The organism is Secundilactobacillus folii, assembly GCF_009720675.1.
In the GTDB taxonomy this organism is placed as follows: Bacteria; Bacillota; Bacilli; order Lactobacillales; family Lactobacillaceae; genus Secundilactobacillus; species Secundilactobacillus folii.
This window is the reverse complement of sequence record NZ_WNJO01000006.1, coordinates 115,344-173,014: the sequence shown is the minus strand read 5'-3', so window position 1 is coordinate 173,014 and position 57,671 is coordinate 115,344. Positions and strand designations below refer to the sequence as shown.

The 57,671-nt window shown below is 44.9% G+C and carries 51 protein-coding genes (1 of these 51 only partly in view); 23 read left to right on the top strand and 28 right to left on the bottom strand.

Annotation, left to right across the window (positions count from 1 at the left end):
* Nucleotides 1-331 precede the first annotated feature (331 nt).
* Nucleotides 332-1,201 carry an MBL fold metallo-hydrolase gene (locus tag GM612_RS06705; RefSeq protein WP_173021240.1) on the bottom strand — a complete coding sequence of 290 codons (870 nt, stop codon included), beginning with the start codon at nucleotides 1,199-1,201 and terminating at the stop codon, nucleotides 332-334.
* Between the two features lie 143 nt (nucleotides 1,202-1,344).
* Here GM612_RS06705 and GM612_RS06700 point away from each other — a divergent pair, with 143 nt between their 5' ends.
* Entirely contained in the window at nucleotides 1,345-1,809 is a 465-nt protein-coding gene (locus tag GM612_RS06700) for a MarR family winged helix-turn-helix transcriptional regulator (protein ID WP_155431611.1), read from the top strand.
* 107 nt (nucleotides 1,810-1,916) lie between these two features.
* Here the strand turns inward: GM612_RS06700 and GM612_RS06695 are convergent, their stop codons facing one another.
* The 5 genes from GM612_RS06695 to GM612_RS06675 form a co-directional block, all read right to left on the bottom strand.
* A complete protein-coding gene (locus tag GM612_RS06695; RefSeq protein ID WP_155431610.1) occupies nucleotides 1,917-2,528 on the bottom strand; it encodes a helix-turn-helix transcriptional regulator in 612 nt (203 codons plus the stop codon).
* A 232-nt stretch (nucleotides 2,529-2,760) separates the two neighbouring features.
* Nucleotides 2,761-3,738: an aldo/keto reductase gene (locus tag GM612_RS06690; RefSeq protein ID WP_155431609.1), complete on the bottom strand. Its 978-nt coding sequence runs from the start codon at nucleotides 3,736-3,738 to the stop codon at nucleotides 2,761-2,763.
* A gap of 307 nt (nucleotides 3,739-4,045) precedes the next feature.
* On the bottom strand, nucleotides 4,046-4,543 hold the full coding sequence (locus GM612_RS06685; protein WP_155431608.1) for an AP2 domain-containing protein: 498 nt from the start codon (nucleotides 4,541-4,543) through the stop codon (nucleotides 4,046-4,048).
* Between the two features lie 395 nt (nucleotides 4,544-4,938).
* A complete protein-coding gene (locus tag GM612_RS06680; protein ID WP_155431607.1) occupies nucleotides 4,939-7,515 on the bottom strand; it encodes an ABC transporter permease in 2,577 nt (858 codons plus the stop codon).
* Between the two features lie 9 nt (nucleotides 7,516-7,524).
* Complete coding sequence (locus GM612_RS06675; protein ID WP_343031831.1) at nucleotides 7,525-8,226, bottom strand: ABC transporter ATP-binding protein; 702 nt, start codon at nucleotides 8,224-8,226, stop codon at nucleotides 7,525-7,527.
* 135 nt (nucleotides 8,227-8,361) lie between these two features.
* Between GM612_RS06675 and GM612_RS06670 the strand changes: the two genes are divergently transcribed.
* Nucleotides 8,362-8,808 carry a MerR family transcriptional regulator gene (locus GM612_RS06670; protein WP_155431606.1) on the top strand — a complete coding sequence of 149 codons (447 nt, stop codon included), beginning with the start codon at nucleotides 8,362-8,364 and terminating at the stop codon, nucleotides 8,806-8,808.
* 268 nt (nucleotides 8,809-9,076) lie between these two features.
* On the opposite strand, the gene GM612_RS06665 is transcribed toward GM612_RS06670, so the two are convergent.
* The 3 genes from GM612_RS06665 to GM612_RS06655 form a co-directional block, all read right to left on the bottom strand.
* Nucleotides 9,077-10,030 (bottom strand): aldo/keto reductase, encoded by a 954-nt coding sequence (locus GM612_RS06665; protein WP_155431605.1) that lies wholly within the window; start codon nucleotides 10,028-10,030, stop codon nucleotides 9,077-9,079.
* A gap of 68 nt (nucleotides 10,031-10,098) precedes the next feature.
* The gene (locus GM612_RS06660) at nucleotides 10,099-11,061 is read right to left on the bottom strand and encodes a beta-galactosidase small subunit (RefSeq protein ID WP_155431604.1); all 963 of its coding nucleotides are present in this window, start codon (nucleotides 11,059-11,061) and stop codon (nucleotides 10,099-10,101) included.
* The gene (locus tag GM612_RS06655; protein ID WP_155431603.1) at nucleotides 11,042-12,934 is read right to left on the bottom strand and encodes a glycoside hydrolase family 2 TIM barrel-domain containing protein; all 1,893 of its coding nucleotides are present in this window, start codon (nucleotides 12,932-12,934) and stop codon (nucleotides 11,042-11,044) included. Before GM612_RS06655 ends, GM612_RS06660 begins: the two co-directional genes overlap by 20 nt.
* Nucleotides 12,935-13,572: 638 nt before the next feature.
* Between GM612_RS06655 and GM612_RS06650 the strand changes: the two genes are divergently transcribed.
* Together GM612_RS06650 and GM612_RS06645 are read left to right on the top strand one after the other, a co-directional pair.
* Nucleotides 13,573-15,204: a peptide ABC transporter substrate-binding protein gene (locus GM612_RS06650; protein ID WP_155431602.1), complete on the top strand. Its 1,632-nt coding sequence runs from the start codon at nucleotides 13,573-13,575 to the stop codon at nucleotides 15,202-15,204.
* Between the two features lie 252 nt (nucleotides 15,205-15,456).
* Nucleotides 15,457-15,882 carry a hypothetical protein gene (locus GM612_RS06645; protein ID WP_155431601.1) on the top strand — a complete coding sequence of 142 codons (426 nt, stop codon included), beginning with the start codon at nucleotides 15,457-15,459 and terminating at the stop codon, nucleotides 15,880-15,882.
* A 76-nt stretch (nucleotides 15,883-15,958) separates the two neighbouring features.
* On the opposite strand, the gene GM612_RS06640 is transcribed toward GM612_RS06645, so the two are convergent.
* Nucleotides 15,959-16,324, bottom strand: a complete 366-nt coding sequence (locus GM612_RS06640) for a rhodanese-like domain-containing protein (RefSeq protein ID WP_155431600.1) — start codon at nucleotides 16,322-16,324, stop codon at nucleotides 15,959-15,961.
* A gap of 2 nt (nucleotides 16,325-16,326) precedes the next feature.
* Nucleotides 16,327-16,845, bottom strand: a complete 519-nt coding sequence (locus GM612_RS06635) for a MarR family transcriptional regulator (RefSeq protein WP_155431599.1) — start codon at nucleotides 16,843-16,845, stop codon at nucleotides 16,327-16,329.
* 311 nt (nucleotides 16,846-17,156) lie between these two features.
* On the opposite strand from GM612_RS06635, the gene GM612_RS06630 reads away from it, so the two are divergent.
* The gene (locus GM612_RS06630; protein WP_155431598.1) at nucleotides 17,157-18,113 is read left to right on the top strand and encodes a serine hydrolase; all 957 of its coding nucleotides are present in this window, start codon (nucleotides 17,157-17,159) and stop codon (nucleotides 18,111-18,113) included.
* Between the two features lie 198 nt (nucleotides 18,114-18,311).
* Nucleotides 18,312-19,238, top strand: a complete 927-nt coding sequence (locus GM612_RS12630; RefSeq protein ID WP_155431597.1) for an AEC family transporter — start codon at nucleotides 18,312-18,314, stop codon at nucleotides 19,236-19,238.
* A gap of 275 nt (nucleotides 19,239-19,513) precedes the next feature.
* Here the strand turns inward: GM612_RS12630 and GM612_RS06620 are convergent, their stop codons facing one another.
* The 3 genes from GM612_RS06620 to GM612_RS06610 all read right to left on the bottom strand — a co-directional run bounded on the left by GM612_RS06620 (nucleotide 19,514) and on the right by GM612_RS06610 (nucleotide 20,998).
* Nucleotides 19,514-19,981: a Dps family protein gene (locus GM612_RS06620; protein WP_155431596.1), complete on the bottom strand. Its 468-nt coding sequence runs from the start codon at nucleotides 19,979-19,981 to the stop codon at nucleotides 19,514-19,516.
* Nucleotides 19,982-20,088: 107 nt separating this feature from the next.
* On the bottom strand, nucleotides 20,089-20,676 hold the full coding sequence (locus GM612_RS12220) for a hypothetical protein (protein ID WP_173021239.1): 588 nt from the start codon (nucleotides 20,674-20,676) through the stop codon (nucleotides 20,089-20,091).
* 22 nt (nucleotides 20,677-20,698) lie between these two features.
* Entirely contained in the window at nucleotides 20,699-20,998 is a 300-nt protein-coding gene (locus tag GM612_RS06610; RefSeq protein WP_155431595.1) for a DUF2316 family protein, read from the bottom strand.
* Between the two features lie 124 nt (nucleotides 20,999-21,122).
* Between GM612_RS06610 and GM612_RS06605 the strand changes: the two genes are divergently transcribed.
* From GM612_RS06605 to GM612_RS06590, 4 genes are all read left to right on the top strand, one after another.
* On the top strand, nucleotides 21,123-21,563 hold the full coding sequence (locus GM612_RS06605) for a MarR family winged helix-turn-helix transcriptional regulator (protein ID WP_155431594.1): 441 nt from the start codon (nucleotides 21,123-21,125) through the stop codon (nucleotides 21,561-21,563).
* 90 nt (nucleotides 21,564-21,653) lie between these two features.
* Nucleotides 21,654-22,340, top strand: coding sequence for a DUF554 domain-containing protein (locus tag GM612_RS06600; RefSeq protein ID WP_155431593.1), 687 nt, complete (start codon nucleotides 21,654-21,656; stop codon nucleotides 22,338-22,340).
* A gap of 209 nt (nucleotides 22,341-22,549) precedes the next feature.
* On the top strand, nucleotides 22,550-23,503 hold the full coding sequence (locus GM612_RS06595) for a nucleoside hydrolase (protein ID WP_155431592.1): 954 nt from the start codon (nucleotides 22,550-22,552) through the stop codon (nucleotides 23,501-23,503).
* A 271-nt stretch (nucleotides 23,504-23,774) separates the two neighbouring features.
* The gene (locus tag GM612_RS06590; protein ID WP_155431625.1) at nucleotides 23,775-24,392 is read left to right on the top strand and encodes a hydrolase; all 618 of its coding nucleotides are present in this window, start codon (nucleotides 23,775-23,777) and stop codon (nucleotides 24,390-24,392) included.
* A gap of 437 nt (nucleotides 24,393-24,829) precedes the next feature.
* On the opposite strand, the gene yjeM is transcribed toward GM612_RS06590, so the two are convergent.
* Entirely contained in the window at nucleotides 24,830-26,314 is a 1,485-nt protein-coding gene (gene yjeM / locus GM612_RS06585) for a glutamate/gamma-aminobutyrate family transporter YjeM (protein WP_155431591.1), read from the bottom strand.
* A gap of 588 nt (nucleotides 26,315-26,902) precedes the next feature.
* On the opposite strand from yjeM, the gene GM612_RS06580 reads away from it, so the two are divergent.
* The 3 genes from GM612_RS06580 to GM612_RS06570 all read left to right on the top strand — a co-directional run bounded on the left by GM612_RS06580 (nucleotide 26,903) and on the right by GM612_RS06570 (nucleotide 29,400).
* Entirely contained in the window at nucleotides 26,903-27,919 is a 1,017-nt protein-coding gene (locus GM612_RS06580; RefSeq protein ID WP_155431590.1) for a ketopantoate reductase family protein, read from the top strand.
* Between the two features lie 154 nt (nucleotides 27,920-28,073).
* Complete coding sequence (locus tag GM612_RS06575) at nucleotides 28,074-28,979, top strand: NAD(P)H-dependent flavin oxidoreductase (protein WP_155431589.1); 906 nt, start codon at nucleotides 28,074-28,076, stop codon at nucleotides 28,977-28,979.
* Nucleotides 28,980-28,989: 10 nt separating this feature from the next.
* A complete protein-coding gene (locus tag GM612_RS06570; protein WP_155431588.1) occupies nucleotides 28,990-29,400 on the top strand; it encodes a peptide deformylase in 411 nt (136 codons plus the stop codon).
* A gap of 62 nt (nucleotides 29,401-29,462) precedes the next feature.
* Here the strand turns inward: GM612_RS06570 and nudC are convergent, their stop codons facing one another.
* Both nudC and GM612_RS06560 read right to left on the bottom strand, forming a co-directional pair.
* A complete protein-coding gene (nudC, locus tag GM612_RS06565) occupies nucleotides 29,463-30,284 on the bottom strand; it encodes an NAD(+) diphosphatase (RefSeq protein WP_155431587.1) in 822 nt (273 codons plus the stop codon).
* Between the two features lie 135 nt (nucleotides 30,285-30,419).
* Nucleotides 30,420-31,814: an FAD-binding oxidoreductase gene (locus GM612_RS06560; RefSeq protein ID WP_155431586.1), complete on the bottom strand. Its 1,395-nt coding sequence runs from the start codon at nucleotides 31,812-31,814 to the stop codon at nucleotides 30,420-30,422.
* A 258-nt stretch (nucleotides 31,815-32,072) separates the two neighbouring features.
* Between GM612_RS06560 and GM612_RS06555 the strand changes: the two genes are divergently transcribed.
* Nucleotides 32,073-33,212 (top strand): LCP family protein, encoded by a 1,140-nt coding sequence (locus GM612_RS06555; protein WP_155431585.1) that lies wholly within the window; start codon nucleotides 32,073-32,075, stop codon nucleotides 33,210-33,212.
* A 75-nt stretch (nucleotides 33,213-33,287) separates the two neighbouring features.
* Here the strand turns inward: GM612_RS06555 and GM612_RS06550 are convergent, their stop codons facing one another.
* From GM612_RS06550 to GM612_RS06525, 6 genes are all read right to left on the bottom strand, one after another.
* Complete coding sequence (locus GM612_RS06550; RefSeq protein WP_155431584.1) at nucleotides 33,288-34,703, bottom strand: amino acid permease; 1,416 nt, start codon at nucleotides 34,701-34,703, stop codon at nucleotides 33,288-33,290.
* Between the two features lie 591 nt (nucleotides 34,704-35,294).
* Nucleotides 35,295-36,230, bottom strand: a complete 936-nt coding sequence (locus GM612_RS06545; RefSeq protein ID WP_155431583.1) for a DMT family transporter — start codon at nucleotides 36,228-36,230, stop codon at nucleotides 35,295-35,297.
* A 194-nt stretch (nucleotides 36,231-36,424) separates the two neighbouring features.
* Nucleotides 36,425-37,189 (bottom strand): hypothetical protein, encoded by a 765-nt coding sequence (locus GM612_RS06540; protein WP_155431582.1) that lies wholly within the window; start codon nucleotides 37,187-37,189, stop codon nucleotides 36,425-36,427.
* A complete protein-coding gene (locus GM612_RS06535; RefSeq protein ID WP_155431581.1) occupies nucleotides 37,186-37,896 on the bottom strand; it encodes an ATP-binding cassette domain-containing protein in 711 nt (236 codons plus the stop codon). The genes GM612_RS06540 and GM612_RS06535 overlap by 4 nt, the downstream gene beginning before the upstream one ends.
* Nucleotides 37,874-38,263, bottom strand: a complete 390-nt coding sequence (locus GM612_RS06530) for a GntR family transcriptional regulator (protein ID WP_155431580.1) — start codon at nucleotides 38,261-38,263, stop codon at nucleotides 37,874-37,876. Before GM612_RS06530 ends, GM612_RS06535 begins: the two co-directional genes overlap by 23 nt.
* A gap of 2,021 nt (nucleotides 38,264-40,284) precedes the next feature.
* On the bottom strand, nucleotides 40,285-40,935 hold the full coding sequence (locus tag GM612_RS06525; protein ID WP_155431579.1) for a hypothetical protein: 651 nt from the start codon (nucleotides 40,933-40,935) through the stop codon (nucleotides 40,285-40,287).
* A 272-nt stretch (nucleotides 40,936-41,207) separates the two neighbouring features.
* On the opposite strand from GM612_RS06525, the gene GM612_RS06520 reads away from it, so the two are divergent.
* Genes GM612_RS06520 through GM612_RS06510 form a run of 3 tightly spaced genes read left to right on the top strand, consistent with a single transcriptional unit; the run spans nucleotide 41,208 to nucleotide 44,699 of the window.
* Nucleotides 41,208-42,743 (top strand): BCCT family transporter, encoded by a 1,536-nt coding sequence (locus GM612_RS06520; RefSeq protein WP_155431578.1) that lies wholly within the window; start codon nucleotides 41,208-41,210, stop codon nucleotides 42,741-42,743.
* A 17-nt stretch (nucleotides 42,744-42,760) separates the two neighbouring features.
* Entirely contained in the window at nucleotides 42,761-42,946 is a 186-nt protein-coding gene (locus GM612_RS06515; RefSeq protein WP_155431577.1) for a hypothetical protein, read from the top strand.
* A gap of 1 nt (nucleotide 42,947) precedes the next feature.
* Complete coding sequence (locus GM612_RS06510; RefSeq protein ID WP_155431576.1) at nucleotides 42,948-44,699, top strand: choline/carnitine O-acyltransferase; 1,752 nt, start codon at nucleotides 42,948-42,950, stop codon at nucleotides 44,697-44,699.
* A gap of 187 nt (nucleotides 44,700-44,886) precedes the next feature.
* Here the strand turns inward: GM612_RS06510 and GM612_RS06505 are convergent, their stop codons facing one another.
* Complete coding sequence (locus GM612_RS06505) at nucleotides 44,887-45,540, bottom strand: matrixin family metalloprotease (RefSeq protein WP_155431575.1); 654 nt, start codon at nucleotides 45,538-45,540, stop codon at nucleotides 44,887-44,889.
* A 1,115-nt stretch (nucleotides 45,541-46,655) separates the two neighbouring features.
* Here GM612_RS06505 and yaaA point away from each other — a divergent pair.
* The gene (gene yaaA / locus GM612_RS06500; protein WP_155431574.1) at nucleotides 46,656-47,411 is read left to right on the top strand and encodes a peroxide stress protein YaaA; all 756 of its coding nucleotides are present in this window, start codon (nucleotides 46,656-46,658) and stop codon (nucleotides 47,409-47,411) included.
* Here the strand turns inward: yaaA and GM612_RS06495 are convergent.
* Nucleotides 47,408-47,995 carry a TetR/AcrR family transcriptional regulator C-terminal domain-containing protein gene (locus GM612_RS06495; protein ID WP_343031830.1) on the bottom strand — a complete coding sequence of 196 codons (588 nt, stop codon included), beginning with the start codon at nucleotides 47,993-47,995 and terminating at the stop codon, nucleotides 47,408-47,410. The two genes, yaaA and GM612_RS06495, sit on opposite strands and share 4 nt — an antisense overlap.
* Nucleotides 47,996-48,166: 171 nt before the next feature.
* On the opposite strand from GM612_RS06495, the gene GM612_RS06490 reads away from it, so the two are divergent.
* Entirely contained in the window at nucleotides 48,167-49,462 is a 1,296-nt protein-coding gene (locus tag GM612_RS06490; protein WP_155431623.1) for a threonine/serine exporter family protein, read from the top strand.
* 1,252 nt (nucleotides 49,463-50,714) lie between these two features.
* Here GM612_RS06490 and GM612_RS06485 read toward each other — a convergent pair.
* The 3 genes from GM612_RS06485 to nhaC all read right to left on the bottom strand — a co-directional run bounded on the left by GM612_RS06485 (nucleotide 50,715) and on the right by nhaC (nucleotide 53,970).
* Nucleotides 50,715-51,848: an AI-2E family transporter gene (locus GM612_RS06485; protein WP_155431573.1), complete on the bottom strand. Its 1,134-nt coding sequence runs from the start codon at nucleotides 51,846-51,848 to the stop codon at nucleotides 50,715-50,717.
* 359 nt (nucleotides 51,849-52,207) lie between these two features.
* Nucleotides 52,208-52,438 carry a cytochrome b5 domain-containing protein gene (locus tag GM612_RS06480; RefSeq protein ID WP_155431572.1) on the bottom strand — a complete coding sequence of 77 codons (231 nt, stop codon included), beginning with the start codon at nucleotides 52,436-52,438 and terminating at the stop codon, nucleotides 52,208-52,210.
* Nucleotides 52,439-52,575: 137 nt separating this feature from the next.
* A complete protein-coding gene (gene nhaC / locus GM612_RS06475; RefSeq protein WP_155431571.1) occupies nucleotides 52,576-53,970 on the bottom strand; it encodes a Na+/H+ antiporter NhaC in 1,395 nt (464 codons plus the stop codon).
* Between the two features lie 906 nt (nucleotides 53,971-54,876).
* Between nhaC and GM612_RS06470 the strand changes: the two genes are divergently transcribed.
* The 4 genes from GM612_RS06470 to GM612_RS06455 form a co-directional block, all read left to right on the top strand.
* Nucleotides 54,877-55,137, top strand: coding sequence for a hypothetical protein (locus GM612_RS06470; RefSeq protein WP_155431570.1), 261 nt, complete (start codon nucleotides 54,877-54,879; stop codon nucleotides 55,135-55,137).
* 220 nt (nucleotides 55,138-55,357) lie between these two features.
* Nucleotides 55,358-55,903 (top strand): NAD(P)H-dependent oxidoreductase, encoded by a 546-nt coding sequence (locus tag GM612_RS06465; RefSeq protein WP_173021238.1) that lies wholly within the window; start codon nucleotides 55,358-55,360, stop codon nucleotides 55,901-55,903.
* Between the two features lie 194 nt (nucleotides 55,904-56,097).
* The gene (locus GM612_RS06460) at nucleotides 56,098-57,066 is read left to right on the top strand and encodes an aldo/keto reductase (protein WP_155431568.1); all 969 of its coding nucleotides are present in this window, start codon (nucleotides 56,098-56,100) and stop codon (nucleotides 57,064-57,066) included.
* A 194-nt stretch (nucleotides 57,067-57,260) separates the two neighbouring features.
* Nucleotides 57,261-57,671, top strand: the start of a protein-coding gene (locus tag GM612_RS06455) for a glycerophosphoryl diester phosphodiesterase membrane domain-containing protein (protein ID WP_155431567.1). 1,374 nt of this gene lie beyond the right edge of the window; only the first 411 of its 1,785 coding nucleotides appear in the window; its start codon is at nucleotides 57,261-57,263; its stop codon lies off the right edge, out of view.

Below are 57,671 nucleotides of genomic sequence, written 5' to 3'. Positions count from 1 at the left end.
GAAATTCAACGATTAAGACGTCATGATAGTCAAAATATTGAAAAATACTCCTAAGGCTTTCCGAGAATTGAAGGAGAAAATTAATCCAAAAAAAAAACGATATCACAGCATCTCCAAGTTTGAGATTTCTGTAATATCGTTTGATTTAAGGGGTATGTGAAAATAATACTGGAAAATTAAAACATCGTTTATGGTGTCTTCAATTTTGGAAACTACGATTATCATCGTGACGATATTGATTAGTCTGGTCACTTTCGCTTCTGACGAAAGGTTCTCAGTGAAAGCCTTTTATCGATTTAAAGTGCATCTTAAAGATCCATTTGAATCAGTACTATTCGGTATAGTGAACGGGAATAAACCGGTAGCCGGTAGCATTTTCATTGCTAACAATGTGCCCAATTCCAGGAAACGGCAGATGAGCACCCGCAACCAATTCCGGTGTATCAGCAACTTGTTCAACCGTCTTCTTTTCAGTTGCCAGTTCTTTGGCAACCCGTTTTTCATCATACTTACCAAGTACTACTTCCACGTTTGGATCAGTTAACTGAACGTCCGGATCGTGAATAATGTCACCCCAGGCAAATAGTTTCTGGCCGTTTGATTCAATCAGATAACCGGTATGACCGATTGTGTGACCCGGTAAGGAAACTGCCGTGATACCATCCGTCAACTCCCCGTCTTGAGTAAATAAGACGCACTGGTTTTTCTGAACGTACGGCGCCAGCAGGCTGTCAAGGTTTGGTAAAATACTGAGCCAAAAATCGTAATCAGCTCGTTTTAAATAAACGGTGGCATTCGGAAATGTCATTTGATTATTGATCACTAAACCATCAATATGATCAGGGTGCGCATGCGTTAGAAAAACTTTGTCGACGTCTTCTGGACGGTAGCCAGAAGCTTTTAGGTTTGTGAGCATTTTACCCATGCTAGGCCCAAGGGCATCACTACTACCCGTGTCAATTAAAGAGAGTTCATGACCTGTATCAACCAGGTAAGTGTTTGAATCAACTTTGATATTTTCCCGATCGTCAATCATTGTCGTGGTCGTAAAATTGGCATGCCAAGCTTTAATGACAGTGTCAGCATCGGTGCCGTAATAAATGTCAGTATTCCCCAAGGCATAACCATCATAGAGTGCAGTGATCTCAACGTCTCCGAGTTGGTATCTAAAGTATCCTGGAACTTGTTGTTTATTCATCATAGACATCCCCTCCTTTGGGAGCACGCATTTCATAGTCCTGCTCTAATCGAGTGATTATAGACTATCATCAACAATTGTTTTTGTCAATAGTTGATTTAATCTTTTATTTTTGCTATGGTTAATCCAAAAGGAGATGAATCTCAATGTCACCATTAGGAATTGGTATCTCAACTGGTATTTTCTCCAGAAAAGCGCGTGCTTACTTAAAAGCCGTGATTAAAAAAATGGGCATTAAAGAAGTTGATGCCATTATTTTGATCAACGTCAAAGAAAACCCGGGCATTATTCAAGAAAGGATCGGTCAAAACCTAACCTTAGATAATGCGATGGTCGCCAGACGCCTAAAACAATTAGAGGCGGATGAACTGATTAAACGAATGATCGATCAAGCTAATCAGAGAACTAAGAAAGTTTATATTGAACCAACGGGTGAAGAATATGTGAACCGAATTATTCGAGAAATGTCATATTGGGATTCAATGGTCGTCAAGGGACTTTCGGATCAAGAAAAACAAACGCTAGCAAGCTCCTTGGCCTTTTTAAAGAATCGCGCTGAAGAAATCAATATCAATGATGTCTTAACAGCCCGAGAAGCGAACGAAGATTAAGTTAATTCTTCACCACACAAAAACGGCAGTCAACAACCAAAAATTTTGGTTGTTGACTGCCGTTCATTGTAGGCACTGATTCAATCGTTTAGAGACTAATTTTACCTTTAAGCCTGTTCAATAAAATGCTGAAAGATCCGGTTCTTGGTGATCTTGCCAGTGACCGTTTGTGGTGCAGCCTTATCCACAACAGGCAGTGAATCAACCTTGTGTTTCAACAGTAGCTGCCCCACTTGTTTCACCGTCATGTCAGCTGTGACGGTCACAATATTTGGCATTCGCGTCATGATCACACTGGCCAAAACAGCTTCGGGGTTGGCATTGTTGAAACTTGCTCGCAGCAGATCCTTCCGAGAGATCAAGCCGACCAGTTGGGCGTTAGCGTCAACAACAAACAGGGTGCCAACGTCTTCTAGGAACAGTTTACTAATGGCTTCTTGCAGTGAGGCGTTATCCTTGATCACTGCAGCCGGCTGCATAATTGTCGAAATTGGCTTATTATATAAAGTTTCGTAGCTCAGTGCAGCCTGATTGTCACCCTTATAAACGTAACCGACTTTGGGTCGGGCAGCCAAGACTTCCACTGCAGTCAATAATCTTAAATCACCGCGGATCGTAGGGACACTCAGATTGAGCTGCTGGGCAATTTCTTCGCCGGTCAAGGGACTGGTGGCCTTCAGCATCTGAATGATGGTTTGCTGTCGTTTCGTAAATTCCATTTGTGCGCTACCCCGTTTCAATGTCGCTTAAATATGATATCTTTATACGCCGATTATAACACTAATATGACGTGATATTAAACGAGGAATTACTGAAAGCGGGCTGAAGACTATCTCAAAAGCAATTGGATCCACCAACTGACTAATGAAAAAGAGCCATAAAGTGCCACTCTCACTTTAAGACTCCCGATTCAAGAATCTTTATCACTCGGCTCTTATCTACCTTTCGAAATCACCAGAGGTAATCAACTGGGTTCTTAATGTACTTGTTATAAACGTCTTGCACAATATCCATCTGCTCTGGTTTGAAAGCTGGGAGGTCTGACGCCACCGTGTTACGTTCAATCTGTTCTGGTGAACTAGCACCTGGAATAACCGCCGTAACCGCATCGTACATCAAGATGTAGCGCAGCGCCATGGCTGCCAAATTGTCAGTTTTAAGACGTTCTTTTAGTTCTTGTGCTGCCTTGACCCCCGTCAAATAATCGACACCGGAAAAAGTCTCCCCCTTGTCAAACAGTTCACCGTGACGGTTAGTCGTTCGGTGATCATCTTTACCAAACTTGGTGTCAGCCGTGTATTTTCCGGTCAAAAGACCACTAGCAAGAGGAACCCGGGCGAGGATGCCAACGTTGTTTTGCTTGGCTAGTTTAAAGAACAGTCGTGCCGGTCGGAGACGAAACATGTTAAAAATAATCTCAACTGCAGATATATCATAATCCATCGCCTTAATCGCTTCTTCGACCCTTTCAACACTCACACCATAGTTCTTGATCTTCCCGGCCTTTTTCAGCTTATCCATGGCAAAGAAGGTTTCTGGAAGGTAGTAGACCGGCATTGGCGGGCAATGAAGCAACACGAGATCAAGCGCTTCGACACCCATATTTTGAAGTGATTCATCAACGTAACGGGTCAAATGTTCGGCGTTGAAATGCTCTGCACTCAATGGCATCTCTTTGCGGCCGATCTTGGTCGTAAAATGAACGTCTGGGTGCGACTTGACGAAGGCGCCAACTGCTTTTTCACTGTTTCCGTCCTGATAACCATCAGCTGTATCAAAAAAGTTGACACCCTGTTCGTAAGCTTCTTCCAGCGTCGCATCCGCATCCTTGATGTCGAATGGCGCACCCCATTTACCACCAAGTTGCCAGGTACCCAGCGAAACATCGCTAATGTTGAAACCAGTTTTACCAAGTGTTCGATAATTCATATTCAGGTCCCCTTTAAGATTCTAAATCAATCACTTCATATCGTTAATGCTATTGTTATTATACGAGTTAGAGCGGGATGAAAGTCAAGATACCATGACAAGTTAGCAAGGCGACCAATCGAAAAAGACCGCCAAAAAAGCCGCCATTAGCGACTTCTTTACGGATTATCCAATTAACGCCACGTTGCTGATTCTCAACCACGTAGCTGTTGATCCAAATAAACTAAAATCATCTAAAGACTAATGCTTTCGATATCGCTGTCAGCGAATTTTACACGCATTACCCCGTATTCCACCCACTTATACGTTAAACTTTATCGGCCTTCCTCAGTTCGTCACGCTTCAGGCCTAGATATTTCTCTTCAGCCTCACGTCGCGCGTCGATTGCTTCTGTGATCGTCTTAAAACTCTTTAGCAAAACGTAGCGGTGATCCACCATTAAACGGGCGAACCACTTGCCAGTCTGCCGGTCATATGAAACGCCAATGACCCCACTCTTGTTTCGAGCTGATTCCGAGATCGAACTTAACGCGACCCCGTTTTCATCCTTAAGCTGGTCTGAACGGCCCATGTAATCCACGAACTTTGGGTTCTTATACACACGCTGGCTGGAAAGATCCCTGCGCAAGCAGCCGCAGCTCTTCGTGATTCCGGAACGTAGACGTACGCCGTCAACAACTGTCTGATTACCGCAGTCGCACTGGCACAACCACATTGCGTTAGAGTTAGCTGGGTTATTGCCATGGTACTTCAGAACAACTAGCCGCCCGAAACGTTGGTTGGTCAGGTCAATTCTTTTACTCATTTTTACGCCATCCTTTGATGTATACTTATTTTTGCTTACTTAATTTGAGAATATCGTCAATACAAATATGGCATAACCCTCTAGACCAATGATATTATATCACCATTAAGAAACAAAAATACGATTAATGCTTACTGATAACGTGCTTAAGTTTCAGCTTAATTTTAAAATACAAAACGATCTACTTGTGAAACTTAAAGTTGTCATCAATCCCGTCATCAATAGTTTCGGTGCAATAATTGTATCATCTAATGGGTATGGATTGCACTGTATTTGCTAAAAAAATTACCTTTTTTTTAGATTAATACAAAACTATAAAAACGTCTACCAAATGATTACCGATTATGGTAATACTCATTGGTAGACGTTTTAATTGATTTAAGCATGTCCTAGAATTATTCGTTTGATTGTAAGGCTTCAATCATGTTGATCCGTTTAAGCCTGTAGTGGGTCACCAACATGACAATGACCGTAAAGGCAATCATCAATAGCGTGGCGACCACGTACCCCAACCAGTGGATCGTAGTCGGGAAGATGACCTCTGCAGTTGCGGCTTGGCGCATGATATACCAGGTCAGTAAGTTACCCACACCGTAACCGACTATGATACCCGCAATGGTCAAGATAATGTTTTCACGAACAATGTACATCGTCACTTCGCCATCGTAAAAACCCAACACTTTAATGGTGGACAATTCCCGGATCCGCTCCGAAACGTTGATGTTGGTTAAGTTATACAAAACAACAAACGACAAGATCCCTGACAGTGCAATAAAAATCAGGACAACTGGGGTTAAGGACTTCGACATTGTGCTAACCGACTGCCGTTGATCCGCCACGTAACTAGTGGCGAGCACGCCACCGCCATCTAACAGTTTTTGAGCCAACGACTGACGCTGTTTAGCAGTCTGATGATTCAGCCGGACCAGCAGGGTGTTGAACGGCGCAGAACGTCCCAGCATCTTCTGGTAAGCGAAGCGACTCATGTACATGTAATGCCCCATATAATTTTGAACAATCGCCGTCACTTTGGCGGAACCTTTGTGATTATCGGTTGTGTCAACGTGGACTCGATCGCCAACTTTGGCATGCAGCAGATCAGCCATCTTTTGAGTCAGCACAACGCCAGACCGTTTCAACCTAACTTTTTGTCCCTTCTTAGTGGACAGTAAGGAAACGTAACGCCCAAATTGCGGTGCGAATTCTGGCGCCGTCAGATTCACATCGGTCACTTTTTGACCGTTCAGCGAAACTTCGCCTACATCACTAGCAACCGTTGTATGACTGTAATACTGATTGTTCTCATTTAAGAGCATGTCAGTCTTGCTTTCGTGCCCTGCTAACTTCAGTCTCACCGTGGCTTGATAGTGAATGATATCGTGGTACTGTCGGGTAGCCGTACCGCCAATCGAATCTTGGATACCGAATCCCGTTAGGATCAACGCTGTTCCGCCTGCGATACCGATAATCGTCATAAACATCCGCGACTTGAACCGAAATAGGTTCCGATAGCTAACTTTGCGATTGAAACTTAAACGCCGCCATAATGGTGTGATTCTTTCAAGCAAAATTCGCTTAGCTGATTTTGGTGATTTAGGCCGCATCAGGGCTGCTGGGCCTTCGTTTAACTCCTGCCGCACCACGATACCAGCAGCCCCAACTGTCGCAATCAAAGCAAATATTAACGACATGATAATGCTGTCCCACTGCGGACGAACGACCCATTTAAGCGGTATATAGTTCTTATAAAGCGCCAGCACGATTCGTGGCAACCCGGTATTGCCAATCAACACCCCTAAAACCGTTCCAATCAGACCGGCCGTAACGGCGTAAACCAAGTAGTTACGGGCAATCTGCCACTTCCCATAACCCAGTGCTTTAAACGTGCCGATCTGGCCACGGGCTTCCTCGACCATCCGCATGATCGTGGTAAAAGTGATCAAAGCAGCAATCAGGAAAAAGAAAACCGGAAAGACGTTGGCAATGGCCGCAATGCGATCAGAACTGTCGCCGTAAGCACTAAAGCCGGGCAGGTCTTCGCGGGTTTGCCAGTCGTATGCAGTCGTGGTAGCCCCCTTAAACTTGGCTTGAGCAGCCGCTAATTTAGCCAGGGCACGCTTCACCTGTCCTTGAGCACCCACAGTCGTTGGCCCAGCGGCTTGCAGCTGTTTAAGCTGACTTTGTAACTGCCGTTTCTGAGCGGCAAACTGGGCAAGCCGGGTGCCCTGCAGCGATGCCGTACGCGCTTTGCTACGGTCTTTAAAGATCCGCTTTAGCTGATCCACCTGATGGTTCACCGCATCTTTATATGAGCTACCAAAAGTGTCGCGTGACTGTAAATTGGCAAAGCGGATCGTCAGCATGGTTGGTAAAGTTAAATGCAGTTGGCTAGCGCGAACGTACGCAAAGTAACGGACTGTGCCGTCACCCACGTTAGCCGCCCCACGACTGGCGTTGTCGATATAGCGCGGTGAATCCGCAAACCCAACGATTCGGTATGACTGATGAACTAATCCGGCCGATTTCTTAAACGAATAGGTTTGTCCAAGCTTGTAACCATACTTCGTTTTCGCTCGTTGATCCAGTACGATTTGTTGGTTAGACCTAGGCAAGTGCCCAGAGCGGAGCGAAAGCTGGTTTTGCTTTTGGCTGCTGTCATAGCCGTACAGTGCAACGGCTGCTGATTCACGACCGCCGACCACCGGCTTGTACTTGACACTCTCAACCTGCCCACCCTTTAATTGCCGAGCTGCCTTCAAATCAGCCTTGGTAAATCCCGTCGTGGAGGTTACTTGAACGTCACTTAACTTGTCAGCTGTGACCGTTTTTTGCAGCGAGTGGTTGAGTGACGGTCCTGCCGCCTTGACGCCAACGAAGATCAGCACACCCAGCATAATAATTAAAATAATTGCGATGAAGCGACCCTTTGAACGCGCCGTTTCCCGCCACATATTTTTTGTCAATGGTTTCAATGCATTCACCTACCATTCAATGTCGTCGATCGACTTTGGTGTTGGATTATCCACCACTTTGCGAACCTTAGCATCGTTGATATAGATGACTCGGTCAGCCATATCGGCGATGGCGGCATTATGCGTGATGATCAGAACCGTTTTATTTTCCTGACGGCTGGCGTTTTCCAATAGTTTGAGCACCTGTTTACCGGTTTGGTAATCTAGGGCTCCCGTGGGCTCGTCACACAGTAACAATTTCGGGTTCTTGGCCAGTGCTCTGGCGATGGCAACTCGTTGCTGTTCACCGCCAGACAACTGGGACGGAAAATTATCCAGGCGGTCGCCCAGTCCAACCTGTTTCAAAACGGTGGTCGCATCCAGAGCGTCACTGACGATCGATGACGCCAGCTCGACATTTTCACGCGTTGTTAAGTTCGGAATCAAGTTATAAAACTGGAAGACGAAACCGACGTCATGGCGGCGATAAGTGGTCAATTCCCGCTCAGTGTATTTGGCAATATCAATGCCGTCAATGATGACTTCACCTGCCGTTGGGGTATCCATCCCGCCAAGAATATTTAGAACCGTTGATTTACCAGCACCGCTTGGCCCCAAAATAACGGTCAGCTGACCCTGTTCCGCTTCAAAGCTGATATCGTGGTTCGCGATAATTTCTGTTTCACCCATTTGGTAACGTTTTTCTTCGTGTTTAACTTCTATGTAGGCCACGTGTGAGTCCTCCGTTCTATTAGTTGACGACGTATACCAATATCATACACCAAATTATTTTTCGATACATGTTTGAGTTAGCGTATACTCTAAGTTATATAATAACTTTATTAAACAGGAAAGAAGACGAACACCATGCCATATTCAATTGGCCAAGTTGCCAAAAAGACTGGCTTAAGTACTTATACACTACGGTATTACGACCGCAAAGGCTTGATGCCGTTTGTGAAACGAAGTCCTTCCGGCCGCCGAGAATTTACCGACAAAAACCTCGATTTTATTGACCTGATCACCTGCTTAAAGGGAACCGGCATGCAGCTTTCAGAGATTCGCAAATTTGTTGAGCTGGCCATGCAGGGCGACGCCACTTTGACAACTCGCCTGAACATCTTTAAGCAGCAACAAGAAGCTGTGAAAGCACAGATCAAGCAGTCGCAAAAGTTCCTCGATAAACTTGACTACAAGGTTCGCTTCTACACTGCTGCCTGTGAAGCAGGAACTGAGACCGCGGTTTCCGGCAACTGCGACCTGCCTGATCAGCCGATCGTGATCAATGAGCAGTTACGCGTTAAGAGAGCGTAAGAGGGGTAAATGAGCTGGCAACAATTACTGTTTAGATCACTCCCAGACCACTTATTGGATGTGACAAACTAGGTCGGTTAAAGTGCCGCAAGTTTCTTCACGCTACCATCACGCTAAATTTCAATCAGCTCGAGACTGTTATCTAGCGGGGGCGTGCGTCAAAATTCTGTCGTCGGCCACGTACACGAATAGCGTCGCAGATCCCAAATCAGGAATCCACGACGCTATTTGATTACTTTCTGAAATCTAACCGAATTTTGTTACACCCTTACGGCAAAACGTTGCCAGCAGCGAAGTACAGATCGTACCATTCCTGCTTGGTCATTTCAACGTCTGCCCCGGCAATGCTTTCTGACAGGTGCTGTGGGTTCATTGAGCCTAAAATAACCTGCATATTGGCTGGGTGACGGAGAATCCAAGTCGTGGCAATGGCGTTTTTGGTGACCCCTTTGGCATCTGCCAGTTCCTGTAATTTAGCGTTCAATTCAGGGAACTTCGGGTTGTCGATGAAGGTGCCTTCAAACATGCCGTACTGGTACGGTGACCAGGCTTGAATCGTCATGTTGTGCAACCGTGAGTACTCGATGATCTCGCCATCGTGGTTCACGCTAGCGTCGTCTTTCATGTTGGTGTGCATACCAAAGTCAATCGTGCCAGTGTGCATGACACTAAATTGCAACTGGTTGACCATTAACTTTTGACTGAGACCTGATTGGATCAGATCAACTTGCATCGGGTTGCAGTTTGAAACGCCAAAGTGACGCACTTTACCAGCAGCCTGTAATTCGTCAAAAGCCGCTGAAATTTGGTCGATTTCCATCAGTGGATCCGGACGGTGCAATAAGAAGAAGTCCAAGTAGTCGATGCCCATCCGTTGCAGAATGCCATCAACTGATTCAATTAAGTGATCTTTGGAAAAATCATAGCGTTTGCCAAAGACGAGGTCGCCGTGACTGCGCTTTGGATCAATCACGATACCGCCCTTTGACTGAATGATTAAATCGTCACGCTTGATTCCGGATTTCTTCAGCGCCTGACCAAAGGTTTTTTCAGACTGTCCCGAACCGTAAATGTCAGCAGAGTCAATAAAATTAACGCCCTTGTCGACGACCGTTTGTAACACTTTAGCAGCTTGATCAACGTCTAGACTGACCATCCGCATGACCCCGAATGCTACCGCGGATGCTTCTAAACTTGAATTGCCAACTTTAATTGTTTTCATTATAGATAACCCTTCCTTTCACGACTTCTATTATAAAAGTTAGAGCTGACTCTAGGTCAATATAAAAATCAGACCCCTTGAATCTTAAATCCAAAATGATGATCTTCTTCAGCTGAGATATGGTACTGCTCTTCCACGTCCGCTCCCCAGCTATCGATGCCACCAACACCCCGAACAGCGCCAAACACCGTTAGCACGGTTCGACGTGGCGCCGGCAATTCCTCATAGTGGGTTGCATTTTCCAATTCCTCAGCGGTATATGGCAAGCAACTAAAGGCAAACGGCGCCTCATCCTGTTCAAACGTTAAACTAAACGGTGCATCTGAGCGGTCAGCATTGTTCAACGTTTGGTTGCGGGTCACCGTGACTTGCTTAGTTGCCATGTGCATGCCGCATTCTTCTGGAATCAAATACTTTGTCACTGGCAAACCATCAACGGTATATGTGCCTGGAACCGCACCAGCCATGCGGTCAGGATAGGTTTCACCAGACAGCCCATCATAGGTAAACTGAGTGGCAGGCGTTGGCATGATAAATCGTAGACCCAGTGCTGGCAACTGCGGCAGACCCTGCTTTCCATGGTAGTCCACTGCAACCCGGATCTCGCCGCTACCATTGACCGTGTACGCTGCCGTCACAGTAGTGGCTGGCACCGTCAAGGTTTCATACGTGAACGTAATGGTGACATAATCAGCGAATTCGTGGTTGCTGTACTTGTTATTCTCCGGTGAAATTGGCAGTGGAATTGGCTGACCATTGACGGCCACAGCTGCTGACGTGCATTTTAAAAACATATCGGTACCCAACCACATGGCAGAATCAACCGAAAAGCCGTTACCACGGTCATTATCAGTAGTCGCACGCCAAAAGGTCGGTTTCGGTGCCCGGTAGAGCCATTCCTTGCCGTGTTGGACCAGTGACTCCAGGCCACCCTGTTCGTAACTAAAAATGTAGCCAAAGTCATCGCCACGCAGTCCCAGCGTTGCGTCACCATATATAATTTGAACCTGCTTAGTTGATGTGCTTGCCATAGTAGTATTTCACCTCCTGAAGTGCTGGTTTCGGTGTCCGATCGGCGAACATGAGACCGTCAGCAGAGAATTCATAGTCGGAATGCCGGTCGTCAAAGTCCCCGCCATAACGTAAAACAGTCTGCCCAGTTACTTCGTCCTTAACTTCTAGGGCCTGATCAATAAAGTCCCAAATGAAGCCGCCCTGATACATTGGAAACTTATCAAGCAGCGCATCGTAGGAAGACATTCCGCCCAGTGAATTACCCATGTCATGCATGAATTCACAGTCGATAAACGGCTTCTTCGGGTCGTTGGTCAGGTACTCTTCAATTGCCTTTGGCGGATCGTACATCATACTTTCCATGTCTGAGATTCGGTCTTCGTAGACCCGATTGCGACAGACCCCTTCGTAGTGAACGAGACGGGTGTCGTCGTGGTCTTTGTAAAATGCATTCATAGCTGCAATGTCATCACCCGCATAGGATTCATTGCCAAGCGACCAGAATAAAATCGCGGTGTGATTCTTAAAGGCCTCATAGTTACTACGGGCACGGTCTAACACGGCTTCACGCCACTGCGTTACCGACCCTGGAACGTTATAGGAAGGCTCGACGGCACCCATTTTCTGCCAGGTGCCGTGAGACTCCAGGTTGTTTTCAGCCATCATGTAAACGCCCGTGTGATCACACAGGTAGTACCAGTCGATCTGATCCGGATAATGGCAGGTTCGAACGGCGTTGATATTGTTCGCCTTAAACGTTGCTAAATCGGCCTTCATGTCAGCCATCGTGACTGAACGGCCGCGCTTGGAATCCCATTCGTGCCGGTTAACACCGTTGATCACTAACCGCTTGCCATTCAGGGTCATGATCTTATCCTTCATCTCAAAACGACGGAAGCCAAAATCAAACGGCACAATTTCTAATGTATCACCCTGCTCATCCATCACGGTGATCTTCAAATGATACAGGTATGGATCGGTATGCTGCCAAAGATGAATGTTAGGAATTGTTTCATGATCAACTTCAAAGTGGTCGTTGACCGTTTTTTGCGTACTGTAAATAATTTGACCCTCGGCATCCGTCACCTCAACAGCAACACTGCCATCCTCGCCAGTTTCACGACTCAAAGCCAGTTCCAAATTAAAATCACCGGTCTTCAGGTCTGAGTCAACATTTGGTCGCAATTTCATATCGCGAACGTGCAGCAACGGCTGACCAACTAGGCGCACACTGCGGAAGATTCCGGAAAAACGAAACATATCCTGGTCTTCAATAAATGCGGCGGTACTGCGCTTGAAGACCTCGACGGCCATCAGGTTCTCACCGTCCTTCAAATAGGGTGTCAGATCAAACTCTGACTGTGAAAAACTATCCTCGGCATAACCGACAAAGTGACCGTTTAACCACAAATACATGGCCTGTTCGACACCATCAAACTGCACCACGATATGCTTACCCTGTAACGAACGGTTCAAGCTGAAAGTGGTGACGTAGGCGCCAACGGTGTTATCTTCACCCTGACTGAACATCCCTTCGCCCTTGTCATCAGCACTGAGCGCATACGCGGGTCGGCGGTAAATCTTCCCTTCCCAAGGATAAGTGGTATTAATGTACTTAATTTGACCATAACCTGCCAGCTCAATGTGACCGGGGACGGTAATGGTGTCAAAGCTGCTCCGGTCATAGTCTGGCTGCCAAAAACCGACTGGCCGTTCAGACGGGTTCTTGGCAAATTTAAATTGCCAAGTGCCATCTAACGACTGTACAAGACTACTTTGCTGGGCTTGGACTTCTGCCTCAGTCTGATAAATTCGATGATCACTATGCGCTGGTAACTGATTGACCCGAAAAGTTTCCGGATCATCTAACCAACTAATTTCTGGTGTCATTGCGTTAAGACCTCCTATTGTTTGTCACAATTTTGAAGCGCTTACAGTTTTCATCATAAATGATTTTGCTTCCCACTGGCAAGTCCCTTTCAAGATTTTTTCACTGCTTTCACTATTCTCCAGGAGTGTGAAAATCGCTTTGCACCTTCGAACCGAGTTAGGGACTGCTGAGAAGGCTGGCCGTTAAAATGATTTTTAATGGTCAATATCACTAAGGATCTCCCCTTAAATAAAACAATCAGATTAAATTTAAAAATGCATCTTAAAAAAGGTGTAAAGCTTAGTCGAATCATTCATCTGAGAACCCAAAATTGAATTGCTTCTCAACCAAAATAACGACACACCCGTCAATCATTTTTAAATCTTAATGTTAAGGGACTCCGTTACTCCGGATAGGAAGGTTAAAAGTCGGCATGGATTTCTGAAATTCATGCCAAAAAACATTAAATTAAAATGAGACGTCTTGCTACCAAATGTATAATTAGTCTGCATACAGTGAATAAAGAACGGTTATAAGCCGAATAATTATCATGTTTTCACATTTTTATTTAAAAAAGACTTAACATTTTTTCATTTTATGTTAATCTTAAATCAATGTTAGTTTAAATCACATTGGGTTGGGATTGAGGAGGATCTGTATGAGAATTCATCGTTTATTAGCAGTGTCAGTTAGCGCAGCTGCCGTGGCGTTATTACTGGGTGCTTGTTCGTCCAATAAAAGCACGTCCAGCAGCAAACAAGCCATCACTCTACCAACTGACCAAGAACTAAGTACCATTGACCTATCGAAATCAACAGCATTGTCCACGTTTAATACGTTGAATAATACGAATGAGGGTCTCTACCGATTGGGAAAGAATAGTAAGGCAGAACCGGGTATTGCAAAGAGTGAAAGCGTTTCTAACGACCAGCTCACCTACACCTATAATCTCAGATCGAACGCTAAATGGAGTAACGGAGATCCCGTCACCGCGCAAGACTTCGTTTATTCCTGGCGACGGACGGTTAATCCAACGACCGGTTCGCAATATGGTTACCTCTTTAGCGGCATCAAGAATGCCGATGCCATTCAAAATAAAAAGAAAGCCGTCAATAGCCTAGGCATCAAAGCCTTAGGCAAGTACAAACTGCAAGTCACCCTTGAAAAGAAGATTCCATATCTCAAATTGCTGCTGGGCTTTCCGGTATTCTTCCCTCAAAACCAAAAAGTGGTTCAAAAGTACGGCAAGAATTATGGTACAAGAAGTTCGCGGATGGTTTACGACGGACCATTTAAGCTCACGGGCTGGAACGGAACTGGCAACACTTGGAAACTCGTTAAGAATTCCAACTACTGGGACAAGAAGCACGTTAAACTCAACACCATTAATTACCAGGTCGTCAAAGATAAGGGCACCGCGTTAAATCAGTATAACCAAAAGAAACTGACCGGTGCGGAACTCTCTGGCAACCAGGCTAAAAATCTGCGAAAGCGATCCGATTATAAGTCGTTTATGCAAAGTTCAGCGTTCTATCTATCCTTGAACCAAAAGATGAAATTGTTCAAGAATAAAAAGATTCGTGAGGCTTTCTCCATGGCAATCAACCGTAAGCAACTGGTCAATAAAGTGCTTGACGATGGCTCGATCTCAACGGGTAGCTTCGTTTCTAAAGGTTTGGCAACCAACCCGAAGACTGGCAAAGACTTCACCGCGGATGCATCATATCCAAAATCGGACTCCTATAACCTACCTCAAGCTAAAAAGTTATGGCGTCAGGGCCTCCAAGAGCTGGGGATGAGCGGTCGCACGATCCATTTAACCTTACTAGCTGGTGATGACGACAATGCTAAGCAGGTCACCCAATACCTCCAGAGTAATTTACAAGAATTACCGGGGTTGAAGATCACCAACAACAACTTACCTTCAACCAACGTGCTTGCAAAGCAAGCCTCACACAGTTTTCAAATTACGATGTCGGACTGGTTTGCTGATTTCTCTGACCCAATCACCTTCTTGAACATCATGACGACTGGTAATTCAAGTAACCAGCCACAATGGTCAAATAAGACCTATGATAATTTGATCAAAGCTTCTAACACCACCGATGCCAATAATCCAGAAGCACGTTGGCACGATATGGTGCAAGCGCAAAACGTTTTGTTGAATGATGCCGGCATTACGCCACTGTATCAATCCGCAGATCCATGGCTGATGAGAAGCAGTTTAAAGGGCTTCATCTACAACACTGCTGGCGCTAATTACAACTTCAAGAACGCTTATGTGAAGTAGCTCCAAACAGTAGAAAAGTCATTCGTTTTTCACTGCGCTAATCTTCACAAAAGTTAAAAAATTCACTGGTAAAACTCAGAGCACAGTTGATACCGACAGATACAAAAATGGGTCCCCATCAGTTTGGGGATCCATTTTTGTATTGCTTAGCATTGTAATTTAAACGAACTTAAATCTCTTCGCCGTTTTTTATTCAGCCGCCAAAATAGGTATAATAGAAAGTGCCTAACTTTTTAAAAAGGAGCTGCCACTATGCCGACATATCTTTGGCCATTAATTTTAACCATTTTTGCTAATATGTTATACCAACTCTCCGCCCGAAACGTCGCCCACGGTATTGACCCGTTCTTTTCGTTGATCATTACCTACGGAGTTGCCCTGATAGGTTCAGTGATCATGTTTATGGTCAGTGGCAATCATCAAACGATTGCGGCCAACGCTCACCAAATCAACTGGGCATCCGTCACAATGGGTCTGGCCATCATTTTCGTGGAATTTGGTTACATGATGTCCTACAAATCAGGCGCACCAATTGGTACCACCGCCATTACTGTGAACGCTGCCATGACCCTATTACTGATCCCGATTGGGTTGCTGTTCCTGGGTGAAAGCTTTACGGTTCGCAACGCCATTGGTTTCGTCCTGGCGGTCATCTCATTGTATTTGTTAAATAGCTGAACGAAAGCTAGGATGATTAGATTCAGTTTTTTAGTGTCAAACAACCCTGAAAAGACGTCATACTAGCGTTTGATGATTATTCAGCTGGTTCAACCGGCAAGTTCATGCCACGCCAGCCTTCAAGCGCACCAGCAAGTTCGTAGGCTTTAAAACCATGCGTTAACAAAATCAGTAAGGCAGCTTTACCTAAGGTCGTGCCGCCAGTCCAGTCGTAAACCACGTAAGTCTGGGCCTTATCGAGTTCATTCAAATGGTCGGCTAGATCTTTTGCGGGCATCGCTTTAGCACCCTTAATTTGAACTTCCTTAACCTTCGCGGGCGCGTTACGGACATCCAGTACGGTGTACTGATGGCCGCCATTTTGCATATCAGCAAGCACTTTAAAGTGTTCGATGTATAAACTTAAGTACGTTTTCAATAGTGCAATTTTTTCGTTTTCCATTTTCAATTACCTCCATCTTTTTGACCCTGTTCAGGTGATACCATTTTATTCAATAACTGCTTCAGTTGTTGCTGTTCAGTTGCGGAGAGGTTGCTGACAAACCGGTTCATGGTTTGAAAATTGACTGGTAAAAAGTCTTCCAGCAGTTTTTGGCCTACCGCTGTAAGGTGAATTTTCACCCCGCGCTTGTCCTGGGCATCTGCAACCTTTTCGACTAACTTAGCGGTGGTCATACCCCGGATCAATTTGCTCGTCGTGGGCTTAGCAACCCCCAATTTAAAAGCTAAATCAGACAGCGATAAACCATTATCAGCGTGGTAGAGAAAAATCAGTAAGATAAACCGTGACTCCGACAGCCCATACTGGTTAAAGACTTGGTCGTAACGACTTTGAATCACCCGGTAAGTGTACTGTAAGCTCAAAATTGTCTGGATCGACGTCACGTTGGCGTCTGGATACAGCTCCTGCATCTTTTGCAAGCGGGCAATGTCCGGTCGATCCCTGAAGTTAAAATCAGGCACGCAATCCCCTCCAATAAATTTTAATTAGCCGGCTAACTATATTCAAAGTATACTCACTTATTCATAAAAGTCAAACATCAGCCCAGGATAGAAATTACTTTGAGCAACCATATTTCAGATCATCAGCGCAAACGTTAGTCAGCAATGACTTAGGGAAAATAATTCTAGCTTACCAGGAGGTGAAATCCTTATTTTTGTTTCTCCAGTGCGTCATCTCGCATTTTGTAAACCTGAAATAACCCTTGGTTGCTGAAGTGTTTACAGCTATAATATTTGTATTAAGTACATCATTCGATTGGACGGTTGGGACGATGAAACGATTCCGTAAATTACCTCATGACATCAAAATTCGGGTACGACTGGTTGGCTTGCTGGCTGTTGTCTTATTGCTCAGCTTAGGATTCACTGGCCGGGCTTTAGCAAATCACCGGCTTATCCAGGAAAACACTGACACTGCTGCTTCACCGCAAAAAATCAAAGCGGTTCAAAAACAAGTCAAGAACCGATTGCAACGTTACGCCGATCAAATCACTGCCGACAAAACTGCCAGCGTGTATTTTTACAATTTAACCCCCACCCATCCGACAAAGGGCTGGTCCCACCAGCTTTATCAGCCGGGCAAATTAGCTGTTAGCAGTAATGCCCATGCGCCGGTCGTTGCTGCTAGTACCTATAAACTTTACATGGCAGGCTTCTTGTTCAGCCAGGCCAAAGCCGGCAATTTTGTCTGGAATTCCACAAACGAGAATGGTTTTAGGCACATGATCGTTAACAGTGAAAACGACTTCGCGGAATCGGAACTGGACCAGTTCGGGTTAGCGCCGATCAATTCACTTGTCCAGCAACTTGGCGGCTACACGCCGACCTTTATTGAAGGGCAATCCGCCACAACCACCGCCACTTCTTTAGGACTTACCCTAAGAGCCTTAGCTAATAAACAAGCACCCTTTCAAAATACTCACAATCAGCAATGGCTCTTAAAACTGATGGGACAGCAGATTTACCGCAAGGGTATCCCTGCCGGAGCCACTGCTGCACAAACAGGGAGCAAAGTGGCCGATAAAGTTGGTTTCTTTGCGGACGAAAATAATGATGCCGGAATCGTCACGCTGCCAAACGGCCAACGCTACATCCTAGTTGTTATGACCCATGGCCATCAGCAGTCTGGCTTAAGCGGGTTCCCCAGAATTGCGACCATCACCAAACAGATTCAAGAAATCGTCTATGGTTCAAAAACGACCAACCAGGTTGCGCCACGAGCACGCTAATCAAATTGAGCGCTGTGCAACTTGAAGGTCGGCAGCTTTCAAGTTTAATTTCACCCAAATACCAGCCCTCCTTCGCACCATTTATAGGCCAAACTTTCAGCCATAGTCTGTTCTGTCCCATTCGTCCAGGAAAAGATGACTTCTGTCACTTTAAAGTTTTATAATGAACAGTATCTGTAAGTGAAAGAAGGATCTGTTGTGGCAATCGTTAGCGTCATTTTTGGGCAAACTGCCATTATGTTTCTAATTATGCTGGTGGGCTTCCTCTGTTTTCGGGTCGGCTTAGTCGATGAATCCGGCAGCCAGCAAATCTCCAACCTAGTGATCTACATATCCAACCCGGCGCTGTTATTAAATTCCTTCATTGGTAATCTTAAGGCTTCGCAACTCATGGACGGTATCTATACGCTGATCATCCTCATCATTTTGATGTTAGTGACCATCGTCATTGCCAAAATTATTTTCCGTCAACCGGAACAAATGCTAGTGCGCTTCGCCCTGATCTTTGCTAACTTAGGGTTTATTGGCTTGCCGTTATCCAAAGCAGTTTTAGGCACTGGCAGCGTGTTTTACATGAGTATCTTTGTCGGCGTGTCAAACTTTGCACTTTGGACCTATGGCATCTACATGATTTCGGGCGACCGACGAACGATTCAGCTAAAACGATTAGCGGTCAATCCGGCTATCTTGGCATTGATCTTCGGTCTGATCTTTGCCTTTACCGGGATTAAACTACCAGGTATCTTAAGTACCACCGTTTCCGACTTAGCCAACATGAACCTGCCGCTGGTCATGATTGCCATGGGTTGCTACCTCGCGGAAGGTGACATCCGGGGTGCTTTAAAAAGCAAGTCGCTGTACCAAGCCATTGGTGCCCGCTTGATCATTGGCCCGCTAATCGCTTTGTTACTGCTGTGGTTCGTACCTAATAATTTAATGATGGTCAAAATGGTCGTATTGTTAGGGCAAGCGACACCCGTTGCGGCTTTAATGGCAATTTTTAGTAACACTTTTCATAAGAACGCCCTCTTCAGTACAACGGTGGTTGGCTTGACAACACTGTGTTCACTTGTCACCATTCCCTTATTCATGGGACTAGCGCAGTGGTTCTGGCATCTAGGCTAAAACTTTATTCAGAGCACATTTCTTCGTAAAAAAGTAAAACTGGGACAAAAGTTAATACTGGTAAGTATCGAACTAATTGCTTAACGCAAAGGAAGTTAAAAATGTGACTCACCTTTCAAGACTTTACATAGTCTAAACGTGCGTCAAAACTCAGAGCCCGGTCATATAAGTACAGAGCGCCGCAGATTCCAGAACTAGGAATCCACGGCGCTCTGTACTTATATTCTGGGCTCTAACCGAGTTTTGCCCCACTTAAACTTTTTTAATTTCAAAGCTTAACTTTCTGGGCCTTCACCAAGGTAGGCCGAAACCATCCAAATCAATTTTTCAACTTCCGTATGGTGCTCAATCAGCATATCCTGCGTGGAAAAGTCCCGTTCTTCATCCGTCATTTCAATTCCTTTTTGATACTGGTCGCGAAGGTACTTTAACTGTGTCGCCAGCCGGTCCATGTACTGGTCTTGAGTCAATTGGTCAAAACGAACCTTTTCATCTGGCAGACCCGTTGTCTCAATAAACTCGTGGGTTGTGGAAATTGGACTGCCGCCGATCGAAATTAGCCGCTCAGCGATGGCATCAAGTTGCTTGTCGAAAATCTCGTTGTAATCATCCATTAAGGGGTGCAGTTTGAAAAAGTTCGACCCCCGCAAATACCAGTGAGTCTGTTGAATGTTAGTGTGCAGCTGGCTTAAATCGGCAATCAGTTGATTGAGTTGTTCATTTGTTTTCGGATACTGTGTCATCGCGGTCCCTCCAAGTCAAAGCTCAAACGACATTTACTAAGTTAAATTATAACAAATCCCCGCAGCTTGATGGTGTAAAACGACAAGTAAATGTAGCCGTCAATTGCTTAGCCTTTCTGAATCCAAGCCTCAGCTTTATCATAGATTGGTTTCACAGTTTCCGGCCGATCCGTACCAATCCCGTCATTGCCGATTTTGCCACCGGCTTTGATCCTTGTATAAGCTAGAAAACGGTAAGAGGCTCTAAGACCTTTCAAATCTGTCGGGTCAACGTGCAGGTCAGTCCCGGGAACCGCTGGTGTCAACGTGTCCGCTTCATTAATACCAGTCATATCGCTGATTTTCCAAGTGTCGCCCCGTTTTTCAACGCGGTAAATCAAACGCATATAGGATTCAACAATCGCTTCATTATCATCCAAATAGAGCCAGTGTTTAGTATCAGAAGGCAACTCCACGTATGCCCTCGACCCATTCAAATGAACCACTGGCGTCCCTAAACGCCCCACTAAGGGCAGGCTAAAATCAAAATCAACGGGACTTTTACCAACAAACGTATCCTTAGCTAACCCGGTCGACCAACTGGTGGTCACTGTGGCGTCGTCCCAGTAACAGGCCATCAATGCTTGATCTAAATGACGCACCCGTGCCTGCCGTTCCCAAACAACTAACTGACTGATCGTTTCAATATCTGACATGATAAAGCCTCCTGTATTTCAATTATTTAATGACCCCGCGTTCGATCCGCTTGGCATTCAAGAACCAGTAGTGATGATAATCACCCTTTAAAGCTGTGTACGGTACCGCATCTTGATGGTGAGCCTGCATATAAGTTTGCAAATAAGTGGCAATGATCCAGGGATCTTCAATGTGTCTGGCATCTAGATCCATGGTCGCTGAAATGATGGCTGGCGTTGTCTTCAAAGCCTGTGCTAAATCGTTGATCGTAAGACCGCTGCGGGTTAAATTTTCCGCCAATTCATGGCGAGTTGCGTCTTCTTGTTCGATAGTTAATGACATTTCTACACCTCCAACAGCTCTGTTGTAATTACAACAGACACCATATGCTATAAATTAGGACTTGTCAAGGCTTAACTTGTTAATTAAACTAAAGAAAAACGAAATTTAAGGAGCATCAGAAAACATGAATTTTGGTCAAGACAATCAAGTTGTTGAATACCTATTTCTAGTTGATCAAGATGAACAGCACTATATCCAAGAACAGCTTAAGCAGGTTGGTCTGAACGTTATGCAGGCTAGAGCCCTGAACTTTATTGATCAAAATCCAGGTGCCCATCAGCAAGACCTCGCAAAACAACTTGGTAAACAGGATGCCAGCACGACTAATATTTTAAAGGTATTAGAAGGCCGTCAATTAATTACGCGGCGGCTGCAACCCGGAAACGGACGTCAAAAACAGCTCTTTTTGCTGCCAGATGGTCAGGCTCTGATCGTTAAAGTTCGATCCGTTTTTACCAACTTAGAAAAGCGTGCCACGACGCCTTTGACTAAGAGCGAACAGGCAACCCTATTAGCCACCTTAAAAAAGATCCACGCTGAACTTTCTAAGTCAAATGATGATTAAATACCACTTGACGTTGCATCTAAACTGGATAACATATATGATAAAAAGATGTACATATTAATTATTCTTTAATGTTGGGTGGTCCTACATATGATTTTATTTGGCGCTTTAGCAAACGGATTGGCAGTTGCATTTGGCGGTGGCGTCGGTTTGGCATTTAAACAAGGCATCTCCGAACGGGTGAAGACATTGATTGTCCAAGCTTTGGGCATCTGCGTGGTATACGTTGGCATCAGTGGTTCCCTGAAGGGCAATAATACCATTTTTGTGGTGCTCTCCATGGTCATTGCGGCCATCATTGGGGAACTGATCGATTTTGATCATCAATTTAATAAGTTAGGCGATTGGCTGCAGGGGCTTTTTAAAATGAGCAGTGATAATTCCTTTTCAGAAGGTTTTGTGACTGGTTCCCTATTCATTTGCGTGGGGGCGATGGCGATTGTTGGATCGCTTCAAAGTGGCATGGCTGGCAACAATCAAGTGCTCTACACCAAGTCCATGATTGATGGGATCTTCGTTTTGATCTTAGCAACGACGCTTGGCTTGGGTGTGGTCTTTTCTTCGTTTTCCGTGGTGGCATATGAATCGGTTTTAACGTTATTAGCCAAATGGGTTGCGCCACTTTTCACCCATGCTGTCATCAACGAAATGACCTGTGTGGGCTCGTTACTGATTTTAATTATCGGGCTGAACATGTTGAAACTAACCAACATCAAAGTTGCTAACTTACTGTTGGCACCATTTCTACCAATTTTGCTGTACGCGATTTTTAGATAATGCCTGTTTTAAATCAACTTTGATGATGAACAAAAGCTTTGTCCTAGAGACTGAAAACTATAAAATGGCAATCACGATATTTAGCGTTGACCGCAGTTTTAGTTCGTCTTTTAACGTTATTTTTTAAAATAATAATTCTGACTCAGAAAAACGAGCTTTACTTACGAACTCTTGCTATAATTAAGTCACTAAACAATCGGAGGTTAGTCATGAGAAATGTTTACTTCAATCACGATGGCAATGTTGATGATCTAGTGTCCCTTTTACTGCTGTTACAGATGCCGAATGTCCATTTGTTGGGTGTCGGTGCTGTTGGTGCGGATTCCTACGTTGAACCAGCCGTGTCAGCATCACGGAAAATAATCGATTTGTTTGGCAAGCAGAAAAGTTTGGCGGTCGCTAAGTCAGATTCTCGTCCCGTTCACCAGTTTCCAAAGGAGTGGCGGCTCAGTGCATTTTCATTTGATGATTTTCCGATTCTCAATGAACATGGTGCACCAAGGACACCAGAGGCTGATGAACCGGCTCATCTGGACCTGTTGAATAAGGTTCAATCCGCTGATGGACCCGTGACACTAGTCATGACTGGCCCTTTGACGGATCTCGCAAGAGCGCTCGAGTTAGAACCCAAGTTAGCTGATCGAATCGAACGATTATACTGGATGGGTGGCACCATGAATAATCAGGGCAACGTTGCTGAACCCGAACAGGACGGCACGGTCGAATGGAATGCCTACTGGGATCCTGAGGCGGTTAAAACCGTCTGGGACAGCACGATTGACATCGTGATGGTGGGGCTGGAAAGCACCGACCAAGTTCCCCTGACTCCTGAGCTCAGACAGCACTGGGCTAGCTTAAGACACTACCCCGCCTTCGATCTCATTGGCCAAGGTTACTCGCTGGTCCACTCATTTGAAGCCAATTCCACTTATTACTTGTGGGATGTGCTCACCACCATGGTCAGCCGGTATCCGGAACTGGTGACCTCAAAACTCGTACACAGTGATGTCTTGACCCAGGGTCCCGGCGCTGGTCGAACGTACCTAACCGAGGACGGCCGCCCCATCACTTTGGTCACGGGCGTCAAGGGCAACGCTTTCTTTAAGCAGATCGATGAACTGGCCATGCAGGCAACATCTAACTTTGAAACCGAAACAAAGTAATCAAAACATTTGAGCAAAAGTATCACCCTGTATTTGACGGCAAGCAGTCAGTCATTTAGGGTGATACTTTTTTAATCTTTTTAAAAATGCAGATTGGCCATTAGCCACACCGACTTAGTTCTAGAATAATGACTGAATTTATAAGTCACGGCTTCCGATTTTATCAAAATACGACATCAACTGGCCGACTGTCACATATAAGTCAAAGCGCTTTCATTCCAGATTAACACTAGCTATAATGTGCCTAACTTGGAGGAAAGGAATGATGGAAATGACAAGCTATGCACCGCGTGATCCAAAAACTGACCGTCTCTTAGCACCTGGTAACAGTGTCTTTGTCGTGATTGACTACCAACCGGTTCAGATTCAGTCCATTGAATCAATGAACCGTTTCCAACTCGTTCAAAACATTGTGGCAACAGCCAAATTGATGCAGGTGTACCACATACCAATAGTGTTATCGACGGTCAATGTAGCAACGGGGCGTAACACGGATACGATCAAGGAGTTGAAGGATGTTCTAGGAGACATTCCTTCCTATGACCGAACAACGATCAATGCTTGGGAAGACAAGAATTTCAACGAAGCGGTCAAATCGACGAACCGGCATAATATTATTATGGCGGCGCTGTGGACGGAAGCCTGCTTGACGTTCCCAGCACTGGATGCAATGGCGGAGGGTTTCGATGTCTATCCCGTGGTCGATGCGGTTGGGGGAACCAGTGTGGACGCGCATGAAGCGGCGTTAAGGCGAGTGGAACAAGCGGGGGCACATCCAACGTCATTTGCGCAACTGGCGTGTGAATTGCAAAGGGATTGGAACCGAACGGAAACGGTGCCAGGATTCTTTAAGAGTTTAAGTGACATGGGAAAATTTTTGGAGTTGTAAAAAATAGAGTGCGGAGCAAGGCGGTTAAGGACTGGAGCGTAAGGCGACTCTGACAGAATTTGCGGCGGGCTTTGCCGTGAATTATGTCAGAGTGGACTTAGGCGCAAGTCCTTGCCTGGTGCAGCACGTTTCAACCAGAGTGCGGAGCAAGGCGCTTAAGGACCGGCGTGGAAGGCGACTCTGTGGGAAACCCGGGCTTGGATTTGTGTCAGAGTTGACTTCCACATAGGGCCTTGCCTTGCGGAGCTCATTTAGACTACGTACCCGGAGTGCTGTACAAGTTCCCGCCTTGTATCCCACCTTTTAGCTACAGAACAATCGTAAATACCACTGCATTTATCAAGATAACCGAAACAATCAAAATAACAGCCATAACTAACACAACTACAAAAGGAGCCACCTTCCATTCGCTGGAGGGTGGCTCCTAAAATAATTCATTACCCCATTTTACGTGTTCGAACAGCCAAAAATGCCCAGGCAATGGCGCCGAAGAAGACTGGTCCAATGATCGTCCAGAAGGCAGTGTAGTAATCATGGGTCATGATTGGATATACCGCCGTAAAGATGATCCCACCAGCAATCACGATCAAGACGATTGCGACCACCAGGTTAGTCCAGAACTTATTCGTGTAGATCTCAAATGGACGCTCCAGATCCTGACGCTTCTTAAAGAACGGAAAGGCACCAATCAGGAACAGGTACGGAAACGACGTTGATACATTGCCCATATCGGTTAAAATCGTGTAGAATTTCGAAGCAGTACTACCACCAAAGGCCACGAGGAAAATCATTACTGCTACAATGACGGCCTGCGTCCACATCGCAAGCGATGGCATGTCGTGTTTATTAAGCTTAGTCATCCGTGCTGGCCAGAACTTCGGGTTGGAGCCGAGAATGAACGACTTCAATGGCGAGTAAACAAGCACGAAAAACGATCCTAGATACGCCACAAACATACTCAAACCGGCAAACCGCGCAAATAAGGAGCCGAGCAGTGAAGCCGTCCCAGCTGACAAATTCAGGCTTTGTCCCAACACAACGCCCAAATTATTCATCAGTACATAAGTAATGTTACCAAGGTTAACGTTGTTGCCACCTAACACTTGGTGCCAGTTCGTACTGATCCCCCATAGAAAGATTGAAAGAGAATAGGCAATTGTGATGATCACGGTTGAAATGATTAGACCCCGCGGAAAAGTTTTTTCCGGCTTTTCCATGCTATCCGTCACCCCACCGAGTGACTCAGCACCGGCATACGCAAAGACGGCGTAAACCACAAACGAGATGAAGGCAATTGGCGATTGAAACGCCGTGTTCGGTGAATTTACAAAACTGCTCAAGCCATGAACTGACTCTGCCAAATGGCCGCCGTTCGCAAACAGCACACCAAAACTAGCAATCACAAAAATAACGGTCAGTAAGCTCACAAAGACCCCACCGACTGAAGAAATACGCGCGATGGCATCGATACCGTGAACGTCAAACCAAGTGATCGCTAAGATCCAGAGAATCCCCAGTAAACCAATCAGTTGGGTCGACCCTAGTCCCAAAAGGTGCCACTGGGGCGTTGAGTCATGCCCAGAAATCAGAGTAGCTAGTGGGATCCATACCTTGGAAGCTGTGGACACCATCCAGATGATCCACGAAGATAGCCAAATGAAGGTCCCGATAAACGCCATCCGTTCACCGATCGAACCTGCCATCCACGAATAGATGCCGCCGTGAGCCTCCTTGAATGCCGACCCGTATTCAGCAAACATCAACGAACTTGGCAACAGAAATAATAGCGCGGCTAAGATGTACCAGATAATGCTGGCGTACCCCATCTGGTCGTAGGCCACCGTGGTATTGGCAAACCCGTAGATGGTGGTAAACGTCATTAAAACTAAATTAACTAAGGTGATTCTTTTCTTGGTTTCCATACTCTAACCTCATCTACCCAAAAATAATTGCAATTATGAATACTCCATACTCAACTGTAGCTTTAATTGTATAAGTATTCAATATTTATGAAAGAGGATTAATAATCTTATTGCTTTAACATTTATGTAAACGGGTTATTTAGGAATTTAAAAGGTTATTATAAAATGCATATTAATCATTCTTCATACCGCAAACTATACAACCTCTTGTATATCATTTTCTAAAATAAAATGAGAAAAACATTAAAAATGTATTTGACACATCTCAGATTTGTGCTATTATGATGACAACTTGATAAGCAATTGCGTGAAAGAGGACCACACTGGTACACCCTCAGCGAGTTCGAAATGGTGGAAGCGGACAATCGTATCGGTACATCACCTCTTAGCACTTTTGGTGAACGGCAACTAGTAATCAAAAGCGGAGTCATCCTTCGTTATCAACCTGGGTCTGTGTTAGCAGATCATAAGTTTCATTTGGTGACGAATGAAAAACATAAAGGTGGTAAAGCACACGTGCCCTTTAAGTCAGAGATGGCTTGAAGGGCTTTTTTTGCTATCAAAGTAATTTATAAAGGGGTAATACATATGAAGTTTACAGTTGTTGGTTCAGGTGCCATGGGTCTACGTTATGGTGTCCTTTTGCAGGATGCAGGAAACGAAGTTGATTTTGTCGACGGCTGGAAGCCACACGTTGAAAAGATGCGCGAACAAGGTGGCGTCTACGTTTCACGTGATCATGAAGATAAGCATCTTGTGCCATTGAAGGTCTACTATCCAGAAGAATATGATGGTAATCCCGATTGCTACGTCTTCTTCCTTAAGCAGATGCAGTTGAGCGACATGCTAAAGCGTTGTGAACACTTCTTTAAGCCCAACCAGTATGCATTCACCTGCATGAACGGCATGGGTCACGTTGAAAAACTGCTAAAATACTTTAAGCCAGACAAAGTAGTTGCTGGGACAGCACTAGTTGCCACCGTTCTAAACGGCCCCGGTGACGTTGACTTTATCGGCAAGCGTGGCGCTGGTACAATGAACCTCGCTAACTATACCGAAAAGCCGGATGATTTCACTCACAAACTCGTTGAACAGCTTGAAAAAGCCCAGTTCAATCCAAATCTAACGACTAATTTCCGCGGGACTTTGATGGCTAAAGTGGTCTTTAACTCCGTTGTCAACACCCTTTGCACAATGTTTGAAATGACGATGGGTGAGTATGCCGATTACGAAGGTGCCGACGAAATGAGCCGCCAGTTGATTGACGAAGCTTACGACGTGTGTGAACGGGATGGCGTTCAAATGCTCACTACCCGTAAAGAGGAACTGGATAGCGTTAACTACGTATCAAAAGTAGCTAACCCACTCCACTACCCTTCAATGTATCAGGATATGCACAACTACCGACCAACCGAAGTTGATTACATCAATGGCTACCTGGTTAAGCTAGGCATGAAGCACAACTACTTTGCTAAAACCCATGCCTTTTTGACCCACGAAGTGCATTTGGCAGAACGTGGCAAACAGCGTGAACTCAAGCGGAAGAGGGAAGAAGAAGCCGCTCCGAAGACTGTCGTTGAAGAACAGCAGGCAGCAGGGAGATAGGGAAATATAGAACTATAGAAATAGCGATACTTTTCATCGGGGGATTGAAAAGTATCGCTTTTTTCTGTCAATCTAACTCCCCCACCCCCGCAATTGTTTGCTATAATGCGATGTGTAATCAAACCACATTAACCGCAGAACGGAGGCGATTCAATTGAAGCTGACCAAATTATTGCATATCAATAAGCCCATCATCCAAGGATCAATGGCTGGTATTTCGCAGCCACCATTAGTGATCGCTGTCAGCAATGCCGGTGGCTTAGGAGTCCTGACGACGGTCGGGTTAACGCCTGAAACTTTGCGAGAAGCCATTCAGGCTATCAGAGCTGGCACCCGGCAACCTTTTGGTGTGAACTTAATGCTGCAACAGCCAAATATTAGTGCCCTACTGCCCGTTTTGCTTGCTGATCCGGTTCCTGTCGTCTTTACCGGAGCCGGCAACCCGAAACCATTTATTCAAGATTTAATAAACGTTGGCACCAAAGTTATTCCGGTCATTCCAAACGTCAAGATTGCCCGAAAAATGTCCGCCCTTGGCGCATCCGCCGTGGTGGCAGAAGGCATGGAATCCGGCGGCCATATTGGCACCGAAACCACCATGACGTTAGTTCCACAGGTTGTCTCTGCTGTCGATCTCCCAGTGATTGCTGCTGGGGGCATCGGTACAGTAGCGAGTGTTCGTGCGGCATTTTCACTTGGAGCTGTCGGTGTTCAAGTGGGTACGGCCTTTTTAGTGGCGGCAGAAACCCCGGTAGCTAATACTTATAAACGCCTGATCCTGCAAGCTGATGATACTAGTACCGTGGTCACGGGCACTGGTGCCGACCGTGTGCGGAGTCTCAAAACGCCACTGACCGAAAAATTATTGACTGCCACCCCAACGGAACAGGTAAAATTAGCCACTGGTTCCCTGCAACGAGCGATTAAAGGTGACGTAGCAAATGGCAGTTTTATGGCTGGTCAAATTGCCGGGTCTATCAAAAAAATTGAGCCGGCCGCTCAAATTATAAACCGCCTAGCACAGGGTGAGCCGACAATTCTCGAAGAACTTAGTCAATGAAGGAGCAACCATGATCAAACAAATCAATCACAACGTTAATCTATTAGCCAAAAAAGCGACTCGGGCAACTCCGGCTGACAGCGTCATCGTGACCGACCTGGTCGATACCTTAAAGGCAAATGCTGACCGGGCAGTCGGCTTGGCAGCTAACATGATTGGAAAAGCCAAGTGTATCATTGCGATTCAAGTTGGCCCGATGTCAATTCCAATGATCAACCCGCAGATCATCAAGAAAAGTGGCCCCTACCAGGCTACGGAGGGTTGCTTATCACTGGACGGACAGAAAACGACTACCCGCTATAAAGAAATTGAAGTGAAGTATCAAGACCAAGACTTCAACTCTCACACGCAAACCTTCAAAGACTTCACTGCGCAGATCATTCAACATGAAGTCGATCACACAAACGGTATTTTGATATAAAATACAGTCGCTAGCAGACAACTTACTTGAACGTCTACTAACGGCTGCTTTTTCGTCAACTGTTAAATTTGATGGTGGCGAAACGCTTCGATCATGTCCCACGTGAGACTGAACGGCACGCCATCTTGAGGGATCTTATCCCGGTCGAACCACTGCGCCTTGGTTAACTCATCGTGCTCTAATTTGATGGACACAGCCTCATCGAGGTCGGCAACGTAGCCGACTAATAGGGAGTGCGACACGGCCCAGGGCTGACCGCCATAGTAGCGGAGATTGTGAACTCGCAGGCCGACTTCTTCATATACTTCTCGGTGCACCGTGTCCTCTAGCGTTTCGCCAATTTCTGTGTAACCAGAGATCAGTGCGAAGCGGTTGCCAACTAGCGACTTCGTCAGCAGAATGCGATCCCCGTTAGTTACCGCCACGATGATTGCTGGTGCGATCGTTGGGTAAACTGTCCGATGACAATTTGGACAAACCAGCGCCCGTTCTGCCATCGACCGCTCTGTTCGGTGACCGCAACGACCACAGAACTGATTAGACACGTACCAGTTTGCTAACTGGGTGGCGGTGCTACTGCCAAAGGCCAGCCACTGCGGCTTTAATCGCAGTAGAAACGTTGGGTCTACGTAAGTATACGTCGCAGAAGGCGAAACCTCCGCGTTGACCATAAAAAAGCCGACCCCGCTGACTGATAGCAGATACGTGTAATCGCGTTTGTTAAAGTGCCAGTGCGTGTCAACTCCTTTGAAAGTCGGCAAACTAGAACGATTTTTCAAAATAACTTGATGGTTGGTAAAGATGATGATCAAATCCGTTCCCTGAGGTTGCTTATCTGGGTGGTATCGATTATCCAACCTTTTTGGCGCAATATCTTGTAACAAAATTTAACCCCCAATATCCTGACCTCAATAGTTTACGCCATAACAGACCAAAAACTCAATGTCCCATTTTTTAGGACATTGAGTTTTTTTAAGGCTCATTAAGGTTATGACGATTAAAATACAATCTGGAATTAATTAATTGATCTTGCGTTTCGGGTTCAACAGACCCATCGGATCAAACAGTGCCTTGATCTGGTGTTGGATTTGGTCAACATTTTCTCCAAGCTCTTCATTATTCCACTGGTTCTTTAGCGTGCCGACAGCGTGTTCACCTGAAATGGTTCCGCCAAGTTCCAACGTCTTATGGAACATCAACTGTAGTGCTTCCACAACGGCTTGCGGTGTTTCGGTCTGCTCCTTTGGCCAAACAATGGTTGGGTGAACATTCCCGTCGCCAGCATGACCAGCAACGTAGATCTTCAAGTGCTTTTGCTCACCAACTTCGTGGATGTAATCCATCATTGGTGCTAATTGTGATAACGGCATCGCCATGTCTTCCATAATGTGGTTTTGACCGGCAAATACAGCTGGCAGCATGTCGCGACGGAGTTTTTGCAGGCCCTCCTGTTCGGCTGGATCGGTAGTCACTGTTGCATTAACAGCGCCATGCTTGTCCATTAATTCGTTCAGCTTATCGACTACTTCTGGCACACTGTTATCCACTTTAAAGATCAGCATGGCGCCGCTATTGTCACTGTAGTGGGTTCCCTCATAGGCATCCAGAGCTTCAATGGTGGCGTTATCCAGTGCTTCTAGCATAGTCGGATAGACACCGGAGATCCGAATCTCAGCAACGGCCTGAGCCAGTTTAGTCATATCAGCGAAAAAGGCGATCCCCATGGTTGGTTGCCCGATCGGAATCGGCATCAATTTGACAGTTACTTCAGTGATGATACCTAAAGTACCCTCCGAACCGACAAATAACTGGGTCAAATCATAGCCAAACGCCTGCTTTAAGGTCCGACCGCCAAGTTTGATCTCGCGACCATCTGCCAAAACGACTTTCAGCCCTAAAACGTTATCCTTGGTCGCTCCGTACTTAACCGTACTCAAACCACCGGCATTCGTGGCGACGTTCCCACCGATACCAGAAATTGGCTTGGAGCCCGGATCCGGCGCATAGAACATGCCCTGTTTGCGAGCGGCCTGATCCAGATCACCATTGATCACACCCGGTTCAACGACAGCTAAAGAGTCGGCACGGCTGATCTCTTTGATTTGATTCATTTGCTTCGTTGACAGCACAAAACTGCCGGCAACACCATCCGCCCCAACAACCGTACTGGTAAACTGATTCTGGGGAACCACTGGAATGTGAAACTTTCGGGCTGCCCGCATCACACCTTGGACGTCGGCCGTTGTTTTAGCTTCAATGTACGCCAGTGCGAGACCGCTGCTGTCACTCGTCATTCGTTCACTAAATGACTGTTTCTTCAGTGTTTCTGGTTCGGTAAAAACCTGGCCATCGTTTACTTGAGCGCGTAAAAAGTCAATAATCTGACTGTTACTGAAAGCACTAAAAACTGTCAAAGTATCAAATCCTCTCTGATTAAAATCTTACAGACATTAGTATAAGGCAATTTATCCATAACGGGAAAAATAACGCATTAGCGACAGCTGAACGGCTTGCTATCTGCCACCCATGTGGTAAGATGTTTCCTATCTGCATCCAATAGATGTTTAAATTTTACTAAGAAAACTGTCTTTTACTATCCATAATCACTTAAATCGTCTAATCTAAGAATTTGTTAACTAAGCTGAAGAACTTTAAACAGTAAGGAGCCATACATGCAAAATCCTACCCCAAAACATTTTAAACCACGACGCCGTTTTCGCTGGCGAGTCTTTCTCGCCTGGACCTTTTTCCTGTTACTAACGGTGGGTGGTGCGAGTGCTGCCTACGCTTACTACACCGCTAAATCGAGCATTGATAAAACCTTCTCAGCTGCTCAAGGTGCTAAGACCACCGAGATTTCAAGTACCAAACCGATCAGTATCCTATTAATGGGAACTGACACCGGTGCCTTAGGGCGAACCGATAAGGGCCGCACCGATACGATGATGGTCGTGACGATCAACCCCAAGACCAAGAAGTCCACGATGGTCAGCATCCCACGGGACACTTTAGTGAAGGTTGCTGGTACCAACGATACTGAGAAGATCAATGCTGCCTACACCATTGGTGGTGCAACGACCGCCATGAAAACCGTTGAGAATCTGTTGAACATCCCAATTAATTATTACGTGACGATCAACATGGGCGGTCTGGAAAAAGTGGTCAATGAAATTGGTGGGATCGACGTCAAAGTACCTTTCTCATGGACTGATTCGCATACCCATATGTCATTTAAGAAGGGTAACGCACACCTTAACGGCAAACAGGCACTGGCATTTGCCCGTATGCGCTACGAAGACCCAAATGGTGATTACGGCCGACAGAAGCGTCAGCAACAGGTCATTCAGCAAATTGTCAAGAAGGTCACTAAGTCCGGCAACGTTTCAATGTACCGGAAATTACTCACGTTATTGTCAAATAACATGAAGACTAACCTCTCCTTCAGCAACATGGTCAGCCTAGCAGAAAACGACAAGGATTCAGTCAAAAAAGTTAAGAAGTCGACTTTAAAGGGCGTTGGCGCCTACATTGATGAACAATCCTTCCAGGTTCCGACAACTTCAGCCTTACAAAAGACTTCCAACCTACTTCGTAAAGCGCTAAATCTTTCCACTGAAAGTTTGAATAACTTTAACACGAAAGAAAATAAGTTAAACACCGCTAACGGTTTTGACTGGAACGGAAATAATCCGGATTATACGGTATATGATTCCACTAGTTCTACCAGTGATTCATCTAATAACACCAGTACCAACGACGCCAATACCGCTCCTAGCGGTGGTCAGCAACCAGTTGTAAATAGTGGTTATTAAGCATTTAAAAAGAAGCGATAGGTTTACGCCAGACTGCGTGCCTCTCGCTTCTTTTTGTGGTCATACAAAATTTCCCTAGGCTGCGTCTTTGTGCAATTGACTGTGCCAAACGCCGTAACTAGCGTAAAGAATAACGCCCAGTGCAAACCAGATACCAGAGACGATCCAAGTTTCCAGTGGCAATTGCGTCAGCATCCAAATGCAAAGACCAGCCGAAACGATGGGTAGAACGGGATAGAATGGGACCTTGAACCCCGCATTTTTAATGTCATTCCGCTTCCGAAGCGGCAACACACCCAGTGACATCATGGTAAAGGCAATTAGGGTACCAATGTTCACCAACTGTGTCAGGCGATCCAGCGACACCATGCCACCCATGATGGCGATCACAACCGTCACGGCTGCTAGACTATGGGTTGGTACTTGGTGTTTCATGCTGATTTTACCTAGCTGTTTAGGTAACAATCCATCTCGACCGATAGAATAAATCAGCCGTGAAGAACTGTAGATCATCGAAAGCATCATGGTGAACATGCCAGCTAGAGCGCCAATCGAAATGATCCCAGCGACCCAGTTTTGATTAACTAATTGCAGTGCGTAAGAAACCGGTGCCGCCACGTTTAATTTGGTGTATGAGACCATCCCTGTAAGAACACCAGCAACGGCCATGTAAAGAATCGTGCAGATGATCAGAGTGCCAATGATCCCGATTGGCATGTTACGACGGGGGTTCTTAACTTCTGCCGCGGAAGCTGAGACACAGTCGAAACCAAGGTAGGCATAAAATACCAGCGACGCGCCCCGCATGATCCCGTGTGAGCCATAAGGGGCAAACGGCGTCCAATTGCTGGGACGAACGTAAAAGAACCCAACGACCACGAATAACAGGATGATGACAATTTTGGCGACCACAATAATGTTGTTGATTCGCGTTGAAGTCTTCACCCCTTGGGTCAGCAATAGACTGATTGCAAGTACGATCAAAACCGCAAAAATATTAATATAAGTGCCGTGAGCCGGATCGAAACTACCAGTAATTGCTTTGGGCACGGTAATGCCGAGACCCTTTAAAAATGAGACCAGATAGGCTGACCAACCAGTGGAAACGGCGGCCACTGAAAGCATGTACTCAAGAATCAGCGCCCAACCGATAACCCAGCCGACAAATTCACCAAACACGATGTTGCCGTACGAGTATGCACTACCAGCAACTGGTAATGCCGATGAAAATTCCGCATAGCACATGGCGGCGGTAGCGCAGACTAACGCGGCCAGCACGAAGGATAGCACAATGCCAGGGCCGCTATAGAGGGCAGCAACGGTGCCGGGTAAGATAAAGATCCCAGTACCAATGACTGTCCCAACGCCCAATAACAGCAGATCCTTAGCATCCATGGACTTTTCCAATAAACTATCCTTGTCCAAGTACCGGTCGAGTGATTCCTTTTTGGTTAGTCGACCTACTAACCGATTGACCACTGTGTTCTCCATAAAAAATTCCTCCTAGGGTTTTCAACGCAATTGGTGTGAACACTGATTGGTCAGGCAAATAAAAAACACCAGGGACTCCTGTGTCCGCTGGTGTTTTAACCAGCCAGACAGCCCAAGCGTTTCGCCTAGCTGTCTGACCAATAGTGTGAGTGTGCCATGCTAATAGCATCTTCTCTAACTTACTGGTTGATAGCCAGGCTGGTTAAAGAAGAAATAAAATCGATGTGAAGATGAACATGAACGATTCATTAGCATTGAAGGCACCCCTTTCGTTGTTTATGAGAATATTATAACAATTTTTTAATGAAAAAACAAGGTGCGGAAACAGGCGGTTAGAGACTGGAGTCCTATCTAGCTTGCATTGCAAATCCCGGGTTTGGATTTGTGATGCAAGCTAGATAGGTGCAAGTCTCTGCCTGGTGGAGCCCGATTAGACAAGGTGCGGAGAAACGTGGTTAGAGACTGGAGTCCTAGTGAACTTTCACCAGAAATCCCGGTTTTGAATTTGTGGTGGAAGTTCACTAGGCGCAAGTCTCTGCGTTTCGGAGCCCGATTTGGCTACATAACAGCAGAACACCACAAAACACCTTACTACCCCGCCTCATCCAAAACCTCTTCACTAGCTCCTAATGCTCGCCCTCGTTGCAGTAGATAAATTGCCAACACGACTAAACCAGACCCAAGTACCTCCACCCAACTAAGTTGCAGACCAAGAAACACAACGCTTAGTGCAAAGGTGATCACTGGCTGCGCAGCATCCACGATACTAATCACGTCTGAAGGTGCAAATTTGGCTGCGACCAATAATAATGCAAACGGTAAAATCGTCCCCACCAGAATCACGGTCCCCATTGAATATATTAGCGTTGGGGTAATGGCTGGTGTATTGACCCAGATGGGCTGATGCAGGTTAAATAAGATTCCGGAAAGCATGGTGCCCCACCCCAAGATTAAAATGGGTGAGACTCCTGCTTTAACTAACGGCCTTGGCAACGTCACATAGCAAGCAGCCGTAATTCCCGAGCCGATTCCCCACAGCAAAGCGTCCAACGGGATGGCTAAAGACGACAGATTACCCTTCGTAATGGCTAAAAAGACCCCAAGTAGAGACACCAAAAAGGCAATCAAATCACTGCGGTAAGGTGTTTCATGTTTAAAAATCAGGCTGCCTAAAACAATAAATAAGGGGCTTAAATACTGAAGAATAGTGGCGGAAGCAGCATTACCAGTTTGAACGGAAACGTAAAACGTCAGCAGGTTAGCACCCAGACCCAAAACAGCATACGCCACCAACCACCCTATTAGGCGCCATGATTTAAAGAGTTCAAAGATCCGTCCGTGTGAAGTTATGGCGCCAAGCAACAGGAGCAAAACTCCTGCTCCTAACGTTCGGGCGGATAGAAACCAGGCCGCTGGAATATTTTGGTTTTGAGAAATAAACTGCAACATCGTTCCTGATACGCCCCACATTGCAGAAGCCAAAAGTGCCAATATGATTCCCCTTGACACGTGTTCCTTATTTGTCATTTTAGGTCTCCTTATTTTTCAAAATTCATCTGTCCAGACTACTAAATCATCCTGAAAACTAAGTGGGATTTATAGGAAAATTATTCTCATTTTTAACACTAGAAGGGGAAAGTCTAAATCATAAATGACATAAAGAAAGGCACTACGCTGACTAATGAGTAAACGAAGTGCCTATTGTTTTTAAAGCATTAATTCTATAAAGCTGTTTCAACGAAGCGTTTCATCAGTAACACATTTGCTGCAGATTCCAGTATCAAGACAATGATGACCGACAAAAAAGCAAGCAGTACTGATGTTCCGTTTAACTGAAGGCCAGAGGTCATCACAAATTGAGAATATAACTGGAAGAGTCCCATGACAACTCGAATAATAACCACACTAACAACCACGTATAAAACGCCCCGAATCAAACGCTGACGTCCAACTGGCAAAAAAGCTGCAATACTGACCATAATGAGGTGAATCAGTGAAATTGTCATCCAAACCAGTAATAGTCCAAGGAAGAAGAAAACAATGATCATCGGCACTGCAACGGGTGCAGAAGACCAAAAGAACGAGCTCTCAATGTGAAAATTGACTTGCAATTGACCCTTGGTTACAAACGCCACTAATCCATGCAAGACAGCAGAAATCACACCGTAATAAAGAAAAGCTAGAGCTGAGGCACTATAACTTGATAAGTACAGCTTGGTATCACTAATTGGAATCAATCGGAAGGCGTCATTAACGTAAATGTGTTCATTAAATGATGCCAGTCGAATGAAAATCACGAAGAAAGCAATGCCGGACCAAAAAGAAACGTCACCGGTCAGACTAGTTTCCCAATTAGAAACCCCATTTGTAAATAACTGGACAACTGCCGTAGCAACAATCGCGGTCAGCATCAGCATAATTAGGCGGTTAACAGCTTTAAAACGTTCCTTTAAAAACGTTGGTATTAATCTTGTCATGTTGGTCATTTCTGAGCACCTTCTTCATATAAACTCTCGTAATAGTCTTCAATTGACTTGCCACTCTCTTGGCGAACGTCATCAGCCCGTTTGTGAATTGCTACGGTGTGATCTTTAAGAACCACTATCTCATCCAAAATCGACGCAATTTCTGAAACGTAATGATCACTGATCAGCATCAAAGAATCCGTTGGCTTCCACTGAATAATACTATTGATGATCTTTTTACGGCTCATACTATCAATGCCGCCAAACGGCTCGTCCAGTAGGTAAACACTGGTCTTGCGTGCCAGAGTAAGTGCAACGATTACTTTTTCTTTAGTCCCTTTTGACAGAGCTGCTAGTCGCTGAGTGACATCCAAGCTCAAGAAGTCGATCATCTGGTTATATTTATCACGGTCAAAGTCAGGATAGATTTGTTCGTGAAAATTAGCCACTTGGCTGATGCGTTTATTTTCAGGAAATCCACCTAGTGACTGACTGTAACTGACCAAGCTCTTTCTATCAGCGGGTGAAGTTTTGCCATTTATCGCAACATCCCCACGATAGTTTTTAGCAACTCCCGAAATAATTCTGAAAAGAGTCGTTTTACCAGCACCGTTTTCGCCCAATATACCAATGATTTTATCGCCAGAAACGTCTAACGATACATCAGCCAGAATGGTTTTCAAATTCTTTTTATAGGTTAATTGATTAATTTTTACCGTTGCTTTCATTTTGCCGCGCCCGCCTTTCAATATAAGTTACCAATTCATTAATGATCTCTTGGTCATCGATATTTAATCGATGTAATCGTTCATATAGCTGTTTAAGATTACGCGTAATCAAATCTTGTCTTAACGTCTCGATAACGTTAGTATCAGTCGTAACAAAATTTCCTCGGCCACGTTGCGAGGTCACGACACCCTCTTCAATCATTTCACGCAAAGCTCGCTGCACGGTATTCACATTAACGGTGAGTGACACCGCCAGTTGACGAACCGCGGGTAATTTCTCGCCTGGCGCCAATTCACCGGCTATGATACGGTCATAGATAACCGTTTTAATTTGGTAGTAGATCGGTACCTTATCATCAAAGTTCATTTACCCCACCTCCTAGTGTATTAGCTTCCTATTACACTATATCACTAGGACAATAAAAAGCAAGTTTTAAGAGCTTAAAAGTAACTTTTAAGTCAAAATAAAATGTAATATATCTGTAATAATCTATTTGTCATTTAAAACATTTTTGTGTTTAAATTGTAATATTCAAGTCAATTTTAATATCACGATATATCGATAGAATTACTATCATAACAGTCGATTACAGACTTTGAAAAGTGCTTATTTTTTAACTTTTATTATGTATTGTATGAATGTAAACGCCAGTATTTTACTGGATTGAATCGTCACATATCTGTAATAATGTTTAAGTGTTATGCCATCTTCACAATTTCTTCATATTTAAAGACTATATTATAAGTAACCTAATATTTATAGGAAGTTATAAATATTAAGTAAGCTTTTTCATTTTACTCCTCCAAAGTAAAATTAATTTCCGTGAACCCCATCACGAAAATGCCTACTCCTAGAAAGGTCGCCCTCCCCCGGGTGGCCTTTTATTTTTGTCATAATTTTCTTTTCCGGTCTGAAACTAAGCAAGATTAAATTTCGGGGAGTTGTCAGATCTGATGAACTTTTTAGCCGTTCACAACAGCATCTTTCTAGCTGCTAGAAGCTAGCTAGATTTAGAAAACAAAGAAGAGCTAACCAAACAACCTTAAAGGGTAATTTGGTTAGCTCTTCTTAAATAAACCATCGGACCGGACCTATTTCATTAATTCCTCCAAGAATTAAAACAGCCGACTCCATTGTACAGCGTGATCCACGCTAACTATGAGAACCGAATGACAAGTGCATATCCCCATACACACTCTAAGTTACACTGCTGTGGCCTCCAACCACTTTAGGACGGTACTGTATGAGGTGTCCTGATCCCCGCTCACGATAAACGTTCGTGAAAGCTCCAACAGTTAGTGACTCCAATCACTGAGACCATTAGATAATAACAGTATCTGCAACAATCATAGTAGGCTTTTCCATTTCTCTCGACATTCTTACCAATCCATGAAACCCCCAAGACTGGCAAAAATTTCTGCTAAGAATAAAAAAGACCCATTCATTCGACAGGTTTTTATGCCTTCGAGAACGGGTCGTGTTCTAACAGAAGTTAGAGCTGAACAATTAAATTTAATTGTTTTCATTCTTAAGTATGTATACACCATAGCACATAATTTCGAAGATAGCAAGTACTTTACTGCACAATTACCAATAAGGAGTATTACAAAAGTATCAAAATGTATTCCCTCCCACTAGTGGTTACCATATACCCATTCCCCTGAAACGTCAATCTTCTTAAGCCGGTAATAACAATCAAAACTGAATAAAACCGGAAAAACAGCTGCCTTGCAGGCAACTGTTTAATCAACTCTACTGTTCATGATGCTTATACCGCTGTTAAGTCACAGGGTGTCGTAATAGCGTGAACCTAACCGACCTTCATCTGCTTAACCAACGTTCACCGGCGCTATAAGGTTTAAAACAAACTAAAGAGGGTCGATGTTCCACCATCACGCGTTGGGGTACACCCGACTTCTTCACTTTTGACCCCTCCTCTACCATGCATCCAATTACACGTAGCGGATTCTGATCTAACAAACAATGTCTGATGTGACGACAACAGAAATCCCGACGCTGTTTCCCGGTTATCCCTCCTCACATAGCCAGCCAGAAATGATCAGGCAAAGCCCCCTGCCTGATTTGATATCTCGGGGGTTGGTCTAGCTTACGCTTAATATAACGGCATTACTTTTCAGAGTCAAGTACTTATACTTCATTTTGTTATAAAATTTTATTCTAATCGAACAATTCCATAAAAATGATTTTAAAACCTAATATAGTGCAGTTCTAGCCCAAATGAATATGAATTTGTTAGAACATATTTCCACTCTATTTTATAAAAAATAACAAATATATGTGGCACATAATTTCATTAATGTATGCTTCGTTATAACAAAAATATCAATGTGTGTGTCGATAATTCATTAATCGTCACTTGAACCAATCTAGCTTAGCCAAGAATCCAGCCAGAAACGCTTTTGAGTAATGACATCTGCAGCACTTTGCACGAAATCATTACGGCTTAAATAGTGATTATTCCCCGCCAATTCCTGCAAAATAAATTGTCGCTGTTGCTGATCTGTAATAACCCATTGTAAAGCCTGCGAAGCTTGGAAAATCGCTAACAAGTTCATCGCAGTTGGCGTTGGCTCATCAGCCGTCAATCCCGCAACCAGTTGGTTTTTGGTAGACTCTCGGGCAGTTTCCGTTGGCACGTAAATAATATGCTGTTTCAAGTTATTTTGAAATGGCACCCGCTCCACTTGCCCATCTGACAGCAGTTCAGTGCCAATCCCATCATAGATTTGATTGGCAATGTCCCAACTGGTAATGGGCTGTAAGGCGTTCTTTAAATGAGCGTCAGCTTTCACAGCCTGTCCGAGTTGTTTAAATAGATTCGAGAGATACGGCCAACTAGGTTGGTCAGACTTCATCTGCAATTCGTCGTGCTCTACCGCCAATGTACCAGTATCGATCAAGTCTAAAATCGTAGCCAATACAAAGTAGGATTGACTGGTAAAGCGGGTTCGAAGTGCCGGTTTTCGGTCAATACGTTCCGTTAAGAGTAGAAATTTTTTTGCCGTTGTGAGTCCCATTCATACCACTTCCTTAATAACAGAATAACACGCCCCTGTGCTCGATGCTCAGCAATCTCAACGATAATCTGTGGCTTTTGTTGGCCTGGAACACCTCAAGCAATAATCCATGACGATGAAAGCCTAATATGCGATAATACGATTCGATGAAAGCGCTTTTATCCGTCGTCTGTCACCTTGTGGAGCAATCACACCCGGTAAGATTGATCTGTCAGTACTGGAACTTTTTCCTGTGATTGCTTTACTTCCCAACAGAAAGAAGGAATTGAATCGTGAAGACTCTTTTAGGGAAAGGAGCCACCGTCTTTTGGGGATCGATCATCTTTACCGGGATCTTTTCCATTTGGGCCGTGGTGGAACCAAAGTCAATGACCGCCACTCTTTGGAGCTGGTTAGGTCTTTATAACCAGACTTTTAGCTGGTTTACCATGCCAATGCCCATTATCTTACTGTTCATCTGCCTGTATCTGGCGTTAGGAAAATTTGGCAAAGTCAAGCTGGGTAAGCCAGAAGATAAGCCGGAACTTAGTACGTTTGCTTGGATCGGTACCCTGTTTACGGCCGGGATCGGCATCGGCATCGTTAATTTTGGGGTCGCTGAACCAATGGTGCACTATTTACAGTCCCCGCAAGGCATTGCTGCAGCCGGGACTAACCCGGCGTTAGCGGCGGAGAATGGGTTCAAATACAGTATGTTCATCTGGGGGTTACCAGCTTGGTCCATCTATACGATTGCCGGCCTGGTTATTGGCTACTTTGCCTATTACAAGGGCGCAAAGTTTTTGCCTGGAACGCCCATCGAAAAGGGCTTTTCAGATAAGAAATGGGGGTCTAGCGTTGCAACTGTCACCAGTATCATCGCGGCGGGTGCAGCATCGCTGACCATTGCAGCCCACATTGCCATCGGTATCTTCCAAATGCAAAACGCCTACACCGCCATTACCGGTCAAAAGTTCAGTCGCTTGTCAGATTCTTTGGTCCTGCTCTTGATCATGTTCATTATTTACACGATTGCAGCCATTCTACCCATTCAAAAGGGTATGGGCCGACTGGGAGAAATCAATACGATTGTTGCCGTTGTGCTGATGATCTTTGTCTTTGCACTTTCTGACGCCCCAATGATTATGCGGTTAGTAACCGAAAACATCCGTCATGCATTTCTCGACGTTATTCCCGTCGGCTTCACGACCTTTCCGTTCCAAGATCAGGCGTGGTTTGACTCTTGGCCAAACACGATCATGATCTGGTGGATCTCCTGGACACCGTTTCTAGGTATCTTCATCGCCCGAATCTCAAAGGGACGCACTATCCGTCAAATTGTGTTCATGTCGATCCTTGTACCAACCTTTTTCCTGATCATCTGGTTTAGTGTCTTTGCCGGTAACGGTTTTTGGAACGCATTCTTCGGTGATGGCAAGATCATTCACTTCATTGCCAATAATCCCGAAAACGTCTACCTGTCCTTCATTATGGTGCTGCAAGAACTGCCGGGCTTTCAGATTACTGGAATCGTCTTCTTGTTCCTCGTGGTCATTTTCCTCGCCACCGCAACAACCAGTTCGATGATCTCGATCAGTATTATGACCAGTAACGGGCCGGAAAACGCCCCGCGTAACCGAACGATTCTGTGGTCAATCATCACCACCATGATTGCCTTCGCCAACATTGTCACCGGTACCTTGGACGGCATCAAAGCAGTTGGTGTCATCATCGGCATTCCGTTCATGTTCTTTGTTTTCCTATCAATTTCTGGAATGTACCGCCAGATGCAAGCTGATTATAAACGTGGCGACATCACTAAGGAATAACGTGAGGAGGAATTTTCATGCCATTAGTACTTGCAATGATGCAGTTAGCTTCCAAGTACGTGCCAAAGACCAACTTTCCGTGGGACAAGCAGCTGCTCCTGCATTCCTACGGACACAACCTGTTAGTCTCGGTTATTATCATGTTATTTATTGCAGTCATTATTTGGATCATTAGGTTAGCTTTTGACGAAAAGAGGGATTAAGATGACGGGAAAATACACGACAGATCTGCTACCGCAATTGCCTAAACTCCCACTACCTGAACTCGATGAAACCTTAAAGCGGTTGAGCGAATGGGCCGCACCTCTGCTAGGTGAGGCGGAGCGGGACAAGTTTGCGGATCAAATTAAACAGTTTCAGCAAAGTGATGCACAGGAGTTACAAGCGTTATTGTTACGAAATTGGACGGAAACTAATGCCAGTTGGCTAGCACCCATTTGGCGACACGGTTACCTAACGGACAGACAGCCGATTCAAAGTACCTCCAACTTTGGTTTAACGATTTCGCCCGACCGACTGCCTGATCTAAACCAAATCGACATGGCAGCAAAATTATTGCAGAACTTTGCTGACCAGTACCTGGCTTATGCCAAGGAAGAAGTCCCGGTCGAAACGAGCAAAACTGGACAAGCAGTAGACATGAGCTACTACCAAAATTTCTTCCGGACTCAACGACAGCCTCACAGTGGCAGCGACCGTCTTCAACGAACCCGAGCAACGGTCACTAACGTTGAAGCCACTGTGATCTATCACCAGACTTTTTACCAAGTCCGCCTGATCGATCATGCCGGTCGCGTGTCAACACTGCATTCGTTAACTGAAGCGTTTAAGGAGATCATGGCAAATGCAGTGACTGACAGCTTTTTTGTCGGTGCTTATACGGGATTACCACGTGACAATGCGGCCAAACTAAGGCTACATCTAGCTAGTGATTCTGATAACCATGTTAATCTGGACCGCATTAGTAACAGCCTGTTAGTGGTCACCTTGGCTGATCAAGAGACCCCTATTAGCCTCAAAGAGACGTTATTAGGCCCTAATGAGCGGGTCTTTGATAAGACTATTCAAGTTGTGATTGATACCTCTGGCGGGCTAGGAATCGCATTTGAGCACAGTGATATTGACGGTGTGCCTGCACTGAACCTGCTGAAAACCGTGGTCGCTAATTTAAGCCAACCAGCTGATGCTTGGGATGCTAAGGGTAAGCCCCATTATCAGCAGCTAAAATGGCGCTTGGATAACTACACAAGAGAAGCGTTAGCGGAGGCCCAACATCAAAATACTGAAACGGCTCGAAGCATCCAGTTTGCTTCTAATCCAATGACGATCTTTGGCAAATCAGACTTGAAAGCACTTGGTATTAGTCCAGATGCCTTTTTCCATACTGCTCTAGCTTTAGCGGAGTATAAGACAACCGGGGCTTGGCGCAGTATCTACGAACCAGTCTCCATGCGCGCCTTTTATCAGGGCCGAACGGAAAATGCCCGCTCCATTAACGTCGGTAAACGTGACTTTGCAGAAGCATTCGCGGCTGGAAGTCGCGATGCAGCTGTCAAGCAGCTGTTTGACCACGCGGTAACAGAACACACCGATCGTGTGCACCTCGCGCAAAAGGGGTTCGGCGTTGAGCGTCACTTACTGGGTCTAAAATACATGATGCAGCAAAATGGTGGCGAAGCAGCCTTCCCAGACGCAGCTGAATTCTTTAATTCTGGCTTCTTAAAACAGTTAGAAACTGATTTCTTTTCGACAACTGGCGTCCCTTATGATCTGATCGACACTTTCTCTTTTGCACCAACGAGTAATGACGGCTATGGCATCTACTACGGCATTCTGGACGATCGTATTTTGCTAACCGTTTCCGCTTGGGATACCAATCCGTTTGGTGCCGAAGAACTACTGACCGTGATTCGCGAAAGTCTGAAAGAAGTTTATGGGTGGCTGAAAGCAATGTAGTCGTTAACTAATGAATTCTGAGATGGATAAAATCCGGTGTGTTTATCGTTGCTGCAAATAAAAAGAACCAAATCCGTTTCGAATTTAATCCGACAAAAAATTCTCTATCAATACGGGTTGATTTTGAACCAAAAAAAATATCCATTCCCCCCGGAATGGATATTTCATATCTAGTTATTCAATTATCTTAACGGTAACTCTCTTGCAAGCCTTTGATATCAGGCTTTGATACTGAACGATCTCGAGTTGCGTAATACATGACACTGGCCTTGCCTACGTTATGCTGTAAGCCTAACGCGTGACCTAATTCATGTTCCGCAACGTTGGTTCTTTCCGCCTTGGAATACTTGAACTTCTTCGAAACATTTCGATAAATGTACGATTTAGCACTGGCCATAACCTGCAAATTATTCATTTTTGAACCATTGTAGTATGTGGAATACGTAATACCAACTGTACCAGAATTACTCAACGACGAATTACAGGTTGATAACGAGATATCCGGTTTACCAGACGTGGGAACTAAGTTAACCACACCACCGGCATTCCACTTTTTGACCGCGTTTTTCCAAATGTTTGTATAATAACTTGAACCGCTGGAAATCTTGTATGTGACCGTTGTGGACTTCCACCGCTTTGACGCTGGTGTAACACTGGCTGAGCCGGTAGCGGGACTGTTCAACGATGAAACGCTACCTCGTTGAGAATCACGCTTAACGACCTTGGTGGCATCCGTTGAATGACTCATCTTAGCCTTGGTGTTACTTGGAACTGCTGTTACACTCAAACCTAATGCGACTGCTAAAACAACTAAAACACTACTTACAGAATGATTATTCATATGACTGATAAGTCTCCTTTTTTAGAAAATAGGTGTCTCGACTATCAGCTTTTTCTTAATCATCCCTCCAAAAACTTTGTGTGAGAGAGAGTCACACTTCCTAGAGATGATGCCTTCAAATGTTACAAATATTAATGTTGTCCCCGTGTGTTAAATATTGACCCCCCAATAACTAACGCAACAAAGGCACTATAACACCGTAAATTGGTTGATACCATTACAGCAGTGTTACAAATCTATGAAGAAAAATGTTTGTGAAAGGTTGACTTTCGCACGCTTTTATCTATAAGTGTTGGTTTGTCAACGTTCATAACATAAAAGATGTTATAACAAATTCAAATTTAAGGTGACTAATTACTCATTTTCACAAGTGAAAAAAATTTAAATTTTGACCATTCATTTACCAATTATCAAAAGATAATTCATGATTTTGTGTCCATCCCTAGCAAATTCTACAAATTTATTCAAAAAAGATGCCTAACGAAGAACTCGTTAGACATCTTTTCAAACTAGAAATGAAACATCCATACCTTTTAACCAACTCGTTACTGTCTCAGCATTGAAATCATCATGGTAGAGACATTACCAACGACCACTTAGTGCAGTCAACTAACTTATTGATCACCTTTATTGAATGTGACTCACATGGAATCCACATTAACACGACTGAAATGTCGTATGGGGGAAAGCTGATAAATATCAGCCTAAAGTTAAAAATGGGGGGTTATTTAACTTAAAAAGGGATTTGAAGACTCAAATCAAAAGGTAGTGAAAATTGATATTATTACTAAAATTACTTTTGAGAGCATAACGACCCGGTCAGGTCTCTCTCCTGTCCGGGTCGTGTCACCAGACAATGGTCTAGTGCTGAGCAATTTATATCTATAAGTAACTAATCTCAACTTTCTTACAAACGTAATTATACATACAACGATATATTTGTGCAAGTGAATTTGAATAACTTGATGTCTCAAAACTTTAGAAAAGGCCAAAATCACGGGGAATAAACCTAATTTAAAGGCATTCCTAAGCTTCTTAGAAACTGATAATTTTTTTCAGACAATTGGAAAAACTTCTTCTATACTATAACTATTGTCATTTTAGGAGGAAGACCAATGCAAATCATTGTCGCACCAACAAAGAAAATGGTCGTCAACACTAACGATTTCGAGATTCAGGGTATGCCCCAATATCTGGATGAGGCCCGTAAAATCTTGGCCGCAATGCGTCAGCTCGACTATCCAGCCGCCAAATCCATGTGGCACTGTAGCGACAAATTAGCTCAGCCAAACTTTGACTGGCTCCAGCAGATGGATCTGGATCATCAGCTCACACCTGCCATCTTAAGCTATACCGGTATTCAATACCAGTATATGGCGCCGGATATCTTTACTGCACCCGCCTTAAACTACGTGCAAGCCAACCTGCGAATTTTGTCTGGCTTATATGGCATTTTGCGCCCGTTTGACGGCGTGGTGCCCTATCGCTTAGAAATGCAAGCTAAACTCACTGTTACCGGCCAACCTAATTTATACGCATTTTGGGGTGACAAACTATACCGTACACTGAATTTTACATCCGGGCCGGTTCTCAACCTGGCATCACAAGAATACGCCAAAACCATCACGCCTTTTTTGAAACCTAAGGATCAACTGGTCACCGTAGTCTTCGGTTCCCTAGTTGATGGCAAATTAAAAACAAAGGCCACGTTAGCCAAAATGGCTCGTGGTGAAATGGTTCGTTATTTAGCTGAACATGACATTCATAATATAGAGGGAATCAAACGTTTTGATCACCCGGACTGGCATTTCGATGCTGAACGTTCGACTGCCCAGAAACTGGTGTTCATTAATAATGAGCGGCATCATTAAGCAATTTCATTTTGCTGAATCGAGGGACTTAGCCGCCGAGTGCGTAACAGAAAGCCATTGATGCCGTCTTCAAGGTAGTATTTCAAAAACTGGTACTCGGTTTGCAGGCTCACCGCGTTTGATTCGTACAACCACTTTTTTAGTGAGTGATACAGTGCAGCGCCTAGCGTACCCTGCAGAAATGAGCAGTAGTCTGAATCAATGCTGACCTTCTCATAGTCGCCAAGGCTTTTGAAGATACTGCCGACCATTGACCTTAAATGCGCCTTGATCACCTCTTCGGGCGCGTTTTGCACATCCAGTTTTAAGACGTGCTGGTAAAAGTATCGGTTATCATCAAAGTACTGCAACATTGAAAGCAAGGTCTGCGGCCAAAAGCGGTAGTTGCCGCAATAGCGAACTGCTCGTTTAACTTCGGTGGAATAAATGGCCGCCAGCACGTCGTATTTATCCCGAAAATGATCGTAAAATGACTGACGGCGCATGCCAGTCACCGTCATGATTGTCGTGACAGTGATGTTATTAAACGGCTGCGAAGCCACTAACTGCTTAGTCGCAGCCATAATTTTTTCCTTTGTTGTCACGTCATCGACTCCTTCCATGCCTAATGAAACAAACATAACATATAATCTGTCGCTTGTGAAAAGAGCCGTCTCGTGACTATAATATAAGGAACACTTTTAGATGGAGGTCAAAAAAACGTGACAGAAACTGAGGATGAATCTCACAATTACATACCGTCAGATCAACACCATATGGCGATTCCGTGGAAGGAATTTGTCATCAATGAAGATGACCGTGTTCGTCATGCGCGGGTAAAAGGCCGCGCATCGATTGTCGGTCGGGTCGGCATTATGATGCTCTCCTGCGGTACTGGAGCCTGGCGGGTTCGTGAAGCCATGGACACTGTGGCTCGAGCGCTGGATCTCACCTGTTCCGCCGATATTGGACTAACGTCGATCAGCCTGACTTGTTTTGACCCTTCACATAGTTATTCGCAGGTGCTGGCGTTACCTAACACTGGTGTCAACACGGATCGCTTATATACATTGGAAACTTTCGTCAGAGAATTTGAAGCAAAATATTCCAACATGACGGTGCGCGAACTGCACCGCGAACTTGATAAGATTCAAAAAACACCGGGTAATTACACACCAATTATCAAGGGCCTGGCTGCAGCAATGGCATGTGCCTCATTTATTTTTTTACTGGGTGGTGGCTGGATCGAAATGATTTGTTCCTTCGTCGGTGCCGGCATTGGTAATTGGTTGCGCGGTGAAATGGGACGCCGACACGCGACAACCGTTGCCAGCATCGCACTGAGTGTTGCCGTAGCTGAAATTGCCTACCTACTTGTCTTTAAGGGAATGAACCTCTTTTTCCCAATTGCGAACGGTCATGAGGCTGGTTACATTGGAGCAATGTTATTCGTAATTCCGGGTTTCCCCTTCATCACTAGTTTTTTGGATTTATCGAAACTAGATATGCGTTCGGGAATGGAACGGCTTTCATACGCCGTAATGATTACGGTAGTAGCTACTCTAGTCGGGTGGCTGATCGCGCTAATAGTGAACTTTCAACCGGAAAACTTCCTGGCGTTAGGCTTGAGTCCAATTGTGCTGATGTTATTGCGGTTACCGGCGAGTTTTTTTGGAGTATACGGTTTCTCAATGATGTTTAATAGCTCCCAGAGAATGGCGATAACGGCGGGGCTGATTGGTGCGGTGGCAAATACCTTGCGGCTGGAATTGGTCGAATTCAATACGATGCCGGCACCGGCGGCGGCCTTCATCGGCGCATTGGTGGCGGGATTGTTGGCGTCAGCGATCAACCGGTATAACGGGTATCCAAGAATCTCGTTAACGGTACCGTCGATAGTCATTATGGTACCGGGACTGTATATCTATCGGGGCATTTATGATATTGGGTTGAATCAGATTGGAAATGGCGCGTTGTGGCTGACGAGGGCGGCGTTAATAATCATGTTCTTACCGCTGGGATTGTTTGTGGCAAGGTACTTGATGGATTATGATTGGAGGCACTTTGATTAAGCAAGGTGCGGAACAAGGCGTTTAAGGACTGGAGCATAAGCGGGCCTAGGCAGAAAGCCAGGTGGGTTTCCTGGGTTTTTGACTAGGACTGCTTATGTGCAAGTCCTTGCCTTGTGGAGCCCAGTTAGTCTATGTAGTCGAACAAGGTGCGGAACAAGGCGTTTAAGGACTGGAGCGTAAGGTAACTTTGACAGAATTTGCGGCGGGTTGTGCCGTGAATTGTGTCGAAGTTGCCTTATGTGCAAGTCCTTGCCTTGTGGAGCCCGATTCGGCTAAGGTGCGGAACAAGGCGTTTAAGGACTGGAGCGTAAGCGGGCCTAGGCAGAAAGCCAGGTGGGTTGCCTGGGTTTTTGACTAGGACTGCTTATGTGCAAGTCCTTGCCTTGTGGAGCCTGATTCGGCTAAGGTGCGGAACAAGGCGCTTAAGGACTGGAGCGTAAGGCAACTTTGACAGAATTTGCGGCGGGTTTGGCCGTGAATTATGTCGAAGTGGCCTTACGTGCAAGTCCTTGCCTTGTGGAGCCCGATTCGGCTAAGGTGCGGAACAAGGCGTTCAAGGACTGGAGCGTAAGGCAACTCTGGCAGAATTTGCGGCGGGTTGTGCCGTGAATTATGGCAGAGTGGACTTAGGCGCAAGTCCTTGCCTTGTGCAGCCCGATTCGGCTAAGTAGATAAGGTGCGCTTAAGAGCTGCCTACACGCAAGTCCTTACCTCGTGCAGTCCAATAACTCAATATAAAACTCAAAAACCAAACAGCAAAAAACAACACCCAAGGGAAAATTCCCAAAGGTGTTATTTTCTGCAGCGATAGACTGCAAATGAGGAATCGCACTTCATTAGCGCCCAATAGTAGTTAATGAAAGGTTCAGACCCTACTCCTAAAATCTGCGCCTGTCCTCAGTGCTCTATTGAGCGCTGAACTACCATTACTCACACCAAGCAAAAGGAAGAATTTTGAAAATCTTCTGTCGGTTTTGAATGGTTTGGTTCCTTTTTTGGAACCATCTTTAGTATAGTTCGATTAGGAACCAATTTCTAGTTTAATGATTCACAATATCAAAATATCCATCATTATTTCGATTAATCAAATTTTTCTCCATAGCTGAAAAAGTCTGGTGTACCAATAAAAAACTAAAACTAAAAATAAATTCCGCAAAGAGTGACTTATTTAAATCATGTTAAATTAATCACATATGTTGTATTTTCCAACCATTCAGCCAGCAAAAAAGTCCAACCGCAGTTGGGCTTTCGACTAAATATTTTTAACTTCTAATCCTTCTTTTTTAAACGTCGCGTGGCGCATCAGACGGTACAAAGTGGCGGTGATCGGTACCGCCAGCAACATCCCAACGATGCCTCCTAATCCGCCACCGATCGTAATAGCTGCTAGCACTAGAATACCCGGTAAACCAATCGTGCCACCAACGACCCGAGGGTAAATCAAGTTACCTTCGATTTGCTGCAGAATCAAAATGTAGACCACAAACAGGATCGCTTGCAGCGGCGACGAAACGGCAATCAGCACAAAGCCGACGATGCCACCGATCCAAGCACCAATCATTGGCATCAAAGCGGTCACACCAACTAACGCACCAACCGATAAAGCGTCGGGAAAGCGGAATAGGAGCATCCCAAGTGTACATAGCGTACCCAATATGAAAGCCTCTAACACTTGACCAGCAATAAAGCTTGAAAACATTTTATTCGTCACGCTAATAACGTACCGGGTCTTCGCAACAAATTTAACGGGTAAAAAATCATCCATTAGACGGTTTAACCAACCACCAATCTTTTCCTTACCACTAATCAGATAGATGGAAAAAACAAATGCGAGCACAAAGTTAACCACGCCTGAAAAAATATTGCTAAAGATGGAAACAGTCGAGGAGAAGACCCCAGATGCACCTGCTGTTAGGTATTTCGTCGCTTTTTGCTGAATGGACGTCCAGTTAAAGGAAGCGGTTGCCGCTGAAATCCGTTGACTAATGGCGTTATTTTGATCAAATTGATTTAGCCAACGAACAATGTCATTGACCGTACTGGGAGCAGTCTTGAAAAAGCCGTTAATGGCTTCCGCAAATTGCGGAATTACGAGCCGCAATACCCCGGCAATGATCAAAATAATGATCACCAGAGCGGTTAGAATAGCTAACGGCCGGCGTGATCCACGGGCTAATTTCTGTTCGGCATGTGGCCAGTACCACTTCTCTAGCTGACGGGACAGTAAGTTCACGCAGTATGCCAGAACTGCACCCAGAATCAATGGGTTCAGCACTGAGACCAATTTACCGAGAGCGCCAAAGATTTGACCCGGATAGATGATGCAAACCAGAAAGATGGCAACTACAATGCTTGATTTGATCAGTGTGGATCTGGAAACCGTCATATTAAATCCTCCAAACGTCAAAATGATTACTTATAGTGTAACCTATCTGAACCGAGTTGACTAAAACTTCTTTGACATTGTCTACCTGAAAAAAAGTAAATTAATGTGGCCCTTAACGCCATCTAAATTCAGGGTACCACGCCATTACTAACGTCGTTAAATCCAGTTATTCAAGCGCTAGAACGGCAGTATTTCGAGACCAGTCACTTAAAAATTTAAATAATAAAAATCCCTCCATAATGGTTAGATGAAGCATGTGCCATCATCCGACAACTATAAAGGGATCATTCATACTCGAGTTATGAGCTTTAATGATGAATCAAACAGAAACACTCAAACTAAAGTACACCTATTAAATTTTAAACTAATTTGCCAACGACTGGTAACTTGGCCAGAACACTCTTCTTATGAGGAGCTGTCATGATTGCATCACTGAGGTCTTTACCAGCTGTATGGCCGTGATGTGCGCCGTCCTTCCAGGCGTCAACATCAGTCACGTCGTAAATCGTACCGTCGATTGCAACGTAAGCTTTGTTACCATTTTTACCATCGTACTGCTTCAGTTGTTCCTTAGTTAAATTCAATGCCATAATTGAGCCACCCCTTCAAAGTTATTAATTTTGTACTTAAATCCAGTGTATCATTTATCACCTGAAAAATCAGCTCGAAAACATGAATAATTTTGATACACTTCATAGCAAACGTCACCTAAGCAATGGCTCAACTATTAGGCGTTAACTTCAGCAATCGGCTTACGGACGTGAAGACCAATTCCAGTAAAGCCGCTGACGAGCGACATAACTGGGCATAATAGACTGAAGAAGACGAATGGCAGGTACTGAATCGTTGGCACTCCCAGGGTATTTGCTAGGAAAACGCCACCGACACCCCAGGGCATCAAGTAGTTGAGAACCGTACCGCCATCTTCAAGGACCCGCCCCAGAGCTGAACTTTCTAAGCCCCCATCGTTAAAGGCTTTCTTGAAGGAACGGCCTGGCAGGATAATTGATAGAAACTGCTCACCAACAAAAACGTTGATCCCTAGGCAGGAGATCAGTGCGGCTGTGATCAATTTCGCGTTGGAATTCAGATGCGCTGCTAACGGCGTCATCACGGCACTGATCAAACCAAAGTTGACTAACAGGCCCCCAAGTGACAGGGTTAAGACAATCAGGGCAACGGTTGGCATCATGCTGACGATACCGCCACGAGATAGCAGCAGATTAACTTCACTGTTGGTCGTTTTAGCGACAAAGCCGTTAGTGATGATCGTACTTGCTTTATTGACACTTAACGATGGGTTATTGATAAACATCATGGCACCAGAAACCAGCACGTTTAACAGCATCGTCGGAATGGCAGCCATCTTAAAGCCGGCACAGACAAAGACTAGAACAATTGGAATGAGCGTGACCCATGAAATATGAAAGTTTTGGTTTAAGGCCGCCACCGTTGTGTTGATTTTATCTAGGTCTGCGTGGTTGTGGCCGAAGCCAAGAATGGCAAATGCAACGGTGCTGATTGCAGCAGCGGGAACGGTGGACCATAAAATCGTCTTCATGTGATCAAACAGATCCGTATCAACGACGGCTGCAGCTAAATTACTGGTTTCAGAAAGCGGTGAGCATTTATCACCGAAGATCCCGCCAGAAATAACGGCACCCGCAACCAAAGCCGGGTTAAAACTCATTGTTACACCGATACCGAAGAAGGCGATGCCCACCGTGGAAACAACGGTGAAACAGCTACCCACGGCTGATCCAACGAGGGCACAAACTAGAAAGACGGTGGGTAAAAACCACTGAGCACTAATGGCTCTAAAACCAATCACCATCAAGGTTGGAATGGTGCCGGATGCGATCCAGGTACTGATCATGGCACCAATCAAGATGAAGATCACGATTGGAATAATCCCCTTATCGATCCCGTCTTTGATGCCTTTATTAATTGCATCCCAGGATAAGCCCTTGAACTTGGCCCAAAAAATCGTCACGGTAATGGCTAGCAGCACAGGCACTTGCGGTGATAGTCCTAAACCGATCACCCCACTGCCCATGATAAATAAAATGATCACCAACATAATAATTGCTTCTCGTAAGCTTAAAGAAATTTTTTTCATCATCAATTGACCTCTCTTTGTCTGAACCCGTCATTCAACCATTGTGAGCCAATCAATATCGTGCCATACCGCCGCTTGTCGTTCTCATCTCGCTTACCCCTTCCAAATAAAAAATCGTCCCCATTGCATTAACTGCAACAGGGACGATTAGACTTCTACCGTGGTACCACCCAAATTGTGTACATTTGTACACCACTCACCAGAAAATAATGGTTCTAGCGTTACCCAGCGTCGATCTCTACGTAGTTCGCTCTTCTGACCCTGATTGGCTCGCAGCCACCGCCAACTTCCTGACACCCAGATCAGATGCTACTCAATTTGTAATCTCGACATTAAATATTAATTAGAATTATAACCGAGTTTTTCAAAAATGCAAGTCGGGTTGATTGATCAAACCGCTTTTTGATACCCAGGTTAGTGTAAAATTTATCTCGGTAGTGAATATATGTACTAATTTTAGGGTTTATCTTGACAGAGAAAGAGCCCTTCTCTTTAAAAAACTAGGGGTAAGAGCCTTCCATGAATCAAATTTTAGCAGATTTAGAATCTAACTAAAAGACTCAAACATCATTATTAGAGATTGAATGCCTATTAATAACGGAACTTAGCGTCATCTTCTGCGCAGTCCAAGCAGCTTGCTTAGAATTATGGGATCAACAGATCTGTGCCGTGGCAAAGCGAACAACGGAGATGGAGGTAGGCTGCTAGGTGGATGCTGTGTCGCGACAGCAGGAACCTGGCTGACTACCGGAATCGGCAGTCTACGCAAACCAGGCACCACAGCATGACATAGAACTCTATTTGAGAAGTTACCGAGAAGAACTTGACGCATACGATGCCCAGTAACTTTTTGAGATAATGACCAAAGACCGGTATAATGGAATCAAACGTTAAGAAAGAATGGTTGAATTGAAAAAATTATTTGATCGTCATCAGGTTTCTTTTTCGAGTGAAAAACGGCACTTAAGTATTCACACACCACGGCAGCGAGAGCCTCGTCAAGCCAGAGTCAGCAAAGTGCCTTCTGCATTGAAAACTGCTACACCCCGAACTCATTTTCACCAACGTCAAAATCGCGTTAAGGGTGCACAGCCGCATCAGCAAAAAGTTCACCGTCGTTTTGGCCGGGGTAACATTGAGCGCCCCTTCTATGATCCCCATCTGCTTTAAAATATAAGTGCTGGCGGGTAAAAGCTGGCTAGCCTTGGTAGTCTCTCTCAAGAGGGGGCCTACTGAAACTTATTTAACAGCAGTTATTTAACGAATCGTGGGGTAATTACCAGCCGTTTTGATGATGGTAGACTTCAAATGCCAGCACCGTTATCGTGCATTTAAGCCTAACCTTCAACATGAACTCAACTCATATCATGTGCCAAAAGAGGTAACCGCAATGAAAATTCTTCTGATCAATGGCTACACACCCCATCCCGATGCCGGTGGTAAACTGACCCAGATGCTGGTGGATTTGAGCCAAAACACGCTAGCAGCTCACAACGATCTCCAACTGACAGCTGTGACCAACTACCAAGCTGGCGAAGAATACGAGAAATTTCGCTGGGCCGATTTGATCCTGTTATTTTTCCCGCTTTACTGGTATGCGGTGCCGTGGGGGCTAAAACGCTATATTGATGACGTCTTTGCCCTACACAAGTTCTACGACGCCGATGAAAACGGTCAGCCGGTTGCCTTGATGACCGGTAAACAGTTCGCTTACGTCACCACTTTGGCGGCGGTACCGGAAACCTACGCGCCCAATAACGCGTTAACTAAAGGATTGACCGTACCGGATCTGTTACAGCCCCTGGACATTTCGTTCCGGTACGTCGGCATTGACCAGTGTCAAAACTTTCACAACCAGGTCTATTTCGACGTCTATAACGCCGCTCAGATTCCACTCATTAAGGCTGCCCTCCTAAACGAATTGGCTAAGCTCTAGTGGTCAAAATAAAATCCCCGTACGAATCGTTCAAATTGTTTGACTTAGACCGTGATTCAAGGGCTAATATTAAAATACAGTCATAAGCTTAGCATTGATAATGAATCATGCTTTAAACGAGTGATCAAAATTTCAACTAAGTCAAATATAGCTGTGATGATACGTTTCAACATTCAAGAAAGTAGGCAGCAAATATGAATACTCAAAAACTTGGTAGTAGTTCATTAAACGTGACGCGAATCGGATTAGGCACCATGGCATTTGGCCGGTGGATCTCAGAAGAAGACTCCGATGCCATTTTGGATCACTCACTGGAATCTGGAATCAACCTAATTGATACCGCAGACTATTACGGCCCTGGTCAAGACGAAAAACCGCCCTACGGTGATGGCAGCTCGGAAACCATTATTGGCAACTGGTTCAAAAAGCATCCCGGTGCCCGTTCCAAGGTCATTTTAGCTTCTAAGGTTGGCTCTAACACCAATCCGGTGATGAGCAATCCCACCCTTTCCCGTCAGCATATCACCCAGCAGATCGATGCCTCACTCGAACGGCTGCAAACCGATCACTTGGATCTTTATCAAGCGCATCTATTTGATAACAACACCCCGCTAGCAGAAACGCTAACCACGCTCAGTGAATTGGTGGATGCTGGCAAGATTCGCTATTATGGAGTTTCAAACTATAATGAAGAACAGTTGACCCGGGCCTTGGAAATCATTAAAGAACGCCGGTTGAACCCCATGGTTTCGTTGCAAAACCGCTATAACATCTTGTCAGACCACGATGACGCTGACGTTTTGCACCTAGCACAGCGTTCACAGATCGGTTTTCTGGCTTACAGTCCCCTAGCCCGTGGCGTTTTAACCGGCAAGTACCTGAACGGGGCAATGCCGGCAGATAGCCGGGCCGCTCACGGTGAACCTTTACTGATCAAAGAATACTTTAATGATGAAGATTCAAAACGGGTCACCAAGTTCAAAAAAATTGCCGATGACGCTGGCATTTCAATGACTCAACTGGCCTTTGCCGGGGTACTGGCGATTCCTGGTATCACCACCGCCCTACTTGGTGCCAGCAAAGTTAGCTACATTGATGATGCAGTACATGCAGCTGAACTGAATCTGCCACAAGCCGTTCTATCGCAGTTAAAATCGCTGTAAATAACACATCATATTTGCTTTAAATCAGATCTCATCAGTCAAGAAGCTTCCAAGTGAAGCTTCTTGACTGATGAGTTTTTGGTTTGTATCGTGATTGATTCAATTGTATTTAGAGTGACAATTTTCCCTGCCAAACACCGCTTAAATTGGTATTATAGACCCAGTAGGAATATCGATGATTGGGGTAATGACAGATGAAACATCTCAGATTGATCAACACGATTCGCAAGGACTTTTTCCAGAATTGGGTGGCCTATACTGCGCTAATTTTAGGGATCAACGTAGTCATCGGTCTACTGCTGATTCCATTTCTGGGGTGGTTAACCTCGACGACACTTGACATCGGCGGTGTCGATTACGTGTCGTATACCAATATCGGCAATATTTTACTGGATCACCCTTTTACGACGCTGGCGTTACTGTTCATTTTAGTTTTGGCACTGCTGTTTATTTACTGGCAATTTTCCTTTTTGATGCTTGGTATGTACGATATTAAAGCAAAGCACGGCTTCGCGTTTCGCACGATCATCCGCGATACTTTATCACTCACCCCGAAGCTATCAGTGTCATCATTCTTCTTTTTTCTTGGTTACTTTATCTTGATA

Excerpts from the sequence above, each read along its gene's own strand:
- GM612_RS06705 (WP_173021240.1), bottom strand. The coding sequence starts at position 1,201 with ATGATGAATAAACAACAAGTTCCAGGATACTTTAGATACCAACTCGGA.
- GM612_RS06700 (WP_155431611.1), top strand. The coding sequence starts at position 1,345 with ATGTCACCATTAGGAATTGGTATCTCAACTGGTATTTTCTCCAGAAAA.
- GM612_RS06695 (WP_155431610.1), bottom strand. The coding sequence starts at position 2,528 with ATGGAATTTACGAAACGACAGCAAACCATCATTCAGATGCTGAAGGCC.
- GM612_RS06690 (WP_155431609.1), bottom strand. The coding sequence starts at position 3,738 with ATGAATTATCGAACACTTGGTAAAACTGGTTTCAACATTAGCGATGTT.
- GM612_RS06685 (WP_155431608.1), bottom strand. The coding sequence starts at position 4,543 with ATGAGTAAAAGAATTGACCTGACCAACCAACGTTTCGGGCGGCTAGTT.
- GM612_RS06670 (WP_155431606.1), top strand. The coding sequence starts at position 8,362 with ATGCCATATTCAATTGGCCAAGTTGCCAAAAAGACTGGCTTAAGTACT.
- GM612_RS06665 (WP_155431605.1), bottom strand. The coding sequence starts at position 10,030 with ATGAAAACAATTAAAGTTGGCAATTCAAGTTTAGAAGCATCCGCGGTA.
- GM612_RS06660 (WP_155431604.1), bottom strand. The coding sequence starts at position 11,061 with ATGGCAAGCACATCAACTAAGCAGGTTCAAATTATATATGGTGACGCA.
- GM612_RS06655 (WP_155431603.1), bottom strand. The coding sequence starts at position 12,934 with ATGACACCAGAAATTAGTTGGTTAGATGATCCGGAAACTTTTCGGGTC.
- GM612_RS06650 (WP_155431602.1), top strand. The coding sequence starts at position 13,573 with ATGAGAATTCATCGTTTATTAGCAGTGTCAGTTAGCGCAGCTGCCGTG.
- GM612_RS06645 (WP_155431601.1), top strand. The coding sequence starts at position 15,457 with ATGCCGACATATCTTTGGCCATTAATTTTAACCATTTTTGCTAATATG.
- GM612_RS06640 (WP_155431600.1), bottom strand. The coding sequence starts at position 16,324 with ATGGAAAACGAAAAAATTGCACTATTGAAAACGTACTTAAGTTTATAC.
- GM612_RS06630 (WP_155431598.1), top strand. The coding sequence starts at position 17,157 with ATGAAACGATTCCGTAAATTACCTCATGACATCAAAATTCGGGTACGA.
- GM612_RS06620 (WP_155431596.1), bottom strand. The coding sequence starts at position 19,981 with ATGACACAGTATCCGAAAACAAATGAACAACTCAATCAACTGATTGCC.
- GM612_RS12220 (WP_173021239.1), bottom strand. The coding sequence starts at position 20,676 with ATGTCAGATATTGAAACGATCAGTCAGTTAGTTGTTTGGGAACGGCAG.
- GM612_RS06610 (WP_155431595.1), bottom strand. The coding sequence starts at position 20,998 with ATGTCATTAACTATCGAACAAGAAGACGCAACTCGCCATGAATTGGCG.
- GM612_RS06605 (WP_155431594.1), top strand. The coding sequence starts at position 21,123 with ATGAATTTTGGTCAAGACAATCAAGTTGTTGAATACCTATTTCTAGTT.
- GM612_RS06600 (WP_155431593.1), top strand. The coding sequence starts at position 21,654 with ATGATTTTATTTGGCGCTTTAGCAAACGGATTGGCAGTTGCATTTGGC.
- GM612_RS06595 (WP_155431592.1), top strand. The coding sequence starts at position 22,550 with ATGAGAAATGTTTACTTCAATCACGATGGCAATGTTGATGATCTAGTG.
- GM612_RS06590 (WP_155431625.1), top strand. The coding sequence starts at position 23,775 with ATGACAAGCTATGCACCGCGTGATCCAAAAACTGACCGTCTCTTAGCA.
- yjeM (WP_155431591.1), bottom strand. The coding sequence starts at position 26,314 with ATGGAAACCAAGAAAAGAATCACCTTAGTTAATTTAGTTTTAATGACG.
- GM612_RS06580 (WP_155431590.1), top strand. The coding sequence starts at position 26,903 with ATGAAGTTTACAGTTGTTGGTTCAGGTGCCATGGGTCTACGTTATGGT.
- GM612_RS06570 (WP_155431588.1), top strand. The coding sequence starts at position 28,990 with ATGATCAAACAAATCAATCACAACGTTAATCTATTAGCCAAAAAAGCG.
- GM612_RS06555 (WP_155431585.1), top strand. The coding sequence starts at position 32,073 with ATGCAAAATCCTACCCCAAAACATTTTAAACCACGACGCCGTTTTCGC.
- GM612_RS06550 (WP_155431584.1), bottom strand. The coding sequence starts at position 34,703 with ATGGAGAACACAGTGGTCAATCGGTTAGTAGGTCGACTAACCAAAAAG.
- GM612_RS06545 (WP_155431583.1), bottom strand. The coding sequence starts at position 36,230 with ATGACAAATAAGGAACACGTGTCAAGGGGAATCATATTGGCACTTTTG.
- GM612_RS06540 (WP_155431582.1), bottom strand. The coding sequence starts at position 37,189 with ATGACCAACATGACAAGATTAATACCAACGTTTTTAAAGGAACGTTTT.
- GM612_RS06535 (WP_155431581.1), bottom strand. The coding sequence starts at position 37,896 with ATGAAAGCAACGGTAAAAATTAATCAATTAACCTATAAAAAGAATTTG.
- GM612_RS06530 (WP_155431580.1), bottom strand. The coding sequence starts at position 38,263 with ATGAACTTTGATGATAAGGTACCGATCTACTACCAAATTAAAACGGTT.
- GM612_RS06525 (WP_155431579.1), bottom strand. The coding sequence starts at position 40,935 with ATGGGACTCACAACGGCAAAAAAATTTCTACTCTTAACGGAACGTATT.
- GM612_RS06515 (WP_155431577.1), top strand. The coding sequence starts at position 42,761 with ATGCCATTAGTACTTGCAATGATGCAGTTAGCTTCCAAGTACGTGCCA.
- GM612_RS06510 (WP_155431576.1), top strand. The coding sequence starts at position 42,948 with ATGACGGGAAAATACACGACAGATCTGCTACCGCAATTGCCTAAACTC.
- GM612_RS06505 (WP_155431575.1), bottom strand. The coding sequence starts at position 45,540 with ATGAATAATCATTCTGTAAGTAGTGTTTTAGTTGTTTTAGCAGTCGCA.
- yaaA (WP_155431574.1), top strand. The coding sequence starts at position 46,656 with ATGCAAATCATTGTCGCACCAACAAAGAAAATGGTCGTCAACACTAAC.
- GM612_RS06490 (WP_155431623.1), top strand. The coding sequence starts at position 48,167 with ATGGCGATTCCGTGGAAGGAATTTGTCATCAATGAAGATGACCGTGTT.
- GM612_RS06485 (WP_155431573.1), bottom strand. The coding sequence starts at position 51,848 with ATGACGGTTTCCAGATCCACACTGATCAAATCAAGCATTGTAGTTGCC.
- GM612_RS06480 (WP_155431572.1), bottom strand. The coding sequence starts at position 52,438 with ATGGCATTGAATTTAACTAAGGAACAACTGAAGCAGTACGATGGTAAA.
- nhaC (WP_155431571.1), bottom strand. The coding sequence starts at position 53,970 with ATGATGAAAAAAATTTCTTTAAGCTTACGAGAAGCAATTATTATGTTG.
- GM612_RS06465 (WP_173021238.1), top strand. The coding sequence starts at position 55,358 with ATGAAAATTCTTCTGATCAATGGCTACACACCCCATCCCGATGCCGGT.
- GM612_RS06460 (WP_155431568.1), top strand. The coding sequence starts at position 56,098 with ATGAATACTCAAAAACTTGGTAGTAGTTCATTAAACGTGACGCGAATC.